Raw genomic sequence first — 57,671 nt, 5'->3', positions numbered from 1 at the left:
AAATTGAAAGATGTATAATCCAATCCAAGCGATTAGAAACTATATATCATATACTATTTCAGATATAGAAGAAGAAAAAATATGAGAAAAACTTCGAAAGTATTTAAAAGACATTGAAGATAAAAAAATTATACCTAGTGAAAATGAATTTTTTAGAGAGGTGGAAAAAATAAAAAAATGATTTATTCCAACTCATCAAGCAATAACAGAATTACAAAAGATACAAGACAAAGATTGAATGAGTGATGCTATTAAAAAATATGCATTAGAACTTCAAGAACATGCAAGAAAATGAAAACTTAATATTACACAATGAGATTTAAAATTAATTGAATCTTGAAATTTATCAGTTTGACAAGTAGAAATAAATGAATTTTCTGATACGGATAAGAGAACATTTGTTACTTCTCTGGAACAGTTAGAGAATTATCATGAATATGACTACAAAGAAAGGCTAACGTGATTAAGTTATGATATAGAATATAATCTAAATAAATTTCAGGAAGCAATTTTAAAAACGTATAAAAGTGATTTAGATAGATTTAAAGTTATCTATTCTATTCAAGATAAAGATTTTGATTTAGAAGCAAAATTAAAAGATTTCGCAAAAGAATTAAAAAACCGATACACTTCATGACAAGCAAAACAAGTTTTAGAAAGAATTTTCAATGGAGAAGACTTTTCTAGTATAAAATCTGATTTACAAAAAATTACAAGTGATGCTAGTATATCCCCAGATGAAGAGTTTAAAATAGACTCAATGGATAGACTCAATAAAGAATATTCTAGGATAGCCAATGTATCTAGCTCAGACTATGATGAATTAAAAGCAAGACAAACTTTAGAATTTATAAGAAATTCTGAAATTGATATAACTATTCTTCCTGATCAAATTAAAACAGATTTAAAAAATCTAGATTGATTATCTGAAACTGCTACAAATATATCAAGACAACAAGGCGAAATAAGATCTATTATTGAAGAAGTAAAAACTGCTCAAGATTCATCAGAAGTTTGAAGTTTAAAAAATAGATTAGATGCATTTATAAAAGACGAAAAAATTACAAGAACTTCAGTTGAGTTTGAAGACCTTATACAGGAATTTGTTGATGAAAGAAATAATACTCTCTCTGTTATAAGAACAACAGTAGATGAAACTAAAAGTAATCCTATTGATAGAACAAGCGTAATAGAATCAAAAGATAGTGTACCATCAGCTTGAGATTTTATCAAATATCTTAATGATATATATCCAAGTGTATTAATGAGTCAAAATGATGATGCAATACAAAAAGTTGAAGAAATATATTCTGCTGCTTTTGATTCAAAATTTAGAGAAGATATATGAAATATTCGAGATTTTGAAACGTATTGCAAGGCTCAATTGTTACAAGTATCAGTATTCCCTGAAAAACTTCCTAATTTTAATAGTTCCAAATATACTGCTGTAATTGACCAAATTCCTGCTGAAGAAAGATTTGCGAGATTTAAAAGTATGAAATATTCTGATCTTGTCCTTGCAGTTAGAACAGCAGAACCATCTGTGAAAACAGCAATCTTAGATGCAATTGATAAATTTTGAAGATAAATGAGTAAATTTGAAACTATTGGCTATGAAAATACTTGAGAAGAAATTCTTGAGTCTTTTTGATATACAATTCTTGAAAATGATATTATCGAAGAAGGACTAACATTAGATTATACTAGCAATTTATTTAGTGAATTTTATTTGATAACTGACTCAAATAGGTTTCTATTCCAGAATTTTTTATTACAATCTTTTGAAGAAAATAACAAATCAAAAGATCATATTATTGCCTTAGAACAACATACAAATACATGAAAGATTTACTTTCTTGATTGATCGAATCTAACATTTCAATTATCAGATTATAAAAATTTTTTAATTAACAATTTACTCGAATGAGAAACTGTTTTACAGGTAGAAAAGAAAGTTAATGATTTACAAGATGCTATCGAGTCAATTTATGATGATAATGACTCAATAATATTTGATGGTGAAATTGATGAAAATGACAGAGTTAATGATTGAGAATATGAGTGAAAAACGCTCTTAGAATTACATGCATTATTAAAACCAGAATCTCAAAAGCTTAATAATGTGTATAATATTTTAGGAGAAACTAAGAAGAAAACAGACTTTTTGAGAAAAGAAATAGAGCTCTTGTGATGAATATGAGATAAGTATGAATGAGGAGCAAGAATTTTTTCTCTCAAAGAATGAGATATTCAATTAAAAGTAGAAGAACTTATAGCTTGATTGAGTACGGAAGAAATTTTTTTAGAAATACGACAATTTAATGAAAAGATAAATTGAAATTGGAGAAAGTCAGATATGGTAAGACAAATAAATGCAAAAGTAATGTCAGTATTATACCAACAAACTTTTGATAGATTAAAAAAAGAAAATAGATCGAATTGAGATTTCATTCAATTTGTAGAAATAATTACATGAAGACTTAAAGTAGAAAAAAAATATACCTCACAAAAAGATTGATACACAACTGATTTATCTGAGAATATATCTTTTGATAACTCAATGGCAAGTTATGATGTAGCAAGTAAAGCTCTCTTATATATTATGTATAAAAAAGAGTGAGTATTTGAAAAAATTTTACAAGAAAATAAAGAAATTGAAATTTGAGATCCAGAAATAGAGGATAAAGTTCCTCTAAATATTGTAAGAGAAGCAATTAAACAAATTGATACAGTTAATTCTACTATAGAAAATCTATGAGAAAGAACTCTTGTTACATCTTGATTTTGAGAACTGCTATCATTATGAGAATCAATGAGTTATAATGATTTAAATTTTGATCAAAAAATTGCTTTATGAGCTATATATAGAATAGGAAATGATATAAAAGATGCTGGGTGAAATATAGATATTGAGTCACTACAGAATAATATTTTAAAAACAGCTCAAGAAGCATTTAAAGCACTTGAAAACGATATCAATGATGAATTTGATGGAAAGACATTAAACTTATATTTAGCTCATCCAAATTTCTTTTGAAATAATTCTTCTGATTTTCATCTCACTTGAGAAATGGCACAAATATTTGATTTATATCAAGATATTCATTGAAATAGTGGATTTTTTGATTTGCACGATGCAAATAAAGATTGGTTTCAAGAGCCTGGAAACGTTATTACGCTTTGAGTATGAGTTATTGCGTGAGTTATAATTCTAGCTTGAGCAAGTGCTCCATGAATAGTAGCAATGGCAATACTTGGTGCAAAAATATGACTTATAACTTGAGTAACAAGTTTAGTAAGTTCTAGACAGTGATACGACACATACTCAGAAGCTGCTTTGGATTCATCATTACAATTATTATATGAAATAATTTCATCGGCTGCATTTATGTGATTATTTGGATGATTTTTAAAAAAAGCTTGAGCATTAACTCCCGAATGAACTTTGAAATTTGAATGGGATATATTTTTCTCAAAAGAAGCCTGGAGTTGACCTGGAATGGCAGATAAAATTTTTATATTTTTAGAAATTTTCACATGAATGTTATGAAATAAAGAAATTATAGATTTTATCCAATCAAAATTTAAAACAAACCATTTTGATTCTGAAAGCACTGATTATCAAACCATTGCAGAAAATACTTTATAAACTGTAATTTATTTGACAATACAAATATTAATGTTAATATAATTTAAATTTACTTTTTATATAACGTTTTATGGAAACAAAACATGTACTAGGTTGAGCTGCTGTACTATGAGCTTGAGCATATGCTATAAGGAACTGAGTTCCTGAAATAGTAGCTCAATGAGCAGCTCTCTGAGCATGAGCCGTTTCAGCAGTAGCAAATGTAACGAATGAAGCAGTTACTTGATTACTCACTTCTACTTGATTGTCAGCATGAATTTCATGAACAGTACTTCCAACTGTAGCTACTACTGCAGCTTGATATTATTTAGGTAGTAAAGTTGCAGAATGGACAAAACAAGAATGAAAAATTTGAACTGCATTAAAACTAGCATGAAGTGCTGCTTGATTATGAGCGTGACTTGCAAGTCAATCTGTTGCAATGCCTTATATACTTGCAGCAGCAGGACTTATAGCTGTAAAAGATATCCCACTTTGGGCATTATGAAAAGCTGGTCAATGAGTATCAGCAGCGGCTTGAGCAGCAACTTGATTTGCTTGGGGATGAGTAAAATGAGCTTTCAAAGGAGGATATAACAATACGAAAGATAAATGGGTCAGTCCTTGAATTAAACCAAATGTTTGATTCTAATATAATTATTAAGTAAACCACACTAAATTGTGTGGTTTTTTGATGTAAAAAGAAATATATGATAGTATTATATAAATATTTTTAAAAATACGCATATGGCAATTGAAACAAATGAAACAACAGACATAATTTCTCTTACTCCAGCTCAAGAATTAGCTGAACTCACTGGAATTCCAGAGGCTCAAATTACCCCAGAACAAATAGAAAAATATGAGCTTGCTAAATCTATTGATGCAAATTTAGATCTTGTCACCTTAAAAGCTGAAATAGATATAACTAAAAAAATCATAGCACTCAATACTCTTTTAGAACAATCAGAAAATCAAAATCCAGAAGTAATTGACAAGACTGAAGGAATTTTGGCATGATTGAATTTTTCAGAATTATCATTAGATGAATTAAAAGTGAGAGTTTGAGAATGAATAGATTGAGCTTCAGAAGCATTAGAAGCAAAAAAACTTGAGGCTATTAATGCAGCTGAAAGTAAATTCAAATCAGAAATGCAAGATTCTTTTATTGGAAAACTTATTCCTGAAAAATTCCTAGACTGGGTTATACAAACTTGAAAAGACAAAGTAGAATGAAAAGCAGATGCGATTCAATGATGGATTGTGTGACTTCTAATTGGATTCATCCCTGGAGCTCAATTTCTTATGGATAAATATGAAGAAATAAAATCAGGAGATACTTGAGATATTGGAGAAACTACAAACACATCAAATGATGATATTCCAGCACAATCAACTTCTATTCCTCAACAAGAGGAATGAAACGTTTTACCAGAGATTTCAACATGAGATATAGAAAAAAATGTTTCAATTGAACTAAAGGACGATACAAGATTATTATGATACAATCTAATGTCTCAAGTTTCATGACTTCCAATTACTGAGAAAAGCTCAAACATCTTAGGAAAGATTAATGAAAGAACTAATCCTGTCAGCTTAATTTCTATGAGATGATATTTATCTTCGTGAGCAAACCTTAAGTCAACCTTATGATTAGAAGAAACAACGTTTACGGAAGAAGAAATTCTTTGAGTGGTTATAGCTATAACTTGACCAGTAAACGAAGAATTCTTTGAGACTCAGATTAATGCAATTGATTTACAGTTAATGATTTGAAAAAATCCAGATTTTAATGAAGATGCACTACTATTTTTTACAAAAGAAGAACTAAAAGAAATAGAATCAACAAATTATAATTATTTAGAACTCAGAATTTGAATACTTGCAAGATTATCAGTTTTTAGCTTGAAAAATGAACTCCTAATTCTACAAGCTCTCCCATGAGAATATGCGTGAAAACTTAAGAATTTTTTCTGAAATATTTTAGAGGATGAAAATATCTCAGCCTTATTTGATGGTGACGAAGTATATCCTAAAGGAGTAAGTTTAGCGTTTAAAGATATTCTCACTGGAGATGGAACTGAGAGTTTAGATTCTATAATTGAAAGATGACAAAATAAATTAAATGCTGAAGGCGCTTCATTATCTCAAACAGACATTGAAATTATTACAAAGATTTATAATTATAAAGAAATTATCATATCACAGATTGATGAATATTGACTAGGAGTTAATTGATTTAACGATTATATTTCTGAAAAACTTAGTTGGGGAAATATCATTGCTCTCTATTGAATCATGCAATCTAAAGATTTAAGTAATGCTACATGATTTGAAAAAGTATTCGTTTACACTTGGGTGTATTGAATACTTGATTGAAATATTAAATGACTATATGAGTCTGCTGCCGCAGAAAAATTATTAAGCAGTACTACAGAAGAAGATTCAAAAGTTTTTCAAGTACTCTTCATGAGAATATTAGAAGTTGATAGAAACATTTTCTTAGAATGAATAGATACTGCAAAATGAAATATAGACTGAGTTGTTTGAAGTATAACTTGATTCAATGAAATAGATGATTCATGGTTAAGATATATAGCCATAAATGCTGTTGAATGAGGGTGACTTGCATTATTGATTAAATTATCTACCAATGTTCCTGTTCTCAGAGCAGTTTTAATAGCAACATCGTGAATTGTAGCAACATCAATAATTTTAATAATTAAAGAAAAGCTCTACCAAGATCAACAGTGAAAAGTTTGAAATTATTATATGGAATTCTTAAATAAAGTTGCACCTAATTTATGAATTAGTAACTGAGATGAGTTAATAGCAAAAATAGAGTCGTGAGAGCTCACTACATGAGAATTATATAAAAAGTCTTTCTTGGATCTCCCAAGTGATGTAATTGGAAATTTATTTCCTGAAAGCTAATCCTTGCCCCACCCAAAAATATATGCTACACTATTAGCATATATTTTTTATTTATACACTATGTCTTTTGAATCACCAGAACAAGTAGACTTATCTAAACAAGATGACATCACAAAACTGAAGGCTAGTCTTACAGAAGCTGAACAAAAGTCATTAGATGCTTTTTTAGTTACTGAGAGAGAGTGAATCCTCGTAATGACACGTGATGAACTCCAAGAACTTAAAAACATACTTGCGTGAGAAGGTTTAAATTCTCTTTCACAAAATATTCAATCTGGAACCATTGAGGGAGATTTAGATATATTTATGCAAAATCAAATTAAGGAGTGAGTATCTAGTTCTGATATACTCTGAGAAACTGAAATACTCAGTTCAGAAGAACTTGATACAATTGACATACAATCACAAAATATATTATTTGGAAATGAGTGAGTATTTTCTGGAATAGACATATCATCAAAATCCAAAGATAATCTTAGTACTGCACTCACTCTCAGTATTATAGATCAGCTCACATCAAAGGACACTATTACGAAAGAAGATATCCAAGCTATACTTGATTGAGAGAGTATTATTTCTGAACAAATCCAGTCAAATTTGGACTCTCTCAAAGTTCAAACCTCAGAAATGACGATAGCTTGAGGGTGAGATATGAACTATATATTTAGTCAAACAAGTACATGAGCAACTTTTTTTAATGAACTCTTTACTGGAGCTATAGCAGAAGCAGATATTATAGCAAGAATAGAAGAACAAAATATTGATGAAAATAGTGAACTCCCAATTGATATACAAAATGATTTGTCGGAAATAGCAAAGAATACCTGAGAAAATATAGCATCTATTCAGGGAAAAATAGAGCAAGCACTCAAGGATGCTGGAGGAAATGGAGAAGGCGAAATGCCAGATATAATACCTGACAGTGAAGTAGAATTAACATGAATAGCAAAAATAATACGTGACATATTACAAGCAATTTCAGAAGGATTAGTCGGATTTTGAGAATTTTTCTGAATCGAGCAGACAGAAAAAAAAGAAGAATGAGTTACCTTAGCTGAGGAAGCTCCAGCAGAAGAAGTAGCTCCAACAAATATAGAACAATGACGTAATCTCTTTCGAACAAAGCTTTCAGAATGAAATATAAGTCCGTTTGCCATTACTCAAATGAAAGAGTTATTTCCAGAAGAATGAGAACTTACAGAAACTGCCAAAAAAATTATCAGTTCAATGGAAGAAATACCAACTTTATGAGAACAGGATACTCTAGAAGAAAAATTTAATAATCTCTTTTGAAACAGAGAAGGAAAAGAAACGAGCAAGTTTGAAGAATTTGTTGATGCCTCTGGAATAGATACTTCTAATAAAGATAATCTCACGTGAGATTATCTCAAACAAGTAATTGAAAAATATTTGGATTATAGAAAAAATTGAAAAGAAGTTCTCTACTCCGTTTGGTTTAAAAATAATGCTAGTCAAACCAGTGAAAATAACTAATCTTGAATCACAGGAAAAATCACTACAATATCTAGAATTAATTTTCTAGATATTTTTTTATGAAACTTTCCGACTTCAACTACATATTGCCACCTAAGCAAATCGCCCAAACTCCAGCAGAACCTCGAGATAGCTCAAAACTCATGATTCTGGACAGAAATAATGGACAGATACAAGACAAGATTTTTTCAGATATATCTGGCATGCTCTGAGAAAATGATGTACTAGTTGTAAATAAAACGAGAGTAATCAAAGCCAGACTCAAATGAATAATTTGAGAGTCAGAGAAAAAATGTGAAATATTTTTACATAAACAAATCAAGGATTCTACTTGGGATTGTCTTGTCTATCCAGGAAAAAAACTGAAACCTGAAACCGTGATTCATTTTTCTGGGACACAGATGACATGAAAAATACAAAGTATCAGTGAAAAATGAAGAATAGTAGAGTTTACTCAAGGTTGAAACGAATTTTTAGATACAGTAGAGTGAATTGGAGAATCTCCTCTTCCTCCCTATATAAAAGACTCTGAGTCACCAAGTGAGAGATATCAGACGGTCTACAATGATAAAGAGAAATCTGGGAGTGTAGCGGCTCCTACTGCAGGATTGCACTTCACTGCTGAACTTTTAGAGAAGCTCGAAAAAAAATGAGTAATAATAGAAAAAGTACTGCTTCATGTTGGACTTGGGACTTTTGCTAATGTCGAGATTGAAGATGTCACGAAACATCATATGCATAGCGAGTATATCGAGATAGATAAAGAAACAGCACAGAGATTAAACCAATACAAAGCCTCTTGAAAAAGAATCATTGCAGTATGAACCACTTCAGTACGTACCTTAGAAAGTATGTCAGATAGTAATTGACAGATGAAACACGGTAATATGGACACACAGATATTTATATATCCTGGGTATGAGTGGAAATTTGTAGATAGTATCATCACAAATTTTCATCTCCCTCAGTCGACACTTCTCATGCTTGTGTCGAGTTTCGCGAGTCAAGAAATCATAAAAAAAGCCTACGAACATGCCGTAGAGTCTGATTATAGATTTTTCTCATTTTGAGATGCGATGTGGATAGATTAAAAATCTAAGTCTGTCTCATCACCATTTATAATGGTTTTAACTTTTTCTTTTGTTTGCATTTTTCACACTGTTTGAAGCTTTTTTCTTTTGTCATCTTTTGTCGTTTTTCACCCTCCATATAATGAATCTCTATATCTATCGACTAAATTATTTATATATCTAGAATGAATCATTGGTTTAGGACAAAATGACATATCAAAACTCTCAGTTGAACCAGCCGTCATAATACTGAGAGTTCCAAAATCAAATATATTTGCAAAGAGTCCTTTCGTTTCTATTCAAACTTCCTGAACTTTATCAAGAGTGGTTTCTCAAACTGCTCTATTAAGAAAAGATTTCTGCTCTATACAAACAACACGATTATTGGTAAAAATAAATATATCTAACTCATAGTTAAGCCACGTAACATACATAAATAGGAGATAGAACATCCAAAATAGAGTCATGATAAGCAAGACTCCACTTCATACTCAAAGAATGAAGAAAATGCTCACACTGAAAGCAACTCATGCTCATCCATAAACACCTAATAGTACAAAAGCTATCCAGTGTCTTCTCACGACGAGATCAACTTTTTCTCAGGCTCTGAGATTGCTCATGATTACTGTCATAAGAAGGAGTTAAGAAATAGTAGGTTTTTTCATATAAAGAGGTGCAATACGTTTCATATTTTGTATAACAACATATTGTACAAAAGAATCATAGTCTCTGTTAGAATCAAGTATATAGCGAGCTTTAAATCTAGAAATATCTAGATCACCATAAATGAGAAGATTATCGAATGTTTTTGATTCAAAATCTTCGTTTTTAACAACTTCAATTATAGCTCATTTTTCATATTTCACAAACAAATCTCGCTTTGAGCTTGGGAATACTAAAGGATATAAATCTCAGTAAAGATCAAAAATAGAAATAGGTGTCAGAGTAATATGTGGATACATAAAAGAAATTGTATTAATTACGAGACTAATGGTACGTATTCAAGTAAAACTTCCAGGTCCATTAACACATAATATTTCTTGTACATCACGAAATTCTATATTTTTAGAATTTAAAAAAGTAGATATTATACTAAGAGACTTAGAGCTTTCGTTTCAGGCCATGGAGAATCTCTCACTGTGAATTAACTTTCTGTCGTTGCTATAAATAGCAATATATCAAGATGAAGAAACTCAATCAAAAAATAAAATCATAGCTTATGTGTTATAAAGTAAGATACTTGTAGGAAAAACGATGTATATATCAAGAACCAGATTGTAAAAGCTTAGATTTTTTTTATACTTTTGCAATATATTAAGAACATTATCTATGTCATTTGAGATTCTCAAACCCCATACTCAATATACACAAGCTGGATCATACTTCTCAAAACTGCTTGTTTATAAAAATACACTTGAAACACAGTGATCTTTTTTGCAAATAATTCCAAGCTTTGATATTTCAAAAAAATATGAAGTACTTGCCCAAGATTTGGGTATAAGCTACAAAGAACTTGAAAGTGCTGAAGATATCATAGCGTGTTCTCAGCGTATTTGAAGTACACTCTTTTGGATATCAATTGATGATGTAAAGAAAGAAGTTCATCAAAAATTATTCGACTCACAAATAACACTTCAAACTTGAAAATCCTACCCACAATTAAGTCTTATGGAAGGATTACAAGAGATATGATATGACTATCACGAATATGAAAAACAGTGAAGTTATCTCAGACAATGAGATATTATTAAGATTTTTCAAATTTGAGGACAAGTAACTCTTTTAAATTATTGGGGAGATGAAATTGAGAGTATTGTAGTGGATTGAAATAAGGTTGAGCAAGTATATATTTCTTCTCTAGAAAATATATTTAAAATACCAGATCAAATTTGAAAAAAAACAATTAAAAATCCTATTTTATCAGATATATTAGTACAAGATGAAATTTTCCTTGTACTTGATTGATGTGAATTTCACCCACTTTTTGAAAAACTTACTCACAAAAAATATCAATTCGCATCTATTAGTCTCCTAGCATCACTCGAACAAAAGAAAACAAAACTGTGAATTTGAGATATATCTATACAAAATGTAGAAGAATTTCAAAACTATATAGAGCAAAATCCTTGATCTATCTCCATATATTCGAGATATACAAAAATGATAGAAGAATATCTCAAAGATAATTCTCTTTCTGTTGCTGAAGTAGTAGCTATAAAACATACTGGATTCTCAAGTTTTGAAAAGATTTCAGCTCAAAAAAATAATAATAGAAGTTATATATCTGACGATATTATTCAAAAAATATTTATCAGAAAAAGACTTAAAAAGAAGCTCTCAGCAGATATAGACTTATTGCTCAAAATACAAAAATGAGATTTTGTCGTACATATTGACCATTGAATTTGAGTATTTAACGGAATTATTAAAAAAGTACTCTGAGAAATACAAAAAGAATACTTAGAAATTCAATACAAAGATCAAGATAAACTATTTGTTCCAATCACTGAGGTTCATAGACTCAGTAAATATGTCTGAAAAGAGAATCCAAGTATTACTCCTCTCAGTGGAAAAGTGTGGGAACGAAAAATGAAAAAAATACACGAAGATATACGAGAAATAGCAGAGGAACTCCTTAAAAATTTTGCTGAGCGTAAATTTCGTAGCTGAAATCAAAATATATTAAACCAAGATAAGATTGAAGCTTTTCAAAGTGAATTTCCCTATACCTATACTCCTGACCAAGCAAATGCAATTGATGACATTTTTTCTGATATGCAGAGTACTAAAAATATGGATCGACTCATCGTTGGTGATGTGTGATTTGGAAAGACTGAAATAGCATTTAATGCTGCAATTCTCGCACTCCAAAATCGCAAACAGGTAGTTCTTATTTCTCCCCTCGTCGTTCTGGCTCATGAACATTACAACAAAGCAATAGAAAGATTTAAAAATACTCCTTATACTGTAGAAGTTCTTACTCGACTTCAGAGTCAAGCTCATGCAACTCAAGTTTTAAAATGACTTCAATCAGGAAGTATCGATATGGTAATAGGAACTCACAGGCTACTTTGAGATAAACTGAAGTGGAAAAAACTTGGGCTAATGATTGTGGATGAAGAACATAAGTTTGGGGTGGTAGATAAAGAGAAAATAAAAAATATTAAATCAGATATCGATATTCTCTCACTCTCAGCGACTCCAATACCCAGAAGTTTGAATCTTGCTCTTTCTTGAGTCAGAGATATATCACTCCTCAAAACACCACCAAAGGGGAGAAAGAGTATAGAAACATTTGTAACTCGATACAATGAAAAGATTATAAAAGATGCCTGAGAACAAGAGTTTAAAAGATGATGACAAATATTTTTTGTCCATAATAGAGTTTCTAATATTGAAGTGTATAAAAAACAACTTGAAGCTCTCTTCCCAAAAAGAAAAGTTATAATTACACATGGACAACTTCCGTGAGACGAACTGGAAGATCGAATCCTAGATTTTAAAAATAAAAAATACGATATTTTATTGTCTACTACGGTAATAGAAAATGGAATAGATTTCTCAAATGTAAATACAATATTTATCAATGAATGTCAGAGTTTTTGAATCTCTCAAATACACCAGCTTCGAGGGAGAGTATGACGATCTGATGCACAATGATACTGTTATCTCCTGTATCATAAAGATTCTATCGATGGAGAAGCTGCAAAACGTATTAAAACTATTGTCGACTATAGTTATCTCTGAGCATGATTTGAATTGGCTATGAAGGACCTTGAAATACGATGAGGATGAGATATACTGTGAGTGAAACAAAGTGGACAAGCGCAAGAGATTTGAGTGTCTTTATTCCTTAAAATGCTTGAAGAAAAGATAGAAGACATTAAAAACGAAGCCGAAAATACGATTAAAAAAGTGAAAAACTGTCAAATAGACTTAATGTTGTCTGCCTGAATACATGACAACTTCTTTCTCTCAGAAACAGATAAATTGCATTTTTACAGAGAAATAGAACAAATAGAAGACATAGATGATTTAGAGTATTTAAAACAAAGTTTTTTCCAGAATAATGAGGATTGAGTCGTAGATACACAAACTGAAAATTTATTTATTCTATTAGAGACACAAGTATTAGCGAGAGAATATTGTATCGAAAATATAAAAAGAGTATGAATTAATTATCAAATCGATTTCCAAAGCACATGAAACCTCACTGCTATGAAGAAATTTCTCAACAGAGATACTGCTGTAAAATTTCAAGTCACTGACGCAACAAGACTCAGAAGCCCAACAAAACTTTTTGAAAATGATAAAATATTTATAGAATATGTTCTGCGACTTTTGCAGTGAAAAACTCTCGAAGAGAGAAAAAAGATTCGACTCAAAAGATAGCTCAAACTATTTTACTAAACAAAATGTTATGAAAAAAATATGAATCATACTCGGGCTCTTGCTTATAGCATGACTCGCAAGTTGTAGTACAGCAGATAATGCTGATACTACGAATACTGGAGCATTGAACAATGATACTACTTTAGAAACTAACTCTTGATCAGATATGGCTGAATTGACATGAAGCGTCGTACTCGACACAAACCACGCACTTGCTGGTAAAACACTTATTTTTGAAGTTGAAATGGTATCAATTACTAAATCAGGTTCAGGAGCTACAGCAGACGTTGTAGAATCATGAGATACTGTGGATGTACACTATAAAGGAACTCTCAAAGAAGATGGTTCAATGTTTGATAGCTCATATGACAGAGGAGAAACTCTTTCATTTACAGTTTGAGAATGACAAATGATATCAGGTTTTGATTCTGGAGTGGTTGGAATGAAACAAGGAGAAAAGAAAACTCTTGAACTTGCTCCAGCAGATGCTTACGGTGAATTTGATGAAGAACGAAAACAAGTTGTTCCTAAATCAGATCTTGCAAGCTTTGTAGCAGCTGGTTACGAACTTGAAGTTGGAGAGAAACTCCCTACTCAATTTGGAGAATTTGAAATTATTGAAATACTTCCAGAAGGAGCTACAGGAGCTACTGATACAAGTGCTCAATAATATCTCACTTCACATAATACAATAAAAGCCCTTCTCATATAGAGAAGGGCTTTTATATACGTTTCAATTTAATTACTATAAAATATGGTGGTATTAATTAGAATCAAGACAACAAAAAAACCCTACTCTTTCGAGTAGGGTTTTTTGAAACATTACTTTAAAGTAATCTTATCAAGAATAATACTAGTTATTTCTAACGTATTGTCCAAGAAGAAGAGTAGTTTGAAGTTTTGTACTAGTAGATCCATTACCATTAACAGAGTAAGTTACTCCATCTTTAGCAAGTCTGTATGTAGCATTAACAGTAGTTTCAAGTCGGTAAACTTCATTGTTAGTACCGATTGAATCACCATTAGGAGTTGATACATTAGGATCATCTATAGCAACAGTATAAGTTCAAGCAGTAGCAATTGCAACAGTACCAACTTGAGTACCATTACCATTAAATACAACAAGATCTCAACCAGTACCTGTAACAGAAGATACTTCTATCTTAAGTTGTGTTAATTCAGCTTGTACAGCGTTTCCATTATCAGAAGTGTTCATTCCACCTTCTACAACAAGTCGTAGTTCAGAAGTTTGATCATTTGTACTGAAAGTAGAAACAACAGCAGGAGTAACAACAGCTCTAACTATAGAAAGTTGTCTAGAGTTAGTAACAGCAGAAGAAACATCAGAAATAGTTTTTCCTGATTGTTGACCTTCTAAGTCAGCAAGAGTTACTCTAGTAACAGTAAGATTGTTTTGTTCTTTCCCTACAAAGTCTTCACCGATTGTAGCAGTGTTTAATTGTAGAGCAAGTTCACTAGTTGTTCTAGGAATAACTAGGTTAGCAACATCAGTAAATCTGATTTCGTTTTGAGTAATTTCAGAATTTCTGTTAGTAGCAATAGCAACACCATCAAGAAGAAGTGTAGCGTTTACAACTGATTTATTTAAATCAGCAGTAGCATTAGAAATATCAAAAGTTACTTCTTGAACTTCAACAGCTTCGTTGTCAGCTCTAACATCGTATGAAACGATTACTTTAGAGTTTCCAGCAAGAGCTAATTTATCAAATTCGTTATCAGCGTTAGCTGGGTCAAATGCAAGAGTTTGAATAGTTCCAGCATTAGTAACAGCAACGTCTCTTCCAGAGTTTAATGGAAGATTAGAAACAATAACATCATCATTTTCATCATCTTCTATAGAGATAGAAGTAAGAGAAGTAAGATAGTTACTTTTATTTACAGCGTCAACTGAATCAACAAATGAAACAGTTACTACAAATTTTTGAGTAGCGTTAGCAGCAATCATAACATCTCAACCAGTAAATGATCTAAATGTTACAGCACCGTTCGTACCAATTTGAGATTCGCTATCTAGTAGGTTACCAGTAGCTTCTGAACCTTTATATAATTTAACATTAGAAACTTCTTGTCTAGAAACAGCACTAGTACCAGTACCAGTTACTTGAACAGTTAATTGATCAACTGTAATAGCAGAAACTTCTTCAGCTTCTAGTTCAAATTCAAGTACTCTAACATCAGTAGCACCTCGAACAACAGTAGTGTCAGAAAGAGGAATAGCTGAAATTTTAGCACCTGATTCAGATCCATCAATAGAATTGAAAGATAGAGTAGAAGGAGTAATATCAGTTACTCTTTCATCGTCAGCAGTTTCATTAACTCTAACATTAGCAACAACGTCTACTGACATATCAATAGAAGAAGCATCAAAGTTTCTAATATCTTTTGCAGTATCAGCTCTAATAGACCAAGTTGAAACTCCAGCAGGAATTACAGCATCGATATTGTTATCAGAGTAGAGAGCAGTAGAATCATTACCTGAAAGAACAGCTTTAGTAGGATTAGCATCTAATGTATAAGAAGAACCTGTTTCTTCATTAAATAGTTCAACATCAGTAAGAAGTTCAGTAACAGTAAGAGTACCAGTAAGAGAACCAGTTGCCGTAGCACCTAGAGCAGATAAACCACCATTATCAAGTGAAATATCAACACCAAAATCAGCTAATTCAAGAGCTTGACTAGATAGGTTAGTAACTCGGATTGAACCAAGAACTACGTTATCTTTATCTTCTCTCACTTCATCAAAATCAGCGTCGATTTCAACAAAAGTAAGTTCACCAGCTTGAATAGTGATTTCATTAAGTTCACCAAAAGTATCAACTGCAGTTATATTAGAAGTAGCACCGAAACCAAATTTAGTAGAATCAGCTCGTACGTCAAGTCTTTCATCTATTCTAAATCTAATAACATCAGCAGCTCCGTCTACAACGTCAGCTCGAACAATGAAATCTTCATTTTTATCTTCTTGGATTCTAAGTCCACCGTCGATATTGAATGTAAGGTAATCACCACTCATCATTTCTTGAGTAGCTATAACTTTACCACCCATAAGAAGTTCAAAATTCATAAGATCATCTTCTGCGTCTCCATCAGCTTCAAAAGTGATAGATTGTAGAATAATATCTTCATCAGAAGCACCTTCGATTTCAAATTCAAAGATATCAGCGTTATCTTCTCCTAAGTTAGGATTAGAAACTGAACCTCCATTTTTAATAGTAATTAAAGGAGCATCGATTGAACCTACAGTAAATTTATTACTTGTAAGGTTACCAGTAAGTTCTAAATCAGTAGAGTTAGACTTAACATCTACTAAAGTAAGAAAGAATTGGTCATTAGCTGCACGAACTACAGATGCAACATCAACAACAGCGTACATAGTAACTGTTTCACCAGCCATAACTACAAGTCCACCGTTTGAAAGGTTGATTTGAGCAGTAGTGTCGTTATCTTGATTATCTGATCGAGCGTTTGAAACTCTTCCAGCATCTGTAAAGATAGCAATTTGTTCAATAGTATCTTGATCAGAAAGTCCTGATCTTCTAATAGATACTTGATTGATAGTTACATCATCAGCTCCAGCAGTTACATCATATGCAACAACTCTAAGACCAGCAACTCCACCAGGAATAGTAGCAGCAGCAGGAGTCATAGGAGAAAGAGTAATCTCTAATTCACCGTTAACAGTAGGAGTAGTTGGAGTAGTAGGTTCAGTTGGATCAACTGGATCTACAGTAGTGTCATCTTCACATGTACCAAGAATAGCACAAAGAAGATCATCTTCTACAACAACTTCTTCATCAGCATCGATTGCGTTAGCAGCCCATACGAATAGTTGTCCTCTAGTTACTGCAGTATCATAATCAGTAAATGCTTCAGTAGCAATACCCATATTAACAGCAGAATTTACATAACCAACTCTAAAGTCAGCGTTTTCTTCTCTTTCAAGGTCTCTTCCTTGAAATACCATTTTAAGAGCTTCAATCTTAGAAAGAAGTCTATCTGGAGAGAAAGAAGGGTTAGCAGCAACTAAACCATTAGCTAGAGCTGTTTCAGCATATTTACATGCCCAGTCAGTAGCAGATAGGTCGTTGAACTTACCTTCACAATTATCAACAACAGCGATAGATGAAATATTCATCATCACCTTAACACCTTCTCTTCTTAGGAGATTATCACCAAGTCTGTATTCCGTAGGATTAGCAGATTGGTCAACAATCACACCGAGAGTTGAAAGCTTATTTGCTGCTTCAACAGAAGTGTAAGCAGCAGAAACTCCAGCAAGAGGTGAAACTATAGAAAAAACTATAGCAAGACCAGCAACAGCTGAAGTAACTTTTTTAGCAAAAGTACTCATAAATGTATACGAGTTACAAAATAAAAACAATGTTCTCACAATGAACGGTTAAAGCCTTAACCCATAGTCGATTTGCGCACAACTAAGGGGAGAAAATATTCTATATCTATAAAATACTCTCTCCCCCCTGTTCTACGGTTTTTCAATACAACTAAAGTCTCGCTCTACTATTTATGTAAAGTTTTTGAAATTTCAAGTCATGTTAAGGACCAATATTTAACGAGATATATAGTAATCTATTTTTGAGTCAATGCAACTATTACACCAGCATTTCACTTATTCTTCACACAAAAAAATTCCGAACTATAGGAATTTTTTTAGCAAGCATTTTAACACTGTTTTAACTTTGAGAAACAGTATCTGCGAGGTTCATAATAGGCTGCATGATAGCGATTGCAATAAATCAAACTACTACTGCGAGGAATACTATAATGAACGGTTCCAGCAATTTATTAAGAGTCGCTGCCATGGTGTCGACCTGTTCATCATAGAAGTCAGCAACCTTAATAATCGTGACATCTAATTTGGCTGATTGTTCCCCTACTTGAATCATTTGCACCATTATATCAGGAAATAGTTTGTCTCATTCAAGTGATTCCCACATCTTCATCCCCTTACGAACATCTTCTAAAAGTAGTAATATTCTTTGTCTATAAACTTCATTTCATACAGCTTCCGATACTATTTTAAGTGACTCAACGACAGAAACTCCAGATGACATCAGACCTGAAAATACTCTGGAAAACTTAGAAAGGGTTACTTTTTTTACTATACTTCAAAAAATAGGTACATGTAGAACAAAAGAATCCCAATTATATTTTCAACTTGGGCTTTTTTTATAAAATGTAATACTGAAATAAACAATAATACAAAAAAGTATCAACAAATACCAATATCATACAAAGAAATCCGAAAGAAATACTAATAATTGTGTTGATGGAGGAAGAGCTGATTTATCCTCAAAAATTTCAAGAAGCTTAGGAACTACCACAATCATCATAACAGCAATAACTCAAAGTACTACTAACATAATCATTGCAGGATATATAAGTGCTCCCTTTAATTTTCATGTTATAGAAGCTACTTTTTCTACTTGATCAGCCAACGAAGTCATAACCTCATTCAATTTTCAGGTTTTTTCTCCTGAACGAATAACTCAGATTTCAGCTTCACTAAAGGAAGATGGGTATACATCTAAACAATCGGAAAGATTTTTTCACTCCTGAAGTCATATTATCATTTCTCAGAGCATCTTTTTAAAAAGTGGATTTTTCTCTTGTTTCTCGAGCACTGAGATTCACTTTATAAGCGTCATACCAGCATTCAACATAGTCGACATAAGTCGATAGAAGATAATTTTATCTTTTGTATGAATTTTCTGGAAAGATGAAACAAACGCATTTAAATTATCCATGAAAGTCATAGAATCTTTTGATTTTTTGTTGTGTGAAGAAAGAGAATCTATATTAAATTCCTTATTTTCCTCTTCTCATAAAATGATAATATCTTCCATGTTCGTGTTTTATATTTAAATTTCGTTTTGTGTTTTAGATGCTTTATAGACTTCTTCAAGAGTAGTTTCTCATTGCAGAGCTTTTATTATACCATCTTGTTCCAATGAAATCATCCCATCTAGTACAGCTTGTCTATTTATATTAAATGCTGATTCTCATTTAAGAATCATATCCTTCACTCATGGAGTAATTTCAAGCATTTCATAGATTCAGACTCTTCATTTATATCAATTATTTTCACAAGCCGGACAACCAACTGCTTTAAAGAATTTTGGTGATTTGAGCGTTTCTTCAGATACTCTGGCCTGTAACTCATCTTTAGGAGTAATAGAAAGTGAATTTTTTATATTTTTCAGCGTAATTTTGTCTATTTCTGAAATACTCATTTCCTGCTTACATTCTGGACACAATTTTTTGATAAGTCTTTGAGCAATAACAATATTGAGTGATGCTGGTATAAGAAATGGCTGTACCCCCATATTGAGTATACGTGTAATAGTCTCAGAAGCATTATTTGTATGGATAGTGGACAATACAAGATGTCATGTCAATGAAGCTTCAATGGCAATATCAACGGTTTCTTTGTCTCGCATCTCTCATACCATGATAATATCTGGGTCTTGTCTTAAGGCTGTTCTCAGACCATTTGCGAAGGTATACCCGATTTGAGGTTTCACCTGACTTTGACTGATACCATCAACTTGATTTTCTACAGGATCCTCAAGTGTCATAATATTTATATCTGGTTTGTTTAAGATAGTAAGAATTGAATACAGCGTTGTGGACTTACCTGAACCTGTTGGTCAACTCGTCAGTATAACTCAGTTTGGAAGATCTATTGCCTTTATAAGGAGTTTCAGGTTCTTTCATTCAATTCATAATTGACCAAGTTCAGGAATCTTTTTAGACTTGTCAACAATTCTCATTACTATCTTTTCTCAATGGACCGTTGGAAGAGTTGATACTCTGAGGTCAAGTGGCTTACTATCAATAGTTTTACTAATTCTCCCATCCTGAGGAACACGAGATTCATCAATTTTGAGTTCTGAGAGTATTTTGAATCTCGCAATGATTCAGGTATGAAGAAACGACTGATATTCTAGAATCTCTCGTAATTCTCAGTCAATTCTGTACCTCAGCCGAACATAAGAACTTAATGGCTCAACATGTATATCAGAAGCATTTCATAAAACTCAAGTAGCAATAATGAGATCACAAATTTTCTGGACGTTATCTCATTTGTACACTAAGTTTTTTAATTCTTCAAGTGATTCTAAATAGTTCATAATTAATTATTGAGTGAAAGTATTGCTATAGTAGATTCGTAACTCGCTTTAATTTTATCAATCTTAGTTTGTAGATTTATAGCTTCTTCATATACCTTATACATATCTGTTGTGGTACTTAATGACTTTTGAAGTACTTGAACTTCGTCTTTCAGCTCTTCTGTAAGTTGATTTAAAGAATTAAGAGTACTGAGGGCTTGGATTTTATCTCAGGTAGTAAATTTTGATGACTGGAGAGAATATTTTTTACTTGCTTGAAGAATATCTTTTGAAAGAGAACTATAAGACTCCCCTAGTGAAACTATGCTAGATTGCATAATATAACTTGGGATACCTGCAACATAGAAATTTATATTGATTCGTGCCGAGTATCTCTGCTCTCATTGTGAGGTCTTCATGAGAGTTATAAGGTCATTATTGCTTTTAATATTTGAAGAATCTGGATATTCAGGAAATTCTATGAGAGATATATCAGCTACTTGATTTTCATATATATTATTTTTTGTTACTCCATTACTACTAGAAACAGAAGATTGTATGAAATTATCATCATATACTTTGAAGGAATCATCATTAATTTCAATTGCTGCAACTTTTTCAAAATAATGGATAAAGTTAGCAACGTCAGATTTTTTTCATGTTACATCTAAAGAAAGCGGTATTTTATAAATATTTTCATCAAGATTATTTTTTTCTTTTTCCTTCGTATTGCTCGTTTTTGTTTCTAATTGTTGGATTTCTCAAACTCAAATTTCTCATTGTGAGTCGATATTAAAGCTATAAATGAGATTTTCAACATGGTTAATAAAATCAAAATCATTGACTTCGGTAACATCTTGTGATTTATTCTTAGCATATACTGGAATAAGTTGTGAAATGAGTTTGTCCTTGGTAATATAATCACTTGAATTTTTTTTGTCATTGAGCTTTATTTTAAGCTCTCAAAGGTATGATATAAAATCACTAGATCAGGTATTGGAAAATACATTATTATAAAAGCTCTCATCAATATTTTTCACTAAATTTTTAGAGAAAGAATCATTTTTCAGAGACTCACTTTGCAGTGATTGTTTCAAATCCGTAAAAGATATACCTTTTTTTTGAAAATTTTTATACGTGGTAGCCGTAATATTTAAATCTTTTTTCATTCATTCTACTGCAATGAATCTAGGAAGAAGGATAAAGCCCCCCACTCATAGAAAGATAATAAGTATGACACTGTTGAGTATCAGTCACTGTATGACTGCGTTTCGCATTCTTTGTGTTTGTTTCATAATTTCTTTTAAAATAATACTGATTCTTTTTTATTGTATTGTAATTGTATCTGAAAACTTGTTTTCTGTGTATAAGGTGGCTCATTTACTTCTTGAGAATTTAATATCTCAGTTTTTTCAATAATACTAAATGGCGAATCACTGGCATTTTCAATATAATTCATAAAACTTGCAGCTCTAGAAATGGAAGTTCATCAACGTTTTGATTGACTAATATTTCCAGAATTTAAACTTACTATTTTTGTATCCCAATCTGATGAATAAGCTTCACAACTCAGACTCATTATATCACCTGCTGATATTTGGATGTTTGTACAGCTAATTTCAGCTTTATCAGTTGGTTCATACTGAAGTTTGATTGCATCAAATGCAGCTAAGATATCCAATGGCTGAGTTCGTTTTTCTGTTTTCTCTAGCAAAAAGAGAACTTTTTTTGAAAAATTGAAATTCTCAATGGCATATGCATCTCATAAAAGGGGTAATATTGTTTTTGATTGGTCAATTTTTAAGGTCTCTACATCATTTTTATATGATATTAATAGTGAACTCACACTGCGGCAGCTATTAATATCTTTATGTACCTCTCATACAATTAATCAGCAAACTTGGTTTAAATATGAATACTCTTTATTTGAGGTATTTTCTTGAACAAATATATAAGAAAATCACAATACAAACATAAAAAAGACAAATATATTTAGTAATATAAGTGACTTAGTAATAATAGAAAGATAATAGAAACTGTCCTTTTTAAAACTTTCGTCTGTATGTTTCACTTCTTCAATAAGATTTTCAGATTGTGAAAATTCATCGAATATATTTTCAGATTCTATTTGATTTTGTTTTTCTTGGCTCATTTGTATAACTAAGAAGTAATATACACTATATTAGCATATAATTACCTAAAGATACAAAATTTAGTTCTTTACATTATTTAAAAAATGTTATTACTTACTTTTATCTAATAAATCTATAAGTTTTTGACTGGATCAGTATCGAATTTTGATATCCTTAGGGAAGGCTTGATAGTATTTTTCTCACCACTTGGTTGAATAAATTCTATCATCTAAAAAAACTATAATTCAAGTATCACTTTTTGTTCGAATCAGCCTTCAAAATCACTGCTTCAACTTCAAAATAGACTTAGGAATAGCATATTCACTGAAACTATCCTTGTATAATTGGCTTCTCGCTTGAAAAATAGGGTCACTTGGAACACTAAAGGGGATTTTATGAATGAGGAGATATTTTAAATCATCTCATGGAATATCGATTCACTCCCAAAAGGTATCTGTTCCCAAAAGAATTGAGTTTTCTGGATTCTTTTTAAAAAAGTCTATTTGCTTATACTTACTACCACTGATAGATTGAGCTAATAAATTTATATTTTCACGTTCAAGTATAATCTTATACTTCGTATAAATCTCTCTGATAACAAAAAAAGCTGTACACAACATAAGGGTTCTTCCTTTTACAACTCTAAAGAAATCAGCAAGAAAATCTATAATTTCAGGTAAATTATTTTTAATACTGCCTAAATCTTGAGGTATATAAACAAGGGCTTGTTTATGATAATCAAAATCTGAGGGAAGTACAAATGTATCAAAATCATCAAGCGATAACACTCATTGAATATATGAAAAATCTTCACTCAACTGCAAGGTTGCACTTGTGAGAATAACACTTTTGAGTGATGACCAGAGTTTCTCTTCTAAAAAATTTCCAGGTTTCAATACAGTAGTATGGAGTTGTAGGCCTCTAGTGTCATCATAACTCATATAATATATAAATTCTGACATATCTCTATTTTCAAAAAATGTTTGAAAAATATCCTTGATATTAAGAAGCTCTTGCATCTCTTGAGATAATTTTTGAGAAATAGATTCATCTAAGCTTTTTATTTCTTTTATGAGTCATTGAATAGAATAAATTATTTTTTTTGCAAGTTCTGATAGATCCTTATGGGCATCAAAAAAATCTTGTTTCAATAACAACATTTTGTACTGGGCTCCTGAACTAAATTTTGAAAATATTTCTCATTCAAAAAAAGAAAACAATTCAGCGCTCTCATACAGGATTTTTTGCTTTACTTCATCTATTTCTAAATCAGAAATCTTATACTTCTGTATTTTTTTCTCAATTTTTTGAAATGATTTCTGAATCAGTTGAAAATTGACAGTTTTCTTAAGCGAACTAGTAACAACATCCTCCAGAACATGTGCTTCATCGATAATAAGATTTTGAACTCATCCAAGAAGCGATCACTCAGAAGCTATATCTTGAAATAAAATATGATTATTTGTAATGATTATATTGGCTGACTTAGCTCTCAAACGCGCTCTGTGAGCAAATTCCTGAAGTTTAAAAGGGTTAGAATCACTTAAAATAAATCCATTTCAAGCATGAATTTCTGATATATGACTAAACTCTTCTCAGTAAAAATCAAGTTCATCCAGTTCTCCAAATTCACTTTTTATACTCCATAATACAATTTTGAGTAAAAACGAGCAATGTGAACTCGATAAAATTCATTGTTGATCTATAAACTCTAGAAGAGAACTTACTCATAAATAATTTCGTTTTCATTTCAGTTTTGTATATGAAAATTCATGAGGAAAGTGTGTTTTAAGAAAGGCTAAATCTTTATAAAAAATCTGATCTTGAAGTGCTTTTGTGCTTGTAGATACGTGAACTTGTTCTCAAAAATTAAGAGAATACTGAAGAGCCGGGAGTAAGTATGCAAAAGTCTTTCAAATTCCCGTTGGAGCCTCTATAAGAGATTTCTTCCCATTACTAAGAGTTTTGTCCACTGTGTCGAGCATAGACTTTTGTGAGTCTCTGAGCTCAAAATTAGGTATTTTCTCAAGAAAATCAGATAAGTTTTCATTTACTTTAGACATAGAAATGTCTTGAATGTCGTGTATATTATTTGATAAATCTTTAATATATTTTTCCACAAATTCTTCAGAACTCAATACGAATTCCGGCTTTTGCAAATAAAGATCTTTTAATATTTTTATTCCTGATTCTCCACATTGGTCCAAAAAATAATAAAGATATTCTCAATACTCATACGAACTTGATTGTAACTTAGCTATTAATTTACGAAAAAGTTCAGCTGTTGCGAGTGTATCATCCAATGCTCTGTGAGCATTTTGAAGTTCGATTCATAAAACTTCACACAAATATCATAAATTTAGTGATTTTTCATCAGAACATAAAAAATTTGCCAAAAAAAATGTATCAATGCTGGGATTTTTAGAAACATTCACTCAATGGCTTTCTAAAAATCAAATATCAAATTGAATATTATGACCAATAATTGGATATCATTCAATAAAGTTTTGAACATCATCAATAATATCTTTAAATTCCGGAGCATTACTAATATCTTCACTAAAGATATTTGTTATTTGTGAGATGAACTCAGGAATTTCTTTTTTAGACTTCACAAAACTCGAAAATCTGTCAACTTCTAAAAATGTTTTTCTATCAATCTTCACACAAGCAATCTCTATAATTTCATCTTCTTTTGCCAATAAACCAGTTGTTTCTAAATCAAGTACTATGAACATTTCAAAATGATAATTATTAATAAATCTGATTGCTTAATTTGCTCACTGCAATATAATACAATCAATTAACTCACGCTAAAAAACATGAAGCAAGTATCTCTTATCATTATACTAACTGTATTTTTAACATGAGCAAGTTCAGATAGTTTAAATGCTGCAGAAATAAGCAAAAAAGAAAATAATCAGTTTACAATTTCTTCAAGCACTCATTCCGAAGCTCAATTACTCCAAAGTTATGTATCGAAGTACAAAACAAACATAAACAAGCTCTATAACCAAGTACAAACACAAGAAAGTGAAGTTATGATACGAGCTAATGAAAAACTATTTTTAATGATTTCTCAACTCTATGAAATAAAAAACTGAGAATATAGTGAAGAAGAATCGAATAAAATAATGAATACCATTGTTTCCGATATTAGAGTCCTGAATACCCGCTTGAAATGATATATTGAACAGGAACAAATTGAACAACAAATTATCGTTACTCAAAAACAAAAAAAATATTCTTTAGTAGCTAATAGAATAGCTAAAATTCTCGATTCAATGATAGAAAAACTGTCTGCACCTTTAGTCAACAAAAATGATCTCACTAATTCGGATATCACTCTTGTATCTTCACTGATAAAAATCCAAAATGAAAATAATAAGATAAAATCTTTTTCAAAAAAATCGTTCTTACATCAAGAAGAAATGCAATTTTATTTTCAGAGTATTATAAAAAATATTAGAAATGAAATCAAAATATTAAAAAATACTCTCTAAATTTATTTAATTCACAATTTTTTAAAAAGTTGATCTTTTTCAGAATTTTTAAATTTTCTATACTCTCATTCAACGAGTGTTCAAAGCTTGAGGTTTTCAACTCTAATTCTTTTTAGTTTTTTTACCTTACTTCCAACTGATTCTACCATTCTTCTGATTTGTCTATTTTTTCACTCTGTCAGAACAATTGAAAATTTTCAGGCTGCTATACGTTCAACATGACAATCTTTCGTAACATATCATTCGATGTCTACTCAATGTCTCATAGATTCTAATTGCTCATCTCCAAGGGAACCAAAAGTCTCTACGACATATTCTTTTTCGTGTCAATAACGAGGATGTGTCAAATAGTTTGTCATTCTTCCATCATTACTCAGAACAATAAGTCCTGTAGATTCTTTATCAAGTCTTCAAACTGGAAAAACTCTTTCAGGTATGTCTATTACATCTATGATTGAACTCCCTCATTTTTGAGCACAGGTAGTTTCTATGCCTCTAGGTTTATTGTATACATAATAGACAAACTCCTGTTGTTTCATTTGAGCCTGGGATCACAAACGAACTGAATCTGTTTCTGAATCTATGGATTGTCATAGCTCTGCAACTTTATCATTTATAAATACTTGTCCCAATTTTATGTATTCTTCAGCTTTTCTACGAGAACAGATTCAAGCCTGACTCATGTATTTTTGTAGTCGCATTATTGTCATATGTCTATATTGTTATTATTTGTACTTCATTTACTAACTGGATCCCTGTTGATTCGAAAACTCTTTTTTGTGCAAGTTCAATAAGTTGAATCAAATCTTTATATGTACCATGTCCATCATGCATAAGAAAATTTGCATGTTGTTGAGAGTAATATGCACCTCAAATTGCATATCATTTCAATCAAACTTTTTCGATCAATGCTCCAGCTGAAATTTCTTTATTAGGATTTTTGAAAAAACTTCAACAGCTATTTCATTTTGGTTGTTTATTGTCTCTAAAATCTATATTATCGACATCACTATGATATTTTTCAATTTTTTGTGAGAGATCAAATCTCGCATCTATTATAAAATATATCTTCTCCTGCTTTAAGAGAGAATCTCTATACTCAAAGTTCATTTCTTCTTTTTGAAGTATCAACTTTTCTCAAGTTTTTAGATTTATAAGTCTACAATCTAAAAAATTATTTTCAGTCTCAAGTCAAAAACATCAAGCATTTCAATATATTGCTCATCATACCGTTCAGGGAAGTCCTATAAATCTATGCCACAAGTCTTGATTATACCTATCCTCTAGCTCAAATGCTATTGTCCAAATAAGCTCTTGAGAATAAGTTTCTAGTATTTTAGTTTCTGTATTATATGTCCATCAAGAGAGATTATTTTTGATTATAACTCATGGATATATATCAAAAGCAAACAACATATTAGTACCTCAACTCACTATTAAGACTGGAATATCTTTTTTTGATGCCCACTTATAAATATTAAAGATATTGTCTATATCTTCTTCAGAATTAATTTCAAAAAAATATTCAGTAATAGCTGGAGTTTTATAATTTGATAATTCTGTTATGTCTACGTTTTTTTGTAAAATATCCATTATCATTTTTTAAAATGTTGCTCATATTTTTTGATTGCCTGACCTGTAAAACTTTCAGGATTATTCTTGATTTCTTGTACACTTCACATCCCAACTAATTGTCCACCACTATCTCATCCATTTGGTCCAATATCAATGATATAATCAGCATTAATAATAACATTCATATTATGTTCGATGACAATAACAGTGTTTCATTTGTCTACTAAAGACTCTAAAATTTTAAGAAGTTTTTGTATATCTTGAAAATGTAGTCCCGTTGTAGGTTCATCTAATATATAAATAGTCTTAGAGGTAGATCGTTTTGATAACTCACTGGCAAGCTTAATTCTTTGAGCTTCTCAACCTGAAAGGGTTGTTGACGATTGTCCAAGTCCAATATAACCAAGTCCAACTTGATTCAAGACTCACAGTATCTTCACTATTCTTGGATGAGCGTGAAAAAAATCAAACGCTTCCTCTACAGTCATCTCAAGTATGTCTGCAATAGTCTTTCATTTATATTTAATTTCAAGAGTTTCAGGATTAAATCTCTTTCCATCACAAGATTCACATGTTGTATAAACAGGAGGAAGAAAATGCATCTCTATTTTTTTGACACCATCACCATCACATTCTGGACATCGACCATCTCGTGTATTGAAAGAAAATCTACCAGGTGCATATCATCTGAGTTTTGAGTCATAACTTGAAGCGAAAACTTCACGAATAAATGTAAATACTCACGTATAGGTAGCAGGATTTGAACGTGGAGTTTTTCAAATAGGGGATTGATCTATAACAAGTACCTTATCAAAATTTTCAGTTCACGTAATAGACTCAAATTTTCCAACTGTTTTAGAGGCTCTATTGAGTGTATTTGCAAGATAATTAGCTAATATATCATTTATTAGACTTGATTTTCATGAACCAGAAACTCACGTTACAACACTCAGGTTTCAAATTGGAAAATCTACATCTATGTTTTTAAGGTTATGGTGAGAAGCTCACTTTATACTTAGAAATTTTTTAATAGTTCTTTCTTTTTTTTCTATCTCAACTTGTTTTCTTCCACTTAAATATGGTCAAGTTACTGAATTTGGATTGTTGCAAATCTCTTCAAAGTTTCAAGTAGCTACAATATTTCATCCATGAATTCAAGCTCCAGGTCAAACGTCTATAATATAGTCACTTTCTCGCATAATATCCTCATCATGTTCGACAATTATAAGCGTATTTCAAACATCCCTAAGTTTTTTTAGATTTTTTATTAGCATATCATTATCTCTTGGATGAAGTCAAATTGATGGTTCATCCAAAACATAAATAATACCTTCTAATTTCACTCAAATTTGAGTTGCCAGTCGAATTCTTTGAGCTTCTCAACCAGAAAGAGTATTTGACCTACGAGAAAGCGTCATATATCAAAGTCCTACTCCTTCTAAAAACTCTAATCTCTCTAATATATTTTTTTTCACTTTTTCAACTATTTTTTGTTGTTCTGAAGATAGATTTAATCATTTAAAAAAAGTTTGAGTATCTTGGATATTATAATCCGTTAATTGTCCAATATGTATTCCATCAATAAATACACTGAGTGATTCTTTCGCAAGACGATACCCATCACACGTTGGACAATTAACATTAGTGACATAATCGTCATAATTTCCACTTTCTACTCAACCATCATAATATCTTCTCATAAGTGTATTAATAACCCCTTCAAATTTTGAATTATACGTATTTCTTTTTCATTGTTCACTGACAAAATTTACAGTGAATTGTCCACTTCAGGTTCCATACATTACTTTTTTTCTCTCTTCATCACTAAGTTCAGAATATGGAACATTAGTTCTTATTTTATGTTTTTTCCCCACTTCTTGAATCAATGCTTCAAAATAATTTCAAAATCCAGGAGGTAAAATAGCTCCTTCTGCAAGACTCAGTCTTGGATTTACAATACTCTCTTCTAAAAAGACCATTTTTTCTCAAAGTCCATGACATTCAGGACATGCTCCATGATGTGAATTGAAACTAAATGAAGAAATACTGAGTTTTTCAGGAATATGTCAACAATGTGAACACACAAAAACTTGTGAGAAGTCTCGCTTCTCAGTATCTTCTTGATCAAGAAGATATACAGTAAGTTGTCCATCTCCTACTTTATATGCTACATCTATACTGTCTTTTAGCCTTTTCGTGTCAGAACTAGTATTAGTAGAATAGTCTTTTACCACAAGTCTATCAACCATGATTTGAATTGAAATTTTTCATTTCGGGAGTTCAAATTCATTATTGACATTATATTCTTTCTCGTTTAGTAAAAATCTTATAAATCAAGCATCCAGTATCTCTTTTTTAATTTTTTCAACTGTGAGTCAATCGATGTTCCTAAGGATTGGGGCAGTAAGATAATATTTCGTTTCAAGGTCAAACTTTGAAATATATTCTATGATGTCCTTCATAGAATCTTTCTGAATTTTGTGTCCACAATTCACACATTTACGATCTCAAATATTGAGAAATAAGAGCTTATAATAATCATATACTTCTGTAATAGTTCCAACAGTACTTCTTGGATTTCTGTTTGTAGTCTTTTGGTCAATAGAAATAGTCGGTGAGAGGCCAATAATTTCATCATAGAGAGCTTCATCCTTATTATTTCACACGAACATACGTGCGTAGCTTGAAAGACTCTCTAGGTACTTTTGCTGCCCGATTGCATAAATAGTTGAAAATGCGAGTGAAGATTTTCCAGACCCAGAAAGACCAGTAATAACCGTCATGGTATTTTTAGGGATTTTTACATCAATATTTTTAAGATTATGGGTTCTAGCTCATTTGAGTTCGAGAAATTTTGACATAGAGAAAAGTTAGGCTTAAAATCTAACATCCCATTGTAATCAATTTTAGGATTGTGCAAGTCTTGAGATGTTCATTTCTTTCAAGATGCTTTCTCTGACACTGTTTCCTTCAAAGAGCCTTGAGAGACCGCAATAATTAATCGCTTGCTAAACAGATTGCAGAGATATTTTTGTATCAACTTTTTTTCAGGATGAGGGCGCATTCTTCGAGCGTTGAAGCGCTTGATACTATATCATCTACAAGATAAATATGACTTTTGAAATCTATATTCTTTTGAGGATTACATTTATAGCTTCCGTTTAGATTTTTACTTCTTTGAGAAGCTTTGAGTTTTGATTGCTGCTTAGAATACTTATTTTTTTTAAGTAGTTTCGTATTAACTGATACATCTAAATTTTTAGATAATTCTTTTGATATAATATACGATTGGTTATATCAGCGTTTCCATCTTCTAAGAAAATGCATAGGGACAGGAATAAGTACACTGTTTTGAATTTGAGATTCCTGTATAAAAAAATCTCTATTTCAATCAATTATATCTCAATAAATTCATGGTTTATTATAATATTTTCATAGCTTTAATAACCTTTTTATTATCGGATATTTGTAATGGGTAAGAACCACAATACTCGAGATATTAGGAATATATTGAGAACATGTTTCATGTATCATAAATCATTTTGAATATTTTTTACAAACATAACAATATGGACTATATTTTTCAAGATCATTGGCACACTTAGGACAAAAAAAGTGTCAATCTTGCTGACAAGAATAACACTTTTTATTTTCAAAGAGTGAGAGAATATGTTTTTTTATATCCATTATTTTAAAAGTATTGTTGAAAGGCTTTCAACTCAAAATCCTGTCATTCATTTTGGCATTTTACCGTATGCTTCTCACTCATTTATATAGGCTCCAGCTATATCTATGTGTGTGTAACTTTCTTTATTTTCTAAAAAATTATATAAAAATGCTGCACCCATAGAGCTTCCAGCATGAACTGATCTCTCCAGATTATTAAAATCGGCAATTTTTGATTTTGTTTTTTCTACAAAATAATCGTCGAAAGGGAGTTGTATATATTTTTCACAGTTCGTTTTTGAGTATTCAATTATTTGCGAGATTAATTCTTCATCTGTGCCCATTACTCAGGCATATCTATATCAGAGTGCTACCATACAAGCTCAGGTAAGAGTTGCGATAGAAATCATTTTTTGAGTTTTATAATTCTTTCCTATATACGATATTCCATCTGCTAAGACCAGCCTTCACTCAGCATCAGTGTGTATAATTTCTACTGTTTTTCCCGTATATCATTTTAGAATATCAGATGGTTTATAGGCATTACTAGAAACAACGTTTTCTGCCAGCATAAGACATGCTACAAAGTTTTTGTCACTATACTGTCTGTCTATCTCTTTCATAAGACTATACACTACTGCAGCTCCTCACATATCTCCTTTCATATCATACATAAAGTCTCATGGCTTTATTTGGTTTCATCAGGTATCATACGTGACTCATTTTCCGATAATTCCAGTAATTGGATTTTTTTTATTTCTAATGTGTTCTAATATGACCATGTATGGTTTGTTTACACTTCATTTTCATACTCACTCGATTAAACCTAATCATTTTTTTTGAATATCTTTGTATGTTAATACTTTTACTTTTATATGATTAAATTTATTTTTTTTCACAATTCATGCAAAGATTTCTGGAGTGAGGTCATGAGCTGGAGTCTCTCATAAGTCTCTAGCTAAAAAAATATTTTTTACTTTCTCCTCAGAATTTTGTAAAACTTTCTTTTGTTCAATAGTGCTTACAAGCTCTAAAACTTTAGGTGTTTTTTTAGATAGATAATTTTGAAAACTGTAGCGAGACAAGAGAGCTAACTCTACTATATCAACAATATTTTGAGACTCTGGCAGGATTAATGAAAGAGCATCTGGAAGTTTAGGAAAATGTTTTCAAAGAAACAAAACGCTGCTATGAGAACTTTGTTCTAAATCTATTAGAATAAATAGTTTAGAATATTTTCTTCCACCTAAAAAATATTCAAGATTTATAGACTCTTTTTTCTTGAGATGTTTTTTAATATCTTTTACAATCGTATCTTGTAATCCTAAAAAATCTAAAACCTGTAACTGATTTTCGTTATTTAAGACACAAACAATATTTCAAGTTGAGATATCTTGAGATTTTAAGAGATAGTGAATCATTTTTTAGCTGTTTTACGAATTGAAAAATAAGAGTAGAAAAAATAGAGAGATTCTCCTATGAGAAAGAGCGCTACACTCAGTATAGAAAAATCTATAAAAAAGAAGAAAGAAATGACACAACTAAGATTGACAAGCAAAGAGAAAACATGAAAAAAATAACTATCAAAAATATGAGAATCTTTACGTAGCATATCAAAAACTAAGTACACTACAGAAATAATATAGAGAAAAATAGTGGTGTAATTTTGTACAAAATCTCATTTTCAAAGAGCAAGAAATATTCAAAACATTCAAATAAAATATCAATAACTCGCTCAAAAAAGACTGATATAATTTTGAAATTTTTTATGAAATTCTAAAAGTATGTATCACAAAATAAATGAACTGAGAGAGAGTAATAGCACTACAAAATTAATATTAAATAGAGAAATGCTTAAAAATATAAGGAAAAAATAAGAAAAAATAATTCCCCAAATTCTACTTAAAAATATTTGAATTTTAAAATATTTATAAAGTTCTCTTGGATTTATAAAAAATATCAATGTGAAAACTAAGCTCGTTATTGCATATAGACTTGCTTGAAATGAAAAGAAATATTTCAAAGTAACGAGTACTTCCAGAAATACAAAAGCAATTACATAACTTTGCATGAGATATTTATACTGACTTTTTCTTTCTGTTTTAAGAAAGAAAAAAAATAGGACAAATAACAAAATTATATTTAGAACATCAAAAAATGAGAGTGTAATAGTTCAGCCTAATATATAAAATATATGGAGAAAAATATAATATACTGAAATAATACCAGTATTAATTCTCAAAAAATCTTGAAATACTATAAATTTATGTTCTACGAAGAAAAGACCTAAAACAAGTATATTAAAGAGTAAAAATATGATAGGTAGTTGAAAGCTTCAAAGAAGGACTTGAAAAATGAGTCAAATTCATACGTAGAATAGTAATATTGCTAAAATATAAACAATTCGAGTGAAAAATATTTTAACAAAAACATATATATCTTTTTTAGAAACATCAAATCTGTATGACGATTCAATTTCCGAATCTCGAGGTGCAATTTCTTTATTTGATCTAGAGGATACGAATAAAAAGAAAACAAATATTAGTGATGTGGCTATATATATATGAGCTTCTATAAAAAGACTTCATAGGATTGAGTTGTATGCATTTTGTTTTTCTAGTGAAAACAAAAAAAATATGAAATAAAAAATAATTCATAAGAGAAAAATTAAAAATTTCATATTTATATTTTCTAGAAATTAACTTGTAAAAATATAAAGAGAAAAAAGAAAAATACAATATTTATAATTATCAGAAAAATATTTTTAGAGCTAATTGAAAAGTAATATACAAAAAATAGCATGAGTATTCCTGTTACTAAATTTATATAATTTTTGGAAAAATCTGTATTTAGAATTCAAAAATTAACAACACTTAAAAATAAAATACTAATTAAAAGTATGAGTATTAGTGCATATTGTGATTGACTTAAAAAAAATGAGTGTAATAATTCTAGAGTTTTACTATATCATTTTTTTACTGAAGTATAAGAACTAATATTTCAGGTCTTTTTAGCTTTTAAAATTGAAATATTTTGTTGAATTACTTTTCTTTTTAAAAGTATTTTTTCTTTCTTCTCAGATTTATTGAAGGGATTTATAAATAAAACTATATTTTTCCTTATTTCTTTACTATTTTCTGATAGCTTTTCTTTATATTTTTCAAGAAGAAGTGATGTCTTTAAAAAACTATAAGATTTTGTATCGATGAGAGCATCTTTCTTTGATTTTGAATTTAATTTTCATTGAGATAAGAACTTAGAAGGAAATTTTAAATCACTAAAAAAACTCATTATTATTTTTTTAATATCTTTATCAGCTTCAATAAATTTTTTATGTGATCAGAGTTTTTTCAGTAAATCATTCGTTCCTTGAAGAAGATCTCTTGATTCAGAATCTTTATTTGATTCCACAACTTTCAATTCTATTTCACCAATTTTTTGTAATGCTAATTCTGAAATATCTCTGAGTTTTACAATATTTGTAGATTTTCTTAAATGGAGTAGTTTCTCATATATAGATTCAAGTTTCAGTTTAAAATCAGGATTAAGACCTGCATATTTTGAATCAGTCAAAATCACATCAATTTTTGAAAGTACTTTTTCTACTAAATCGTGAGTTTGTTGAATTTCTTTTTTAAAAATAAATGTTTCATCATTGTCTTTTTTTATATCCTGAGATTTAATTGTTTCTTTTTGGAGCTCAAAACCATGCTCAAGTTGATCAATAATTTTTTGTTTTTTTTCTGCATTATTATGTGCTTCATCACCTTCTGGATACAAAAAAATTACCTTATATCACATCTCATCCCTGAGTTTCACATATACTTTAAATATATCTTTTCAAACTATAATTCCGTTTTTTATATTTCCTTGAGTCTCTATTTGAAAAATAAATTTTTGTCATTCAATATCACTCTTTGTCACTTCAGAAATAGATAAAATAGAGTAACTCTCTTTATGGAGTTTCTCTTTTGCCTCAGCCTGAGAATCTGCAGAAACAATAATTGTATATTTTTTCTGAGACTTTGATGCAACTATTTTATATTTTTGCATTGTATTTTTATTTTAACTTATTTTTTCACTTTTAAATCTTTTTTAGGAACGTCTCAATATTTCAATATGAGATTCTTAAACCCTTTTTCACTTTCACAAAACATTTGCATAGCTGTATTATTTCTTTCACAAAATGAATCAATTTCAGGTATTTTTTTATCAATGAAATCATTTAAATCACTGAGCTTTTCATTTCCAATTTTTACAATTGATTCTAAGTTTGGTTTTGATTGTATTGGTACTTGTAATTCATTATTTTCCATAATTTAAAGATTATTAAGTAAAAACGAAAAACTATTCATTTCTTGAGCCTTTTCTTCAATTTCTTTTTTTCTCATACCAGAAATATTTCAAAAACTCTCTTTTCTAATTTGTTCAATTTCTTTGAGTTCTACTTTTTCAATAAAATGAATAAGATTCTTATAGAGATTTTCGCATTCTTGTTGGTTCATTATTTTTATTGCTTGAAAATAAAGGTCCTTTTGTTCTGGAGAAATATTTAAAGAAGATATCATAGTTTCTATAATTCTTTTTTGTTTTTTTATATCTCTCTGTTTATGTAAAAATGAGAACAGCATAATATTATTTTTTATAAAATACTTTTTCACATATATCTTAGCATATATTATATATATATTCAAATTATTAATATAGTAGTAGTAATAATAACAATTGTTAAAAACTTTTCATAAGCATCTAAGCTAAATTCTTACAGTTTCCTTACATGATGCTTACTTGAAAACTCTACTATAATGTGATTATGACATAGTTCTATGTTGTTTCAAACAATTTTTTAACATATATTTTAAAATGATATTGACTTGCTTTAAAAGCAAAAAACATATAGTAAAAAATGTAAAAAATAAAAATGAACTGAGAGATAATAAACATAATATTTTTGTAAACTTGTAAACAAATGAAGAAAATTTTCATCGTATTTTTAACATCTTTTATTCTATGAGCTCTTGTAAGCTTTCAAATAGCCAATATCTATTTTCCTCAATTGTGAAAAACTCAGGAATATTCGCTTAATACGAATAATCGATCCTTAGATATGACAGAATTTTGGGATGTATATTCCATCATTGATGAAGAATATTTTTCTGCTGGAGATGTTCAAAAATCAGACCTTGTAGAAGGAGCTATTGCAGGGATGGTATCTGCCCTATGAGATAAACATACTGAATTTATGAATCCTGAAATAAATAAAAAATTTAATGAAGCTCTTTCTTGAGACTTTGAATGAATATGAGCTGTTGTAGAAAAAGTCCCACTTTGAGTGTTAGTTGAGAGAATATTGAAGGGGTCTCCTGCTAAAATATATGACATTAGAGCCTGAGATATAATTATTCAAGTAGATGGAGAAACTATATCTGAACTCGATTTATATGATGCGGTTGAAAAAATTAAGGGTCCTGCTTGAAGTCAAGTAACTCTCACTTTACTTAGACCAGAATCAGAATCTACATTAGATATATCGGTTGTACGAGATAAAATTCATATTCCATCAATAGAACAGAAATTTTTTGAAGAAGACAATATTTGATACATTGCATTAAATCTCTTTTGAGACACAACAGCGGAAGAATTTTCAAAAGCACTTGCTGATGTTCAAGCTGCCTGAGTTGATGGACTTATAATAGATTTACGTGATAACGGAGGATGATTTTTACAAAGTGCTGTGCAAATATTATCTGAATTTATACCTGAATGAGAAGTACTCGTAAAAACGAGATATAAAGACTCATTTTTTGACCAAAGTTATTTCTCAATTGGCTCTGAGAGTCTCTTTGAAAAAAAGATAGTGGTATTGATTAATTGAAATTCTGCTTCAGCCTCTGAAATTACAGCTTGAGCTCTCAAGGATTATGATAAGGCTATTCTTGTTGGAGAAAAAAGTTATGGAAAGTGATCAGTACAACAACCATTTGATCTTGAAGATGGAAGTATGTTAAAGCTCACGGTAGCAAAATGGTTTACTCCAAAATGAGTAAATATTGACGCTGAAGGTATTGTTCCTGATATAGAAGTAAATTTTGAAGAAGCTGATTACGAAGATAAGTATGATAGACAGCTTGAAACAGCAAAAGAAGTTCTTAAAAGCTATATTGAGAAAAACTCTATTTGACTCACAGTAGAGCAATATGAAAAAAACAAGATAGAAACTTGAACTTGAGAAGTCATAAAAGAAGACTAAAAAACACTACATATATTTGTAATATCTCTAATTTTAACTATCATAAATTAAAGCTCTTAGATTAATTTTTGAATTTATAATTATGAATTACACACAAATTCAGAAACTCGTTTTCTTCCAAAAATAAATAGTTCTTATAAACTATTTATTTTTGTAATTTAAAAAACTATGTTATCTCACAATGACCCTATTCTTGCTTCTATGATTCAACGAGAAGCTGAAAGACAAGACCATGAAATAGAACTTATTGCTTCAGAAAATTATGTTTCTCTAGATGTTTTAGAAGCTAATGGAAGTATTCTAACAAATAAATATGCTGAATGATACCCAGAAAGAAGGTATTATGGAGGATGTAAAATTATAGACGAAGTAGAAAGTCTTGCAATAAGTAGAGCTAAAGAACTATTTGGAGCTGAACATGTAAATGTGCAACCACTTTCATGAAGTCCAGCAAATATGGCAGTATATATGTGACTTCTCACTCCTGGTGACAAGGTACTTGGTTTTTCACTTGATCAAGGGGGGCATCTGTCTCATGGACACCCTATGAATTTTTCTGGTATTCTCTATGACATAATTCCTTATTTCTTGAATAAAGAAACTGAAGAAATGGATATGGATGAGCTTGAAAAATTAGCTCTAGAAACACAACCTAAGATGATAATTGCTTGATTTTCAGCGTATTCAAGAAATTTAGATTGGAAGCGATTTAGGGAAATTGCTGATGCATGTGGTGCTATTTTGATGGCTGATATTGCTCATATAGCTGGACTTATAGCTGCTGGTATCATTGAAAATCCAGTTCCGTATTGTGACGTTGTCACAACTACCACGCACAAGACACTTAGATGACCACGAGGTGGAATGATAATGTGCAAAAAAGAGTTTGCGAAAGCTATTGATCGAGCTGTTTTTCCTGGGATTCAATGAGGGCCTCACGAGAATCTTATTGCTGCAAAAGCTGTTGCTTTTGGTGAAGCATTGAAACCAGATTTTAAAGTCTATCAAACACAAGTTGTTAAAAATGCTCAAATGCTTGCTACTAGTTTACAAGATCTTTGATACAAAATAGTATCTGGCTGAACAGATAATCATCTTATGTTAGTAGATGTATTTGCCAGTACTGGTATAACTGGAAAACAGGCTGAAAAAGCACTCGAGCATGTTGGTTTATCAGTGAATAAAAATATGGTTCCTTATGATGTTAGAAAACCACTTGATCCATCTTGAATTCGAATAGGAACTCCTGCAGCTACTACTCGAGGGATGAAAGAAACAGAAATGAAAGAAATAGCTCGTATATTTGCACTTGCTCTTAAAAATCATGAAAATGAGTTAATTCTCAATTGATTGAATCAAGAAGTGAAAAAACTCTCTATGTCATTTCCTATTTATACTTAAATAAAAACTGTAACAAGAAAAAATAACTTTATTTATTTTATGAGACTTTGCAATGAAAATTTTTTCAAATTTTGACACAAAGTTCAGAGATAGAATGCTTGAGGAGAAAATTCTGAAGTATTCATCTGATAAAGTTTTTGTGATTCATAGGAGTCATTACTTTTTGTTAATTCGAGTGCTTTTTCCATTTTTTGTATTAGTGCTTTTAGCACTCATAGGATGTTTTTTTTTAGCACAAAATGATTGGATGATGTTTGCTATCTATCCACTTGCAATAGTATGGTTCCTCATAATATGGTTTCGGCCTTTTCATAAATTATTAAAGTACTTATATGATTTTGCTATTGTAGACCCTCACTGAATCACTACGTATAAACAAAAATGAATTTTAAAAAGTTCTATTAAAGAAATTCCTGCAAACAGGATACGATCAATACAGATAGAAAGAAACTCAATTTTAGAGAATATATTTTCTTATGGCTCAATAGACATTATTACAGATTTTACTGAGAATATGCAAATCGGTTTAGAGGATGAAGAATCAGCATCAGTTATAGGTTTAACATATGTAGACCATCCATTGAAAATCAAATCAAGAATTACTGATATATGTTTCAAATAAATAAACTTCACTTTATAAAGTTGCTGAATACTATATTTGAGAATCAGATAGGAGAATTGAACGAGACAGTAATTAATTTTAGTTGATTTTATTATAGACATGTTGACATACATATTTGCTTTCGTGTTCTCATTGTGTCTATCATATCTGCTAATATTGGCTTTTTCAAAGTTATTCTATAATTTTGACATACTGGACAATCCTAAAAAATATTGAAAGAATAGGAATCCGATTCCATATGGTATGGGAATAATTTTTTTTATAGTGTTTTTTTCTGTCAGTTTTTTCTTTATAGAGTACCAATATAAACTTTATCTCGTTTGGATGTTTTGAGCGCTGATTACAGCTGTAAGTTTTTTTGATGATAGAATCTCGCTTAGTCCAAAAATAAGACTTTTTATTCAAATCCTCATAGGAGCAACTATATGAATAAGTTCAATAAAAATTTGATATGTAAGTAATATTTTCGGAGGTATCATAGATTTAGAAACACTTTCATTTTCTTTATTTCAAACTGAAGTTTATATAGTACCACTCATTTTTACCATTATTTGGTATGTATTTGTATTTAATGCACTCAACTGGTCAGATGGTATACCTTGAAATACAACCTGATTGTCACTGATATGTTTTATTGTGCTTTTCTTGCTCGGGCTCAAGTTATATCTCACAGATACCTATGCTGGTGGACAGATAAATGCTATATTTATTATGCAGATGAGTCTGATACTTATTGGGGCACTTATTCCTTTTTTTTATTTTGATCTCAAAGAAAAGATACTCATGTGAGACTCTGGAACGATGTTTCTCGCGTTTATGTTGGCAACTCTTGCGATTATATCTGGCTGAAAAGTAGCTACGGTATTAGCAGTATTTGGTATTTATGCGGTTGATGCGATGTATGTTATTATTCGAAGACTATGGAATTGAAAAAATCCACTTACGTGAGATTTTACACATCTTCATCATCGTCTTCTAGACGTATGACTTTGATGAACTCAAATATTAGTACTTATTTTTTCTCTCAGTTTTTTATTTGGGATAACATCTCTATTTTTAGATAAATCTGGAAAAATTATAGTGTTTGGAGTAATTACTCTTTTTGTACTGTTTTTATCGAGTGTGCTTGATAGGATTAAAAAAATTAAATTTAAAAAATAAATATATGAAAATAGCTTTTTTTTGAACTCCTGAATTTGCGTGAAATATACTTTCATGAATTTTAGCTTACCCTGAGCTTGAGATCTCTCTTGTAGTTTCTCAACCAGATAAAGCTATTTGAAGAAAAAGGGATATTCAAACAACGGCTGTAAAATCTGTAGCTCTCACTCATAATATTAGGGTTATTCAACCTGAAAGGATAAAGAAGAACGCAGACTTTTTTGATATTTTAAATAGTCTAGAACTTGATTTCATTGTGGTTGTAGCTTATGGAAAAATTATTCCAAAAGAAATACTCGATATACCAAGATTTTGATGTATTAATATACATTGAAGTATATTGCCAAAGTATAGAGGAGCGAGTCCAGTACAAGCAGCAATAAAAAATTGAGACTCCCAGACAGGACTTACCATTATGTACATGTCACAAGGAATGGATGAATGAGATATATTGCAAATTCAAAAAGTTTCAATAGACAACATTGACACGAGTGAGGATATATTTGAAAAGTTTGTTTCCATTGGTCCTAAATTACTGGTAGATACTCTCCATAAGGTCATTAAATGAGAAATTACGTGAGTTCCTCAAAATCATAGTGAGTCATCACATTGTTCTAAAATTTCCAGAGAAGATGGACGCATATCTTTTTGAAAACAGACGAGCAATGAAATATTTAATACTTTCAGAGCTTATACTTCTTGGCCGTGAATTCATACATTTTATAATGAAAAGAGACTCGTATTAGAGGATATCTCTCTCTTTGATAATACTACGGAAAATGAAATTGAGGGTGAAATTTGAGAGTGTATCAAAATATCTAAAAATAGATATGGAATACTCTGTTGTGACTGAAAAATACTTGAAGTTTTACGAGTGAAGCTTGAGTGAAAGAAATCTATGGACGCTCTTAGTTTTGTAAATGGAAATAAAGAAGTGCTGTGATATAAGTTTGTATAATCTATCTTGAATTCTCAATATTTCTTGCTACACTACTTAAAATATATTTTCAAATAACGTTTATGTTGAACATTGCACTCAATACCTTTAAGGAAATTGTGAGAAACAAATTTTTGTACCTCATCGTTTTCTTTGCTTGAATATTCACATTATTCTCTTTAGCTTTAGGAAAGCTTACTATTTGAGAATCACAAAAAGTTATTGTCGACTTTGGTTTGTCTATGATTGAAATATTTGGTCTCATAGGAGTTCTCTTTGTTGGAAGCCAGTTACTGTTTAAGGAAATAGAAGGGAAAACTATCTTTCTCATTCTTTCTAAACCTATTAAAAGACAAGATTTTATACTTGGGAAATTCTTTGGATTTTCTGCAACGATACTCCTTATAGTGTTTTTTCAAGCTCTCTTATTTTTAGGAGTATTATTTTTTCAAGGGATTCCCATTACTTCCTTGATACTTTGGACTGTTTTGTTTACATTTCTAAAGCTTGAAATACTTCTTGCTATTGTATTTTTTTTCTCAACATTCATGAGCACTATTATGACTATAATGGTAAGTCTCATGGTATATCTCATCTCACATAGTTTTTCACTGATAATAGACCTTTTTGTTCGAATGCAAGATATGATTCTCGTTCAATCAATTCGTATTTTTCAGCTTATTTTTCCACCACTTGAAGCTCTCAATATTAAAGATGTTATTGGTACGTTTAGTGAATTTTCTCTCCGTTTCTTTCTTTATAATTCAGTGTACAGTCTCTTATATATTTGTATTATACTTTTTTTTACGGTTCAAATATTTTCTCGTAAGACATTTGAAAATTAAAAAGTATGAAGAAACAGGAATATTTTGATATGGGAATTTCAGCGTGACTCTCATTCAAACAAATTGAATCAATTTTATGTAAAATACTAGAACTAAGTCCTACGCAATTATTCTCTAAATCAGATATTTCTGCTGCATATATCTATGAAGCTCAAAAACTTTTTTTTGATGTAGCTTCATGAGTTCCAGAAGAATATAGCACTGAAAATGCCAATTTTTACGGACGAGATTTCTTTGTAGATGAGAGGGTTTTAATACCGAGAAATGATACAGAGATATTAGTGAGGCAATCACTTTTGAAATTAAATACGGGTATTGATGTAGCCTCTACGGTATACGCTGATATTTGAACCTGAAGTGGATGTATTGCTATAAGTATTCTTCAAGAGATGCTTCCTATGAAATTTCACTCATCTTTTGCTTTTGATATTTCTGCTTCTGCTCGTGAAGTGGCGACTATTAATAAAGCGACGTACGAATTAGAATCTCTCAATATAGAAGAGAGTAATTTGCTAAAGTATTTTTTTAATAGTTCAAATATTTCAAAAAGAAATCTATTTTTAACTGCGAACTTACCTTATATAAAAGATGGTGATGTAGAAAATATGGAGAGCTCTGTCATAGAGTATGAACCAGATGGAGCTCTCTATGGCTGAAGAGATACAGGGTTTGAGCTCTATGAGAAACTCATAGTACAATGTTTTCAACTCAAAGAACTTCAAAAAATAAAAAACATATATTTGTGTATAGAGATTGGCTTTGATCAATACGATGTCTCACGTCAATATCTTGAAGATATGTGACTTTCATTTGAATATTTCCAGGATAGTGCTAGTATACAGAGAGTAATTTATATATCATGATTTTAATATTATGAGCATAGAAGATTTTAATCCTTCTGAATCACCCGAATCTGGCTCAAATTGAGCGGAAATATCTGAAAAATATAAAGAACAAGCCCAAAAGGCGAGTGCTTGAATAAAACGAACACAAAAAGATGAATCTAAAGCAAAAAAATATGATTTTTTGCTCGCAAAGTTTCTGGTAGAGATGATTTTGAAAAAAAAATATGATCCACTTTTGGGTGAGCTTTTTGCTTGTTTAGATGCTGGATATGGTACAAACTTTCTTTTAGGTATCCTCTCACTTATATATCTTCCTATAAGCCATGAAATCAGAAGGGCTGGATGAAAGAATGAAATTCAGTTCAGTGCTCCAAAGTATGAAGAAATACATACTTTTGACTCTGATAATCTTCCATCAGATATTCGTGATAGAGTAAATGATTGGATTGGAGATATGGAACTTGTCGTTCAATTTGAAGTTTCATCTATTATTACAAAGCGAACTTTAGGACTTATTCTGTATGATGAAAAAGTGAGGTTGTTTACTTCGAGCGTATTTTCATTTTTCTTTCATGAAGTTTGAATCAAAATTAGTGAATCGAAATCAAAAAGTTATAGTGAATTCATTCTATGAGAATTAGAAAAAAGTCTCAAATTACATATGCCAGAATTAGAACAGAAATGGAGCCAAGAAGGCCTAGAAATATAGATTTGACTTGGGGAGTGTTTTATATACAATCTTCGGGCAAAAAATCCAAATTAAAAAGGAGTTATGACATATATTTTTTATATGCAAACTTCTAGATTTTTTATAAGAACTTTAATTATTTATATACGAATATATGGCTCAAACTCCTTTAAAAAAGGTAAGAAATATCGGTATTATTGCCCATATTGATGCTGGTAAAACTACCACAACTGAACGTATACTTTTCTATACTGGTAAAATTCATAAAATTGGTGAAACTCATGATGGAGCTGGAACTATGGACTGGATGGAACAAGAAAAAGAAAGAGGTATCACTATTACTTCTGCTGCTACAACAGCTTTCTGGAAGGATCATCAAATTAACATTATTGATACTCCAGGTCACGTTGATTTCACGATTGAGGTTGAGAGATCTCTTCGAGTTCTTGATGGTGGAGTTGCAGTTTTTGATGCATCTCAGGGAGTTGAACCACAATCAGAAACTGTTTGGAAACAAGCAGATAAATATCATGTACCTAGAATCGCATTTGTAAACAAAATGGACAAAATGGGTGGTGATTTTGATATGTCAGTTGAATCAATTAAAAAGAGACTTGCTTGAAATAAAGTAGTTGCGATTCAATATCCTATTGGTGCTGCTGAAACATTTGAAGGTATCATTGATATCATTGAAATGAAAGCGTATCATTTTGAAGGAAGTTCATGAGAAAACGTTACTGAAGGAGATGTTCCAGCTGATCTAAAAGATAAAGTTGATGCACTTCGACTTGAGCTTATTGAAAAAGTAGCAGAACAGGATGAAACACTTATGGATAAATATTTTTCTGAAGGTGATCTAACTATTGAAGAAATTAAAAGAGGTCTTCGAAAAGGGGTTTGTAATAATGATCTCTACGCAGTAACGTGTGGTTCCGCTCTTCAAAATATTGGTGTACAAATGGTTATTGATGCTGCTGTTGAGTATCTTCCTGGTCCACTTGATGTAAATGATGGAATACTCGTAGTATCTGACGTTGATGATATTGAAAAAACAGAAGAAATTAAGGTTGATATTTCTTCTCCACTCGCGGCTCTCGCGTTCAAAGTAGCTACTGATCCATTTGTGGGAAGACTCACATATGTACGAGTATATGCTGGTGTACTAAAATCAGGTTCATATGTTTATAATGCTACTTCAGGTGAAAAAGAAAGAGTTGGTCGACTCGTTCAAATGCATTCAAACTCACGAGAGGAAGTACCAGAAATTCAAGCTGGTCATATCGGAGCCGTTATTGGTCTTAAGGCTACAAAAACAGGTGATACACTCTGTGATATGAATAAAAAATTCCTTGTTGAGTCAATGGAATTTCCAGAACCAGTAATCTCTATATCAGTCGAACCAAAAACTAAGGCTGATCAAGAAAAAATGGGTATGGCACTTTCTAAGCTCGCAGAAGAAGATCCATCTTTTCGAGTACGAACAGACGAAGAAACAGGTCAAACGATTATATCAGGTATGGGTGAACTTCATCTTGATATTATTGTTGATAGAATGAAAAGAGAATTTAAAGTAGAAGCTAATGTTTGAGCTCCTCAAGTTGCCTATAGAGAAACAATCAAGAACATTGCAAAAGATGTTGAACATAAATATTCAAAACAAACTGGTGGACGAGGTCAATATGGTCACGTTGTGATGACATTTGAACCATACCTTACTGCTGAAGAAGATGATGAAGGAGGAGTTAAGAAAGTGAATAAATTCGTGAATAAAATTGTTGGTGGTACAATTCCAAAAGAATATATACCTGGTGTTGAAAAAGGTCTGAAAGAAGCATATGCTCGAGGTTATTTGGCTTGATATCCAATTGTTGACGTGAAAGCGACTCTTACATTTGGTTCATACCATGATGTAGATTCATCAGAACTTTCATTTAAAATAGCTGCTTCTAAAGCATTTAGAGAAGCTTGTAGAAAAGCTCAAGCTGTTCTTTTAGAACCGGTTATGAAAGTTGAAGTAAACACTCCAGAAGAATATATGGGTGATGTTATTGGACAAATCAATTCAAAGAGAGGTCGAATCGAAGATATGGGGAATAGAGGAATGGCTAAAATCATTACATGTTATGTTCCACTTTCTGAAATGTTCGGGTACTCTACAGAGCTTCGTTCAGCTTCTCAAGGGAGAGCAACGTACGCTATGGAATTTGATCATTACGAAGAAGTTCCAACAGCAATCGCACTAAAAGTTCGAGAAGATAGAGGATTCAAACTTCCTGATGAAGATTAAAAAAAAATACTCTCCAGAAATGGAGAGTTTTTTTTACATAAATTTCTTTTTCACCCAAAAATTCTTACAATAAATATGTCTGAAGTAACAGACGTCTAAGAGTTATCAAAAAAATTTAAATTTTAGCGATAGATAACGCTAAATAATCATATTTTATTTCATACTAACAAATACTTTTCAATTAAATAGAAGAAAATAAAACCCGTGAAAAGTAAAAATAATAAACAGACAGACTTGAGAGTATCTTGTTTTGTGAATTAACAATAAAATACGGCAACGTTTTTTTGAGTAGCATTTTACTCATTATACAAAAACATATGGATATTGGTACTATTGTCCTTTGAGTAATTTTTGGAATGGCTCTCAGTGTAGTATTATTTTTTATTTGGGAAAATAGGAAAACAACACAAGCTGAAACTAAGTCTGAAAAAATAGTCTCAAAGGCTGAAACAAAAAGAGAAAGAATGATTAGTGACGCGAGAGAGGAATCACAAAATTTAGTAAAGAAAGCAAAAGAAGAAGCTATAGAAATAACTTCAAAAGCTCGCGAATGAGAAGATAGAATTGCTAAAACAGAGCTAAGAGTCATAGAAAGAGAAGAAAAAATTGAACAACGTCTTGAGCAAATAAGTAAAAGACAAGATGATATTATTGTTCAAGAAGAAAAATTGAAAGAAAATAGAGATGCTTTGCGTGATAAGGAAGCAGAATTAGATTGAAAACTGAGTGAAATATCGAAACTTTCAGAAGAAGAAGCAAAGGAAATTTATTTAACTCAAATAGGAGATAAGTATAGTTTAGATGCTAAAAATCTTATTGATAAGCACAAAAAGAAGATTGAACTAGAAAAAACTGAAATGGCTAGAGAAATCATTCTTAAATCAATTCAACAATATGCTGGAAATGTTACGAGCGAAGTAACAACTACGGTTATTCAAATTCCAAGTGATGACATAAAATGAAAACTTATCTGAAAAGAAGGGAGAAATATTACGACATTTGAAAAAAATGCTGGAGTGTCTCTTATTATTGATGATACTCCTGATACGGTGTTTATATCAGCATTTGATCTATACCGTAGGTATATAGCTAAGAAATCACTTGAAAAACTTATTGAGGATGGACGGATTCAACCTGCCAGAATCGAAGAAGTTATCAAAGCCACTGAATCTGAATGAGAAAATCTGCTACGAGAGTTATGAAATCAGGTGCTGGAGGAACTTAATATCAGAAATATACCTGAAGAAATAGTTCCTATTATTTGAAAACTCCGTTTTAGAACAAGTTATGGACAAAATATGCTCAAGCATTCAAAGGAAGTAGCTATTATAGCTGACGCTATTGGTCGAGAACTCTGAGTTGATCAAAAATTACTTCGTATGTGAGGACTCCTACATGACCTATGAAAGGCACTTGATCATGATATAGAAGGAACGCACCCAGAAATTGGAGCAAAAATATGAAGAAAGTATGGACTTCCAGAAGAAGTTATAGACATGATTGAAAATCATCATGGTGAACAATTCTCAATTTCTATATATGCAGCAATCATTCAAGTGGCAGATGCAATTAGTTCTGTTCGACCTGGAGCAAGGAGAGAAGCAATAGAGCAATATCTCAAAAGAGTACAGGAAATGGAGGCTCTGGTTCAAAGTTTTAGTTGAGTCGACAAAGCCTATGCACTGAGTGCTGGACGTGAAGTGAGGGTATTTGTAAATGCTGTCACTATTTCAGATATGCAGGCTCAAAAAATGGCACAGGATATAGCTCATACGATAGAGGAAAAACTTCAATATCCAGGTGAAGTGAAGGTTTCACTTATACGTGAAACTCGATGTATCGAGTATGCTAAATAATAATATTTTTACAGTCAATAATTATGTACAATGCAAGTGAACTTAAGGTGTGAAAGAAGTTTCTTATGGATAATGATCCATATGAGGTTACTGCTTATTCGCAAAAAGTAGTAGGACGAGGTGGATCGATTATCAATATAAAGTGTAAGAACCTCATCAGTGGTGGTACTATCCCAAAAACATTTTCAGATAAGGATAATTTTCCACCAGCTGATATTGCAACTCATACCTATGATTATCTTTATAATGATGGTGAGACATACTATTTTATGAACAGAGAAACATATGAACAAGTTGAGCTCTCAAAAGTAACACTTGATGGAGCTGAATTGTTTCTTAATGATGGAGATAAGGTAATGCTTCAAGAATTCAATGGAGTCCCTATTAATGTTAATTTAGATGCAAGTTGTGTGCTCGTAGTAGAAGACACTCCTCCAGGAGAGAAATGAGATACTGCTACCTGAGGAAAAAAACCAGCAACAATGACTACTTGACTTGTGATCCAGGTCCCTTTATTTATAAATATTTGAGAAAATATTAAGGTAGATACAAGGACGAAAGAGTATCTAGGAAGAGCGTAAAATTACGTTGCTTTTTGTAGTATTATCTATACTATAAAACGAGATTTATTTTTATTAATGGCATATTTTGTATCCATTTTTTGATATATACGGAGCGCTTATTTATACATTTTGAATAGCACTTACCATTAGTTTTTTTGTTTTCTTATGGATTTTACGACGTCTTGAAACAAGATTTTGATATAACTTCCAATTTTTTTCACATAATATTCTTTGGTTTTTCCTTTCTGTGTTTTTCTTTTCACGAGTCTTTTATGTGATTTGAAAATGGAATGATATGAAGTTCATCACAGAACCATTTCAATTCTTTGTAATGAGTGAATATAACTTTTCACTTTTTTGAGCCATATTCTGATTCTTACTTGTATTGTATATACTTTGTAAGATTGAAAAAACTCCTATGAAGCGATATATAGATGGAGTAGTGCTCGCATTTTTAGCTACGGTGAGTATTTGATATATTGGATCACTGTTATGAGGTCAAGTTTATGGAAGAGAAACAACATTTTGAATTGAAATACTCTATACTAATCCCTTTACCCTCGTTCCGTATCAAGTTCCCGTTTTTCCTCTCCCTATAGTATATGCTCTCTTAAGTTTTATTATTTTTAGTGCATTGTATATGCTGTCACTTTTTGTTCATATTAGGTGATATATTTGATACCTAGGAATGATACTTTTTTCTACTATGATTCTAGTATTTGATTTCTTTAGTGGAAAACAAGATATACTCTCAATTAATACATGATTTACATTTCCACAACTTTTTGCTCTTATGCTTATTGTGTGGAGTGGGTACATGTTTTATAAAGTTTTTCATTGAGATACGAGTGGACAGGATACTCAACTTCATGGATAATGATTCGAATAAATTCATATTTTCTTACTTTTTTATTAGGTATTTTAATATGATTTTTTTTGTTTTATTGAGTTGAAGATATTTTTCTGTCTTTCCTATTGCTGCTCTTTTGAGCGAGTATAGCACTTAATTTTATATTTTATTATAGACAATTTCGATATGTGCTCCTGTTAATGATTATATGAATTTTGTTATCTCTCATATATAGTTCTATTCATCAGTCTCATATTGACTCTAATTTAGATATACTCGAAAGATATGAGTGACAATATGTAAATTATGCGTGAGTAGTGAGAGAAGTTTATAGGAGAGATGATTACCAAGATGAATATATTGTAGACATCCAGCTCGTAGCTAAAAATACGCTTAAAAACAAAAGCAAAAGTATATATTCCATTGTAAAAGTTCCTAAGAATTTTCAGCTACAGCCATGACAGGATATTGAATTTTCTGGTCGTTTTCAAATGATAGAGGATTTTGATAGCTTCGCTTACAAAAATTTCTTATTATCTAAATCTATATATTTTAGAACTTCTGTCTCAAAGGTAGATATAATTTCAGAAAGCACTTCCATTACTCAAAAAATATTTATTTTTAGAGAGCGTCTCATTAGCGTAATTTGAGAACTATATCCTAAAAATGAGGCTATTTTTTTAGCCTGAATATTATTTTGAGCGAGAGAAAATATTCCAAGTGATTTGAAAACAGATTTTAATAATTCATGACTCACTCATTTTATAGCTGTCAGTGGTTTTAATATTACACTTTGTATTATTTTCGTGAGTTTCTTATTTGCGTATTTTCCGATTTGGTTTCGGGTTATTTGAGTTATAAGTACTATTCTTACTTTTTCATTTTTTGTATGACTATGAGCTCCAGTTGTGAGAGCCTCTATAATGTGAATACTTTGATATATATTTATACAATCTTGAAGTCCAGTAAGGAATATTGTACTCCTTACCTTCACTGCTGTTTGTATGGCTCTCTGGTCGCCCTTAGCACTTGTATATGATGTAAGTCTACACTTAAGTTTTCTAGCAGTCATAGGGATTATTTATACCCAAGAATTATTTCAAAAAATATTTTCTTTTCTTCCATCTAGTTTTGCTATTAGAGAGGCATTCGTACTTACGCTCTCTGCTTTGAGCTTCTCTCTTCCTATTATGCTCTTTCAATTTTGACAAGTCTCTCTTCTTGCTCCGCTGGCTAATATAGCAGTTACTTGGACTATTCCTTTAGCTATGCTATGATGAGCTATGAGTGTAGTGCTTTATTTTATTTTTCCTCCACTTGCTGAACTGACATGATTTATAACATGGATTTTCCTTCGATATGACATTATGATTGTTCAATTTTTTTGAAACAAAGAAGGAGCGCTTTTTATTTTTGAAATATGAAACTATAAATTTTTTGCTGAATCATTATATTTTATTCTTCTCATATATTTTTTAATAATGTATCATCTCAAAATAAAAAAGAATGAACTTTAAGATGTTGCTTCACTTCACTCTGATGTATTGTCTGAAGCTAAATCTAGAGTTCATGCAGTAAAAACATCTCAACTAGCTTCCAATGTTTTGGCTTCTTTGTTTTCATTATCTTCAGGAATTTTTGTATTGAGTTGATCTGTATTTATTTTGTCTGTTTGAGTTTTTAGGAATGAAGTGCTTTGTTCCTTTGCTTGTAATGCAGATTTTTGTTTGTTGCGTAACGCGTCAGCATTCTTTTTTCACCCACCTTTTGTTGCTTGATCACTTCAAACAATTTCTGATATTTTTGTGAGAGCTACAAACCTTGCTTCAACTTGAGAGTCATCATTTTGAATGGTTAGTAGAGCTGCATTGTAGGTCTCTGTGTTTCAAGGAGATAAATTGAGTACTCATTTGTTTACAATATCTCAAGCAGCCATCTGAATAGCGAGAGTTAAATTTTGATCTCTTTCTTTTGGAGTCTCAGAGTGTGGAATATAATGACTTATTACTTCATTATACGCTTCTGATGCAAAAGAAGATACTTGAGCTTCAGGGTTTTTAAATTCTCAGAATATTCATTCAAAGTATTTTTGTACTTCTTGTGTTGCCTCAATAGTGGTTTTATCTGAAGAAACGTAGTTTAAGCAATTAATGAGATTTTTTGATTGCTCAGAGTCGAGTCAGACTTCTTTTATAACTTGATGAAAATTTTCAGCATTGAGTCATTTTTCTCATAATTCTAATCATTCTTCGTGAGTTAGTTTCCCTTGTTCCATAAACATCTTTATAAGTGGTGCATATTCACAGCTAGACGCGAAGTCTTTAGGTATTTCATTTGTATCTCATAGTTTTTCATCATCTTTTACTCAATCTATTCAAGTTCAAATTTCTAAGCTATAGTCTGCTGATTGATTGATAGTATCAATAATTTCGTCTTTAAAATCATCGCTTCATTTAAGGGAATGAGTTTTTTCTTTCTTTTCTTTTCATTCTCATCCATCAAGTTGTGTGAGTAGATCATCAGGATTTTCTTGTTCAGCTTCTTGTTCTTCTAAAGTTAGCGCTTTTTTTGCAATTTCTTTTCCAGCTTCTGGTCAAATTGCTCATACGCCTCACATTGCTTCTTGGCCTCATTTCATGTCTAATTTTTCTCACTTTTTTGCTTCGTACGCAATATCTTTTTCTCTGTTTTCATTATTTTCTAAATTTTCATTTATAGGGTTCCATTGTGTATTAGCTGTGCTCATGATTGTATTTTAAAAATATCCCTTATATTGTAACATATAAGGGATAATCATTGCAAGTTTGAGTATATTTCTAGACTCTGTATTTTTTTGGAATCATTTTTTCTCGAAGTCCTAGTGACTGTTCGAGTACATAACTTACTTGAAAGAGTTTTTGTTCTGAGAGTCTTGGTGCAAGAAGCTGGATTCAAACTGGGAGTGTTTCTTTTTCTTCATCCTTAGATTCTGCAAATCCACAAGGTATTGATATTCCTGGGAGTCAGGCAAGTGAAGCTGGAATAGTATAGGCATCTTCTAGATACATCTTGAGTGGATCTTCGGTATGTTGTCAAAGCTTCCAAGCGACACAAGGAGCCGTAGGTCAGACAATTATATCTACTGAATGAAAAGCTGTATTAAAGTCTTCAATAATAAGAGTTCGAATTTGAGCTGCTTTTTTAAAATACGCATTATAAAATCAAGCAGAGAGTACATAGCTTCAAAGAATACTTCGTCTTTGAGGCTCACTTCCCAGTCCTTCACCTCTGTTATGAAGATAAATTTCATCTACACCATCATTTGGAAGTTTTGAATTATGTCCATATCTTATTCCATCAAGACGAGCGAGATTTGTGGTTACTTCTGCAGGAGAGAGTATATAATAGGCTGCAACAGCAAATTTTGTCATTGGAAGTGATATATCAACAATCTCAGCTCCTAATTCCTTCATTTTAGAAATAGTATCCAGTATTTCACGTTTCACACAAATATCAAGCCCCTCTTCAAAATATTCTTTTGGAACTCATACTTTGATTCCAGTTAAATCCTTTGATTCCCATATATTTGCATTTATTGAATCATGTCCAGCAATAGACGAACCTTCATTCAGGTCTTCACCATTCATAATATCATATAAAAATGCTGCATCTTGTACTGTAAGAGTGAATGTTCCAGGAGTATCCAGACTTGAAGCCATGGGCATAACTCAAAAACGTGAATTCCGTCAATAACTTGGTTTAAATCATACAACTCCGCACATACTGGCTGGTTGTCTAATAGATCATCCTGTATCTGTTCAGAGTGATGCAGGCACTAATCCAGCTGCAACTGCGGCTGCTGATCCAGAACTTGATCCACCCGGGATTCTATTTGTTCCGTGTGGGTTTGTAGTAGCACCAAATGCAGAATTTTCACCTGAACTCCCCATAGCAAATTCGTCCATATTACATTTTCACAGTGAGCTCATTCCAGCTTCTCTTAGTTTTTTAATAAGTGTAGCATCATATGGAGGAACAAAATCCTGAAGCATTTTTGATGATCCAGTTGTGAGAATTCCCTTTTCACAAAAAATATCCTTTATTCCTATTGGAATTCCTGCTAAAGCTTCTTTGGATTCCTGATATCATGACGAATTGAAACTATTGAAAGAGTGAAGGTCAGAATCAATTTTTTGGGCACGTGTATTGAAGTAATCCCAAATTTGCTTTGAGCTTATTTTTCCTGTATCTATGAGTTCTTTGAGTTCTAAAATACTTTTATACGCAAGTTCCATAATGTGCTTTTTTTATATAAATATATATGATTAGTATAGTCAAAAAATAAAACATCCCAAATTGAGATGTTTTATTTTATTATAATGAAATTATTTTGTTTCTTCTGTTGATGCTTCAGTAGTTTCAACCGTTTCTTTTTTTGGAGCTGATGCTTCTTTTTGATCTGGATAGCTTACTGTAGGAAGAGATTTTTCAGCATTGAGCTCTTCTTTACTCATCTTGATTTCTTTGAGTCTTGCAGCTTTACCAGTGAGTTCTCGTATGAAGCTAATAGATTTTCTTCGAACTTTGAATTGTCGTAGTACGTCTATTTTTTCAATAGTACTTGAGTGAATAGCAAAGATCTTTTCGACTCCGAATGCTCCAACTTTTCTTCGAACTGTGATAGTTTTTTCCAGTTCAGATTTACCAGCAGTTTTGATGATAATACCTTTAAATCTTTGGATTCTTTCTTTCCCATTTTCCTTAATGATTTGGTATACTTCTACTTCCATACCAGTTCTTAAATCTGGTCTCCCAGTTTGAAGAAATTCATTTTGAACTTTTCGTACTATATCTACGTTTGTCATTGCAATATATATAAATAAATATATCGAGAAATAATTCTTTTCCTCGAAAAACGAGCATATCATATAAAAAAGTATATAAATTGCAAATTTTTATCATAGATTTTTTACTCTTATGTAAATATATGCTATGATACATATATATAATTATTAATAGTACAAAATATGGATTTTAAAAGTTTAAAAAATAAAGCAAAAGCACTTAAAAATAAAGCTGTAGATGCTGGGAAAGATGCTCTTGAATATTCAAGCTCTAAACTGGCAAGTTCAGGTTTCACTCTTAAAAATACGACAGACTTAGAGGCTTTTATACAAAAGTCATTGAACTCTCAAGTAATAGACTCTAAAACTTGAATTGAAAAGAAATTTAAAAAACGGGTTATTGTAATTTTCACAGACACTAAAACTCAATTTTTTTCACAGATGTTATATTTATTTCCAGTTCTGAGTGCAAAAGCCTATAGTCAAAATGTTTCTATTCGACTTGCAGATGTAAGAATGAAAGATCTCCAAGAGGAAAGCTACCAGATTACTTGAGTTTCTACTCTCGTAGTCTTTGAAAATACTGAGATTTTAAAAGTTATTCATGGTGAGGAAAATATACAAAAAGTTGTAAAATCACTGTCTTTAGATATAAATACTACCATAGATACTCTCTAAAAAATACATATGATAGAACTCTCTATCCTTGATCTCCTGCGACTTGTACTCACTTTTTTTCTAGTTGTAATCGGGACACTCCTCACTATAGCTATGCTTCGAGTTCTCAGAATACTCAAAGTTTGAGTTGAACTCGCTGATTATTATGATGAAGTAAAAAAAGTTATAGTATATTATGCTATGGTTCCATATGTGATAAAAGATAAAATATTTGAATCACTTTCGAGAGATAAAAAAAATACTGAAGAAAAAGACCCAATACTCTAGGGTCTTTTTTATTGAAATTCTTTTTACTTTTTGTACAATTTCTGAGATATTTAAAAACATTCAATGCCTCAAAAAATAATTACATTATCAAAACAACTAGCCAATCAAATTGCTGCATGAGAGGTTGTTGAGAGACCAATTTCTGTCGTGAAAGAACTGGTGGAAAACAGTATTGATTCTGGAGCAAATGATATACGAATTGAACTTATAGAGGGGTGAATTGAAAATATTCGAATTGTCGATAATGGTTCTGGAATCCCTGAAGAGGATTTAGAACTCGCCCTTGAAAAATATTCAACTTCAAAGATATCAAGTATGCAAGAACTTCAAAAAGTCATGACTTTTTGATTTCGTGGAGAAGCATTGGCAAGTATTGCATCTGTAAGTCAGTGTACTTTAGTATCAAAACCTACTCATCAAGATTTTGCAGTACAGCTTATAAGTCACGGCTGAGATATTATTTCAAAATCTCAAAGTTGAGCTGAGAACGGAACTAGTATTGAAATAGCCAATCTATTTTTTAATACCCCAGCAAGAAAAAATTATTTAAAAACTGCTCGTACAGAATACTCTAAAATATCTGATTTCGTACAAAATATTTCACTCGCTTATCCTCAGATAACATTTTCTTTGACTCATAACGATAAGCGTATGTTTCAATATACTGCCTGTGATTTATTAATTGAAAGAGTGTACCAAGTACAATGAAAAGAGTTTTACGAATCAATTGAATCTGTCGACTTTGAATTCGGATGAATCCATGTTACGGGTTATATTACAAATCCTAAGCTTAGTTTTTCTTATAGGTCAAAACAGATTATCTTTGTGAATAATCGTATTATAAACTCTCCCATTGTGGCCAAAGCTATTATTGACGCATACGCGAGATTTATTCCTCATGGGAGATATCCTGGGTATATAATATTTTTGACACTTGATCCTCTACAAGTTGATGTCAATGTCCATCCTAGGAAGTTAGAAGTGAGGTTTGCGCAAGAGTCTAGTATATTTAGATCTGTCTACCATGCTGTCAAAAATAAGCTCGAATCTGATATGATAGCAACTGTAACACAGTCTCCTGAGTGAAATTCAAGTCAAGACAAAACTAATATTGTTCATCAAGACGTGTCTAACTTAGGAGTTTGAGAAAAATATTATAGTTGATCTGGTACGAAGTTTAAAAATTATTCTCCTTATACAGAACATACATCAAATCCAAATCAAAAGACTTTTGAAGCTATTGATTTTACTTCTAGAATTCTTGATCCAGATCTCAGTTCAAGTACATGAGACTTGAAGCAAACTCCTTTTTGAAAAATAATCGGGCAAAGTCATAACTCTTATATTATTGTCGAAAATGATTCTGGACTCGTAGTCCTAGATCAACATGCTCTAGCTGAAAGAGTTATTTATGAAAAACTATCAAATGTAGCATATTCTCCAAAAATACAGAAGCTTCTTTCTTGAAATATGTTACATCTCTCATCATTTGAGATTGAAGTATTGGAACAAAATATGCAAACCATTGGAGATATGTGATTTGAAATAGAAATACTCTCCCATGGATCCATCCAAATAAACTGAGTTCCTGATTTTTTAAAAAAGGCCAATATAGAAAAAGTCTTTAAGAATATGATGTATGATATTTCTGAGATTTGATCACAGTCAATTGACGAAGTGAGAAATAAAATTTGGGCTTATACAGCTTGTCGGTCTGCTGTAAAATTTTGAGATCCTCTGAGTATCTTTGAAATGCATGGACTCCTACAAGATGCGTCACTTGAATATTCATCTACTTGTCCACATGGTCGTCCAGTTGTATATGAAATAAACTTAGATGACTTACAGAAAAAATATGAACGATAAAAAACTCTCAGTATTGAGAGTTTTTTAAAATTATTTATAGACCCAGGGAGCAACAGCATTAAGGATCAGTCACGAAATCATTAAGATGATGAGTCAAATAAGAGTTTTAGTAATTCTTTCTTTTGCTCAAGATTTGAGACTATCATTTATTCCTGCCATAGAATAGAGTATTCCATTAATCACTATA

General features: G+C 31.0%; 46 protein-coding genes (2 of these 46 running past the window's edge). 25 read left to right on the top strand and 21 right to left on the bottom strand.

Going from position 1 to position 57,671, the window contains the following annotated elements:
• The 6 genes from GW846_04835 to queA form a co-directional block, all read left to right on the top strand.
• On the top strand, positions 1-1,588 hold the 3' end of the coding sequence (locus tag GW846_04835; protein NDK10083.1) for a hypothetical protein. The gene continues 2,537 nt to the left of window position 1, outside the view; the window shows 1,588 of its 4,125 coding nt (coding positions 2,538-4,125); its start codon lies beyond the left edge, outside the window; the stop codon is at positions 1,586-1,588.
• Complete coding sequence (locus GW846_04830) at positions 1,589-3,649, top strand: hypothetical protein (GenBank protein ID NDK10082.1); 2,061 nt, start codon at positions 1,589-1,591, stop codon at positions 3,647-3,649.
• Positions 3,650-3,719: 70 nt separating this feature from the next.
• Complete coding sequence (locus GW846_04825; GenBank protein ID NDK10081.1) at positions 3,720-4,280, top strand: hypothetical protein; 561 nt, start codon at positions 3,720-3,722, stop codon at positions 4,278-4,280.
• Positions 4,281-4,375: 95 nt separating this feature from the next.
• Entirely contained in the window at positions 4,376-6,562 is a 2,187-nt protein-coding gene (locus tag GW846_04820; GenBank protein ID NDK10080.1) for a hypothetical protein, read from the top strand.
• A 60-nt stretch (positions 6,563-6,622) separates the two neighbouring features.
• Entirely contained in the window at positions 6,623-8,056 is a 1,434-nt protein-coding gene (locus GW846_04815; protein ID NDK10079.1) for a hypothetical protein, read from the top strand.
• Between the two features lie 59 nt (positions 8,057-8,115).
• Positions 8,116-9,147 (top strand): tRNA preQ1(34) S-adenosylmethionine ribosyltransferase-isomerase QueA, encoded by a 1,032-nt coding sequence (gene queA / locus GW846_04810; protein ID NDK10078.1) that lies wholly within the window; start codon positions 8,116-8,118, stop codon positions 9,145-9,147.
• Here the strand turns inward: queA and GW846_04805 are convergent.
• Both GW846_04805 and GW846_04800 read right to left on the bottom strand, forming a co-directional pair.
• The gene (locus GW846_04805; protein NDK10077.1) at positions 9,144-9,758 is read right to left on the bottom strand and encodes a PH domain-containing protein; all 615 of its coding nucleotides are present in this window, start codon (positions 9,756-9,758) and stop codon (positions 9,144-9,146) included. The two genes, queA and GW846_04805, sit on opposite strands and share 4 nt — an antisense overlap.
• A gap of 9 nt (positions 9,759-9,767) precedes the next feature.
• Positions 9,768-10,340: a hypothetical protein gene (locus GW846_04800; protein ID NDK10076.1), complete on the bottom strand. Its 573-nt coding sequence runs from the start codon at positions 10,338-10,340 to the stop codon at positions 9,768-9,770.
• 115 nt (positions 10,341-10,455) lie between these two features.
• On the opposite strand from GW846_04800, the gene GW846_04795 reads away from it, so the two are divergent.
• Both GW846_04795 and GW846_04790 read left to right on the top strand, forming a co-directional pair.
• Positions 10,456-13,518 (top strand): DEAD/DEAH box helicase, encoded by a 3,063-nt coding sequence (locus GW846_04795; protein NDK10075.1) that lies wholly within the window; start codon positions 10,456-10,458, stop codon positions 13,516-13,518.
• Positions 13,454-14,188: a hypothetical protein gene (locus GW846_04790; GenBank protein NDK10074.1), complete on the top strand. Its 735-nt coding sequence runs from the start codon at positions 13,454-13,456 to the stop codon at positions 14,186-14,188. Before GW846_04795 ends, GW846_04790 begins: the two co-directional genes overlap by 65 nt.
• A 183-nt stretch (positions 14,189-14,371) precedes the next feature.
• On the opposite strand, the gene GW846_04785 is transcribed toward GW846_04790, so the two are convergent.
• From GW846_04785 to GW846_04760, 6 genes are all read right to left on the bottom strand, one after another.
• A complete protein-coding gene (locus GW846_04785; protein ID NDK10073.1) occupies positions 14,372-17,890 on the bottom strand; it encodes a hypothetical protein in 3,519 nt (1,172 codons plus the stop codon).
• 340 nt (positions 17,891-18,230) lie between these two features.
• Positions 18,231-19,403, bottom strand: coding sequence for a type II secretion system F family protein (locus GW846_04780; protein NDK10072.1), 1,173 nt, complete (start codon positions 19,401-19,403; stop codon positions 18,231-18,233).
• A gap of 15 nt (positions 19,404-19,418) precedes the next feature.
• Entirely contained in the window at positions 19,419-20,690 is a 1,272-nt protein-coding gene (locus GW846_04775; GenBank protein NDK10071.1) for a type II/IV secretion system protein, read from the bottom strand.
• Positions 20,691-20,692: 2 nt separating this feature from the next.
• Positions 20,693-21,964 (bottom strand): hypothetical protein, encoded by a 1,272-nt coding sequence (locus tag GW846_04770; GenBank protein NDK10070.1) that lies wholly within the window; start codon positions 21,962-21,964, stop codon positions 20,693-20,695.
• Between the two features lie 8 nt (positions 21,965-21,972).
• Positions 21,973-22,821: a hypothetical protein gene (locus GW846_04765; protein ID NDK10069.1), complete on the bottom strand. Its 849-nt coding sequence runs from the start codon at positions 22,819-22,821 to the stop codon at positions 21,973-21,975.
• A 90-nt stretch (positions 22,822-22,911) separates the two neighbouring features.
• Positions 22,912-25,539, bottom strand: coding sequence for a DEAD/DEAH box helicase (locus GW846_04760; GenBank protein NDK10068.1), 2,628 nt, complete (start codon positions 25,537-25,539; stop codon positions 22,912-22,914).
• An 84-nt stretch (positions 25,540-25,623) separates the two neighbouring features.
• On the opposite strand from GW846_04760, the gene GW846_04755 reads away from it, so the two are divergent.
• A complete protein-coding gene (locus GW846_04755) occupies positions 25,624-26,304 on the top strand; it encodes a hypothetical protein (GenBank protein ID NDK10067.1) in 681 nt (226 codons plus the stop codon).
• Positions 26,305-26,306: 2 nt separating this feature from the next.
• Here GW846_04755 and GW846_04750 read toward each other — a convergent pair whose 3' ends face one another.
• From GW846_04750 to GW846_04710, 9 genes are all read right to left on the bottom strand, one after another.
• Positions 26,307-27,014: an rRNA pseudouridine synthase gene (locus tag GW846_04750; protein ID NDK10066.1), complete on the bottom strand. Its 708-nt coding sequence runs from the start codon at positions 27,012-27,014 to the stop codon at positions 26,307-26,309.
• 4 nt (positions 27,015-27,018) lie between these two features.
• Positions 27,019-27,897, bottom strand: coding sequence for a UDP-N-acetylmuramate dehydrogenase (murB, locus tag GW846_04745; GenBank protein NDK10065.1), 879 nt, complete (start codon positions 27,895-27,897; stop codon positions 27,019-27,021).
• Positions 27,897-30,740: an excinuclease ABC subunit UvrA gene (uvrA, locus tag GW846_04740; protein NDK10064.1), complete on the bottom strand. Its 2,844-nt coding sequence runs from the start codon at positions 30,738-30,740 to the stop codon at positions 27,897-27,899. Before uvrA ends, murB begins: the two co-directional genes overlap by 1 nt.
• 136 nt (positions 30,741-30,876) lie before the next feature.
• Positions 30,877-31,566: a ComF family protein gene (locus GW846_04735; protein NDK10063.1), complete on the bottom strand. Its 690-nt coding sequence runs from the start codon at positions 31,564-31,566 to the stop codon at positions 30,877-30,879.
• Positions 31,566-32,966, bottom strand: a complete 1,401-nt coding sequence (locus GW846_04730) for a leucyl aminopeptidase family protein (protein NDK10062.1) — start codon at positions 32,964-32,966, stop codon at positions 31,566-31,568. Before GW846_04730 ends, GW846_04735 begins: the two co-directional genes overlap by 1 nt.
• Positions 32,948-34,225, bottom strand: a complete 1,278-nt coding sequence (locus GW846_04725; GenBank protein ID NDK10061.1) for a hypothetical protein — start codon at positions 34,223-34,225, stop codon at positions 32,948-32,950. Before GW846_04725 ends, GW846_04730 begins: the two co-directional genes overlap by 19 nt.
• 11 nt (positions 34,226-34,236) lie before the next feature.
• A complete protein-coding gene (locus GW846_04720; GenBank protein NDK10060.1) occupies positions 34,237-35,598 on the bottom strand; it encodes a hypothetical protein in 1,362 nt (453 codons plus the stop codon).
• A gap of 17 nt (positions 35,599-35,615) precedes the next feature.
• The gene (locus GW846_04715; GenBank protein NDK10059.1) at positions 35,616-35,861 is read right to left on the bottom strand and encodes a hypothetical protein; all 246 of its coding nucleotides are present in this window, start codon (positions 35,859-35,861) and stop codon (positions 35,616-35,618) included.
• Positions 35,862-35,864: 3 nt separating this feature from the next.
• Positions 35,865-36,113: a hypothetical protein gene (locus GW846_04710; protein ID NDK10058.1), complete on the bottom strand. Its 249-nt coding sequence runs from the start codon at positions 36,111-36,113 to the stop codon at positions 35,865-35,867.
• A gap of 401 nt (positions 36,114-36,514) precedes the next feature.
• Here GW846_04710 and GW846_04705 point away from each other — a divergent pair, with 401 nt between their 5' ends.
• The 13 genes from GW846_04705 to GW846_04645 all read left to right on the top strand — a co-directional run bounded on the left by GW846_04705 (position 36,515) and on the right by GW846_04645 (position 51,367).
• On the top strand, positions 36,515-37,795 hold the full coding sequence (locus GW846_04705; GenBank protein ID NDK10057.1) for a S41 family peptidase: 1,281 nt from the start codon (positions 36,515-36,517) through the stop codon (positions 37,793-37,795).
• Positions 37,796-37,963: 168 nt separating this feature from the next.
• A complete protein-coding gene (locus tag GW846_04700; protein ID NDK10056.1) occupies positions 37,964-39,196 on the top strand; it encodes a serine hydroxymethyltransferase in 1,233 nt (410 codons plus the stop codon).
• A gap of 52 nt (positions 39,197-39,248) precedes the next feature.
• Positions 39,249-39,818: a hypothetical protein gene (locus GW846_04695; protein NDK10055.1), complete on the top strand. Its 570-nt coding sequence runs from the start codon at positions 39,249-39,251 to the stop codon at positions 39,816-39,818.
• Positions 39,819-40,061: 243 nt separating this feature from the next.
• A complete protein-coding gene (locus GW846_04690) occupies positions 40,062-40,979 on the top strand; it encodes an undecaprenyl/decaprenyl-phosphate alpha-N-acetylglucosaminyl 1-phosphate transferase (GenBank protein NDK10054.1) in 918 nt (305 codons plus the stop codon).
• Between the two features lie 4 nt (positions 40,980-40,983).
• On the top strand, positions 40,984-41,937 hold the full coding sequence (locus tag GW846_04685; protein NDK10053.1) for a methionyl-tRNA formyltransferase: 954 nt from the start codon (positions 40,984-40,986) through the stop codon (positions 41,935-41,937).
• Positions 41,938-41,999: 62 nt separating this feature from the next.
• Positions 42,000-42,761: an ABC transporter permease gene (locus GW846_04680; protein NDK10052.1), complete on the top strand. Its 762-nt coding sequence runs from the start codon at positions 42,000-42,002 to the stop codon at positions 42,759-42,761.
• 5 nt (positions 42,762-42,766) lie between these two features.
• Entirely contained in the window at positions 42,767-43,630 is an 864-nt protein-coding gene (locus GW846_04675; protein ID NDK10051.1) for a HemK family protein methyltransferase, read from the top strand.
• Between the two features lie 4 nt (positions 43,631-43,634).
• Positions 43,635-44,315 (top strand): hypothetical protein, encoded by a 681-nt coding sequence (locus GW846_04670; GenBank protein NDK10050.1) that lies wholly within the window; start codon positions 43,635-43,637, stop codon positions 44,313-44,315.
• Positions 44,316-44,448: 133 nt separating this feature from the next.
• The gene (fusA, locus tag GW846_04665) at positions 44,449-46,581 is read left to right on the top strand and encodes an elongation factor G (GenBank protein NDK10049.1); all 2,133 of its coding nucleotides are present in this window, start codon (positions 44,449-44,451) and stop codon (positions 46,579-46,581) included.
• 317 nt (positions 46,582-46,898) lie between these two features.
• Positions 46,899-48,437, top strand: a complete 1,539-nt coding sequence (gene rny, locus GW846_04660) for a ribonuclease Y (protein NDK10048.1) — start codon at positions 46,899-46,901, stop codon at positions 48,435-48,437.
• A gap of 23 nt (positions 48,438-48,460) precedes the next feature.
• A complete protein-coding gene (gene efp / locus GW846_04655; GenBank protein NDK10047.1) occupies positions 48,461-49,018 on the top strand; it encodes an elongation factor P in 558 nt (185 codons plus the stop codon).
• Positions 49,019-49,295: 277 nt separating this feature from the next.
• Positions 49,296-49,877 carry a hypothetical protein gene (locus GW846_04650; protein ID NDK10046.1) on the top strand — a complete coding sequence of 194 codons (582 nt, stop codon included), beginning with the start codon at positions 49,296-49,298 and terminating at the stop codon, positions 49,875-49,877.
• Positions 49,878-50,065: 188 nt separating this feature from the next.
• Complete coding sequence (locus GW846_04645; GenBank protein ID NDK10045.1) at positions 50,066-51,367, top strand: ComEC family competence protein; 1,302 nt, start codon at positions 50,066-50,068, stop codon at positions 51,365-51,367.
• Here the strand turns inward: GW846_04645 and GW846_04640 are convergent.
• From GW846_04640 to GW846_04630, 3 genes are all read right to left on the bottom strand, one after another.
• Positions 51,364-52,596 (bottom strand): hypothetical protein, encoded by a 1,233-nt coding sequence (locus GW846_04640; protein NDK10044.1) that lies wholly within the window; start codon positions 52,594-52,596, stop codon positions 51,364-51,366. The genes GW846_04645 and GW846_04640 overlap by 4 nt on opposite strands.
• A gap of 70 nt (positions 52,597-52,666) precedes the next feature.
• Positions 52,667-54,124, bottom strand: a complete 1,458-nt coding sequence (gene gatA, locus GW846_04635) for an Asp-tRNA(Asn)/Glu-tRNA(Gln) amidotransferase subunit GatA (GenBank protein ID NDK10043.1) — start codon at positions 54,122-54,124, stop codon at positions 52,667-52,669.
• Between the two features lie 90 nt (positions 54,125-54,214).
• A complete protein-coding gene (locus GW846_04630) occupies positions 54,215-54,694 on the bottom strand; it encodes a 50S ribosomal protein L19 (protein NDK10042.1) in 480 nt (159 codons plus the stop codon).
• Positions 54,695-54,856: 162 nt separating this feature from the next.
• On the opposite strand from GW846_04630, the gene GW846_04625 reads away from it, so the two are divergent.
• The 3 genes from GW846_04625 to mutL all read left to right on the top strand — a co-directional run bounded on the left by GW846_04625 (position 54,857) and on the right by mutL (position 57,484).
• Entirely contained in the window at positions 54,857-55,351 is a 495-nt protein-coding gene (locus GW846_04625; protein ID NDK10041.1) for a hypothetical protein, read from the top strand.
• A gap of 9 nt (positions 55,352-55,360) precedes the next feature.
• Positions 55,361-55,618 (top strand): hypothetical protein, encoded by a 258-nt coding sequence (locus tag GW846_04620; protein ID NDK10040.1) that lies wholly within the window; start codon positions 55,361-55,363, stop codon positions 55,616-55,618.
• Between the two features lie 63 nt (positions 55,619-55,681).
• Entirely contained in the window at positions 55,682-57,484 is a 1,803-nt protein-coding gene (mutL, locus tag GW846_04615; GenBank protein NDK10039.1) for a DNA mismatch repair endonuclease MutL, read from the top strand.
• A 30-nt stretch (positions 57,485-57,514) separates the two neighbouring features.
• Here the strand turns inward: mutL and GW846_04610 are convergent, their stop codons facing one another.
• On the bottom strand, positions 57,515-57,671 hold the 3' portion of the coding sequence (locus tag GW846_04610; protein ID NDK10038.1) for a hypothetical protein. It continues 242 nt past the right edge of the window; only the last 157 of its 399 coding nucleotides appear in the window; its start codon lies off the right edge, out of view; it ends in the stop codon at positions 57,515-57,517.

It is taken from the genome of Candidatus Gracilibacteria bacterium, assembly GCA_010119145.1.
GTDB lineage: Bacteria > Patescibacteriota > Gracilibacteria > BD1-5 > UBA6164 > JAACSU01.
The sequence above is the reverse complement of the archived record's forward strand: the minus strand, read 5'-3'. Positions and strand labels throughout refer to the sequence as shown.